Origin of the sequence: Pseudidiomarina sp., assembly GCF_048267825.1 — a bacterium.
In the GTDB taxonomy this organism is placed as follows: Bacteria; Pseudomonadota; Gammaproteobacteria; order Enterobacterales; family Alteromonadaceae; genus Pseudidiomarina.
Genome location: NZ_JBLWWR010000001.1, coordinates 313,008 through 370,294, shown reverse-complemented (window position 1 = coordinate 370,294; position 57,287 = coordinate 313,008). Strand labels below are relative to the sequence as shown.

The following is a 57,287-nucleotide window of genomic DNA, read 5'->3' as shown; positions in this document are numbered from 1 at the left end:
TAGACGGTGGAGTTCGACTATAACGAGTACTGATGCGTAAATTACCCCCATTAAATGCTTTAAAGGCTTTTGAAGCGGCTGCGCGCCATTTGAGTTTTACGCGTGCGGCCGATGAACTTTATGTCACCCAAGCTGCGGTGAGTCATCAAGTTAAAGGGCTTGAGGAGTATTTGGGGGTACAGTTGTTTTTGCGGCGCAACAGGTCGCTACTACTTACCCCTGAAGGGCAAACCTATTTTCTTGAATTAAAAGAAATATTTGACCACATTGTGCAAGCGACTGAGCGGGTGAAATATGCCAGCCAACGCGGCTCACTGACAATATCCTTGCCCCCTAGCTTTGCTATTTTATGGTTTGTGCCACGCCTTAGCCGCTTTCGTGAAGCTTGCCCTGACATTGACGTACGAATTCGCGCCGTGGACGAGGTTGACGGTTCGTTAACTGACGATGTTGACGTTGCCATTTACTATGGTGCGGGCAAATGGCCGGGCTTGAAAGCCTATAAACTGCACAACGAATTCTTGCTTCCGGTTTGCTCGCCGTTACTGCTAACCGGTACTAAGCCGCTACGCGAACCGCGCGATCTTCTGAATCATACGTTATTACACGATGAAACGCGTAACGCGTGGAAGGACTGGTTTAAGCTGGTGGGTATTGATAAAGACAAAGGTGATAACGGGCCTATTTTCAGCCATTCAAACCTTGCACTTAAAGCTGCAGTGCATGGCCAAGGGATAGCTTTGGCGAATAATGTGTTGGTTAAACCGGAAATAGACGCTGGCCATTTAATACAAATTTTTCCTGAAGCACTGCCACGGCAAAAATCTTTTTATCTGGTTTGTCGTGACTCTCAGTCAGAAGTAGGTAAAATCGCGACCTTCCGAAATTGGTTGCTGCAAGTGGTTGAGGAAGAAGAGGACAGCTATGAGTGAGAGCCAGCGTGTTGCAATACAACGTGATAACGCTCAAGGCAGTGTACGTGTGGTGTTTGCGCATGGCGCTGGGGCAGGCTTGCAAAGTGACTTTATGCAATATTTTGCACTCGGACTCGCACTCAACGATATTGAAGTTGTACGCTTTAATTTTCCGTACTGGCAGAAGTTTATGGACACCGGTGTGCGGCGCCCGCCAAACCGGATGCCCGAGTTAGAGCATTGCATGCGCACCGTGGTTGGCCAATTTAATGATGATAAACCATTAATTTTGATGGGTAAGTCGATGGGGTCGCGGGTAGCATTTCGGCTTGCAGATGAATTGAATGCAAAGTGCGCCATTGCTCTTGGCTTCCCGTTTCATCCGGTTGGCAAACCTGACACCTTGCGTTTAGCTGACTTAGCCAACAACCGCACGCGAAATTTAATTATTCAAGGCACACGCGATACTTTGGGTAAACCCGACGAGGTCGCGAGCTACAAGCTACCTAACAATGTTGCAGTAAAATGGATTGATGGCGGTGATCACAGTCTAGAGCCGACCAAGCGTAGTGGTTATACGCGTGAGCAGCTATGGCAAGCTGCGGTTAATGAAATAACGAATAGTGTTTTACCAAGGGGTTGTGAATGACCGGAATTGTGGCCTATTGTCGGCCTGGATTTGAAAGTGATTGTGCCGCCGAGCTGCAGGATAAAACTGCTGCGCTGGGCATTTTTGGCTATTGCCAAACCAAAGCGCAACAAGGTTATGTTGTATATCGCTGTCAAAGCGAAGAGGCCGAGCACTTGGCCAAAAAATTGCTACTTGCCGAATTAATGTTTACCCGCCAATTTATTGTGATTTTGGCACATGTGACTGATCTTCCCCAAGAAGACAGAGTAAGTGCCGTGCAGGTTGCGTTGTTGGATGAAGATGTGATGGAAGCTTTTCCAGGCATTAAGCCCTGTGGTGATTTGCGCCTGGAAACACCGGATACCAATTTAGGTAAAGAGCTCACGAAGTTTTGCCGTAAGTTCACGGTGCCATTGCGCCAGGGGCTGCGAAAAATTGATTGGTTGACGGCGAAAGAGAGCGATCGACGCCCAACATTGCACGCATTCTTTTTAAGTAATAAAGAAATTTATATCGGTTTTTCTTATTCATTCAATCAGTCACCTTGGTTGATGGGGATTCCGCGTTTGCGCTCACCGAGTGATGCGCCGAGTCGGTCAACGTTGAAACTTGACGAAGCCTTTCAAGTGTTTGTTCCTGAGCACGAGCGTGAAGAGCGCATTAGCTCAGGCATGAATGCTGTGGATTTAGGTGCGGCACCTGGCGGTTGGACCTATCAACTTGTGCGCCGCGGCATGATGGTTCAGGCGGTCGACAATGGGCCAATGGCTGAGAGCTTGATGCAGACAGGGCAGGTTAAACATATTCGCGAAGATGGTTTTAAATATCGACCGAAGAAAAAGAACGTGACTTGGTTGGTGTGCGATATGGTTGAAAAGCCTGCGCGTGTGGGAGAACTGATGACCAGTTGGTTGATTGATGGCGATTGCAAAGAAGCCATTTTCAACCTTAAGTTGCCCATGAAGCGTCGCTACGCTGCGATGGCGGAATATTTAGAGCATATCAAGCGCGACTTGATGGAGCAGGGGCGTGGTAAGTTTGAGTTGCAAGCAAAGCAACTTTACCATGACCGTGAAGAAGTTACCGTGCATATTCGCTGGATATAAAAAAACCGACCTGAGGGTCGGTTTTTTTATTCATAGGGTTTTATAACCGTTCAATCACAGCCTGGGTGAAATCTGTAGTGCTACCGGTGCCGCCGAGGTCACGCGTGGTGCGGTCGCCCGAAGCAATAACGTCGGTTACTGCGGCAAGAATACGCTTGGCTTGATCATGCATACCAAGGTATTCAAGCATTTGAATAGCTGCCAAAATTACTGAGGTTGGGTTGGCAATGTTTTGCCCAGCGATGTCTGGTGCAGAGCCATGTACCGCTTCAAAAATAGCTGACTTCTCACCAATATTGGCGCCAGGCGCCATACCCAAGCCACCAACTAAACCTGCGCAAAGGTCAGATAAAATATCACCGAACAGGTTGGTGGTTACAATCACGTCGAATTGCTCTGGGTTCATCACCAGTTTCATGCACACCGCATCAACAATCATTTCATCGGACTGAATATCTGGATATTCAGCGGCGATTTCACGGGCTACCTTCAAAAATAGGCCTGAGGTTGATTTAAGAATATTTGCTTTGTGTACTGCGGTGACTTTCTTACGGCCTTCGCGGCGGGCCAGTTCGTATGCAAAACGAACGATACGCTCACAGCCCGCGCGGGTGATTTTGCTCATCGCCTGTGCTTCAGAGCCGTCTTCAGAAACAACTTGGCCAAGCCCCGAGTACATGCCTTCAGTGTTTTCGCGCACCGTAATAATATCAATATTTTCGTAGCGTGCTTGCGTACCCTTAAAGGATTTTACCGGACGTACATTGGCATACAAATTAAACTGCTTGCGCAAACTGACGTTGATTGATGTAAACCCTTCACCAACAGGTGTTGTTAACGGGCCCTTTAATGTTGCTTTATTGCGAGCAATTGCGTCTAACGTTGCCTGTGGCAACAACTCACCGGTCTTCTCAAGTGCTGCTAAGCCAGCATCGGCAAATTCATAGTTAAAATCACAGCCTGCGTGGTCAAGAATTTTCAGTGTGGCATTAATAATATCTGGGCCAATTCCGTCGCCGGGAATTACAGTAATTGTGGTGCTCATCGCGGGTACCTTCTAACTTCTAGGTCAAATTAAGTGTCTAACATCGATTGGCGCGAACTATAGCAGATTTTGGGAGCTGCTGAGGTGTCGAGTGTCATTAAAACGATTGATATTCGCTATAAGCATCAGCGCCCCAGGCAATCAGTGCACCGTCTTTAAATAGCATTGGGGTGCATTCATCGCGCGTGGTAATGCCATCGGATTTCACGTGATGGGTGCGATAAAATAAAATCAGTACTTCGCCGTCATCCGTGGCTTTCGCTTCACTAATATCGGGTGAGCCCAGCAAACGAATCACATCGTCTTTTTGAGTGCCGAGGTCAAGGCGGCCGATCTGTTTGAGATTGAAGGTTTCGCGTTCCTGCCAACTCATATTTTCCGGGTCGGCTTGATAAAGATGCAGAACCAGCGCAGCTGCTGCCGCGTAAATGGCAAAGCCAATTAACACAACTTTAAGCATTTTTGACATCAGCTACGCCTCCTTGAGCTAATTTAATCTGTAATGACACGATAGCACGGATGATACACTGAACCAGGCAGTTTCATGCGGCTTTGTTCGACGAATGCCCGCAACAACACGTCCAGTTTCTTCATCATGTCACGTTCGCCGTGGATTTCGAATACCCCGTGTTTGCGAATTGCACGAATACCGTCATCTTTCACGTTGCCTGCAACAATTGCGGAAAATGCCCGGCGTAAATCTGCCGCAAGTGTTTGTGGTTCTTGCCCACGATGCAAATTCAAGTTGCGTACATTGTCGTGGTTGGGCACGAACGGTCGCTGAAACTCTTCATCAATGTGTAGGGTCCAGTTGAAACAATACGAATCCCCGGTGTCGCGACGATATTCTTTTACCGCTTGTGCACCTTGTGTCATTGCCCTTGCCACTTCGGCAGGTGCACCAACAATAATTTGATACAGCTTACGCGCGTCATCGCCAAGTGTAGCAGTAACGAAATCGTCAATCGCATCGAAATATTCGCGGCTGCTTTCAGGGCCGGTCAAAATAATAGGCAGTATTTGGCGCTCGTTTTCTGGGTGCATCAGAATACCCAGAATATAGAGTAGCTCTTCTGCCGTACCTGCGCCGCCCGGGAAAATCACAATGCCGTGCGCACAACGCACGAAGGCTTCGAGGCGTTTTTCGATATCAGGCAAAATCACCAGTTCGTTCACGATTGGGTTCGGTGGCTCGGCGGCGATGATTCCCGGTTCGGTAAAACCAAGGTAGCGGCCGTCGACAATGCGTTGTTTGGCATGACCAATGGTCGCGCCTTTCATAGGGCCCTTCATGGCGCCTGGACCGCACCCTGTGCATATATTCAAGCTGCGTAAGCCGAGCTGATAGCCGACTTCTTTGGTGTACTTGTACTCAACTTCATTGATGGAGTGGCCACCCCAGCACACAATAACGTTGGGCTCGAGGTTCGGTTGCACAACCTGGGCGTTGCGTAAAATGTCGAATACTACGTGCGTTAAGGTGTGGGTATCGGCTGAGTCTAACGTTTGTGCGTTGTAGCGTTCACCGGTAAACAAAATGTCACGCAGCACGGCTTCAACCAACTCTTGCATACCCGCAATCAATTCGCCGTCAACAAAGGCTTCGGCGGGTGGGTTAACCAATTCGAGTTGCACGCCACGCTCACATTTGATGACGTTGACATCAAAATCTTTATATTTTTCAAAAATCTCTTCGCTGCTATCCGTGGTACTGCCTGCGTTCAACACAGCCAGGCAACAGTTACGAAATAGCTTATAGAGTTGTTCGTCGCTGCTTTGTTGCAGTCGGTTTATTTCAAGTTGTGAGAGCAAGCTCATGCTGCCCCGCGGGGAAATTTTAAATCGCATTTCGATTCCTTTTTTGATTTGTTATTGGCGACTTAAGCGAACAGACTGCGGCGTTTGTTCAAAGTCTGAACGAAACGGGTTGATGTCGAGACCACCGCGTCGCGTGTAACGCGCGTAAACAGTCAGTTGTTCGGGTTTGAGTCGCGTTTTAATGTCCATATAAAGCCGTTCGACACATTGTTCGTGAAACTCGTTGTGGTGGCGAAACGAGATGATGTAACGCAGCAGAGCTGCATGATCAATTGCAGGGCCACGATAACGAATGAGTACCGAGCCCCAGTCAGGCTGATTGGTAATCAAGCAATTTGATTTAAGCAGGTGACTGTGCAGCGTTTCATTAACCACGTGATTGCCATGCAGGCTCAACAGCTCCGGATTGTATTCGTAACTGTCGATGCGAATGTCTTGAGCATCAATACATAGGCCCGGCAAGTCGCTAAATGGTGCCTGCTGTGCTTGTTGCACGGTATCGAGGCGCACTGACACCTGGCCACCTGCACAGGCAGACAAGTCTTCGGTAAGCTGTTGTTGTACTGCATGCCAGGTATCCCAACGGCTATCATTGAAGCTATTGAGGTATAATTTAAATGATTTTGATTCCACCAGATTGATACTGGTGGCGGGTACGCGAAACTCGGCGACCGCAACCTGAGGTACGCCCAGAGTATTCAACCACGATAATTCATAACCATGCCAAATGTCGTCGCCGTGAAACGGCAACGATGCCCCCTCGTTCAGGCCTATAGGCGTGCGATTGAGCTGACGCGGCACTGCTTGCAATAAGCTGGCGTCATACTGGGTCGGATACTGCGTTGGTTGGCCCAAATTCAAATGGGCGAGAGGTTGCTTCATCGATTTCAATTACCTGTTACACTACTGTTTTTTATGCAGTCGGCCATTGTAGCGCTGCTGTTGACGAGTTACCAGAAAAACTGATTTCTGCAAACTAAGCTACCACGTTAGGACCAATTTCATGCACATTGATGCCGCATTAGATGAGTTAATTGCTCGTTATCAAAGCGCTTACGCACAAGCCGAAGTGCCTTTACTCACCGAATCTCATGACGGTTGGCAGGCACCAATTTATGGTGAACCTGCTGAGCAAAACCGCGTTATCTGGCAGCCTGTGCGTCAAGCTGAACCCATGCAGTTTGATGATTTAGCGAACGCACTGGAACAGCCATTTCATGCAGATATTGCCCATTTCTACGGCCGTTGGTTCGCAGCGGATATCAATGTCACCTTTGACCATCATCCGCTAATATTGTTACAGAATCATTGTTTAGAAGATGGTGAACGTTTGCAGGCGAATTTAGCGGGCCACGTATTGATGAAGCGTCGGTTGCGCCAACCCATTACTTTGTTTATTGGTTTAGCCGAAGAATCCGATGATTTGTTGGTGAGTATCGACAATGCCAGTGGCCAAGTCGGGCTGGAATTTGTTGGCCAACCACAGCACGAAATTGTGGCTGATAGCCTGGCTGAATTTGTACAAAAATTGACGCCGCGTGTGGTGGATTAATTGATCTGAATCAAGTAACTTGAATTGCATCAGAACAGAGTTAAGTAATTGAGCGTTTATCAGGGGTAAAAAATGACAACAATAAACCCAGCTCAACTGCGTGATGGCCAGTTGACGTACTTGGTTGCTGAAGACTTGAAAATGGCAGCTTCGCTGCTCTATCAAGCGTATTACGACGATGCATTATTGATGGCAATTTTTCAGGCGGATAAGCCGGATTACGAAAAGCGTTTACGGGCAGCCATTCGTGAAGAATTGATGGCGTTTTGGGAAGCGAAACAACCTATGCTGGGTGTGTTTGACGGCGACTCGTTAATTGGGGTGGTTTGCTTGACGCAGCCGGGCAAAAGTTTTGGCCCGGGTAAGTATTGGCATTGGCGTTTAAAAATGCTGCTGACAGCTGGCTATGTCAGCACCATGCAGTTGCTTGAAAAGGAGCGCTTGATTCAAGAGGCTGTGCACGGTGATGATTACCACATGTTGGCTTTTATTGCAGTTAGCCCGCGTTATCAGCAGCAAGGGTGGGGTGATTTACTGGTTCGGGCGGCGCAATCGGCAATCGATGATGAGCCGCAATCACGGGGCATCGCCGTGTATGTAACCCAACCACAGTATTTGAGCCTATTCGAACAACACGGTTATGAATTGGTTCAAGAATTAAGCGTTGGCGACATTAGCGGTAAGCTGATGTTTCAATCACGTTCACAATTAGATGAGGTGAGTCGTGCAATTTAAAAGCTTTGCGGAGTTTTATCCGTATTACTTAAAAGAACACTCTGATCGTCGCTGTCGTGCCATGCATTATATGGGGAGTACGTTAGTGATTGCGGTGTTGGTTTATGCAATTGTAACGCAACAGTGGCTGTGGTTGCTGGCCATTCCTTTGATTGGCTATGGCTTCGCGTGGTTGGGGCATTTTGTTTTTGAACACAATAAGCCGGCTACGTTTAAATATCCGGCTTATTCATTGCTTGGTGACTGGGTTATGTACGGCCAGTTTTTGCTGAGCCTAGTCGGTATAAAGTCAGGCCCTAAGGGGTCGGGACCCGGTGCGGCGGGGTCGTAATTTCAACCAGGCGCATGTTTAGTAGCGTCGCTTGGCCGTTATATCGGCTTTCACCATCGCTGCTAAAGCCAAATTCATAGCGGCTCAACCAACCAATATGGCGTTGCAACTTGGCTGGGCGACCGCCTTGCCATGCAATATCAAGAAACTGCAATTGTTGCTGCTTGCAGTACTGCTCAACATATCGACGAGCCTGCTCGGCCTGACGGCGACCTTGCCAGAAGATTAATACGATAAAACCAACGAACAACAATGCGATGGCATCAGCAAGAACCATTATTGCGCTCCAATAAATTGCTGCCAAGCTTTGTACAGCGGTGTCGGTAAGTCGTTACGCTGCACTAAACCCAGCGCGAATATGCGGGTGTCAGGAAGACGCAGGATATCACGAACAATGCCCGCAAACAGGGCGGAATTGTTGAGTTCTGCGCATCGTAATAAATAAGCTTCCATCAAGTCGCCACAAAGCGCTGGCCAAAGCCTGGCGACAATAATCACTAATTCGTCGGCGCTGGCAACAGGCATGCGCCGCGCAAGGTGCTGTTGCAGTGCAGTATCCGATGCAAACCCAGCAAGGGCGCGCAAGCTATTCAGCCGCACCTGACTGCTATCACTCGTCACACAAGCCAGCAATTGCTGTTTCATGGTTTGCGGCGCTGTAGTGTGCTCAAGCGCTTCTGCTAAGGCATTCTGCAGCGGTTCTGGGTACTGCGCGAAATTTTCAGCAATGGCCATTGCGGTTGCGGCATCGTCATTTAGTCGCGCGGCAACATCATGAATCCCCTGAATGCCCAGCTGTTGCCAGCCTTCCGCGGTGGGTTGACGCAGTTCATTCTGCGCCGTTTGATAATAGCGTGATGGCGGACGCTGCCAACGCGTGGTGAGTTGGGCATGCACCGCCGCGCGTTTTGCCTCAGAGGGCGTAAACAAGTAGGCTGATTGCTGCAACTGTTGCTCTTGTTCGTCGCTCAGTGCACCTGTAATTTGTTGCCCCAACATCGCGATAACTTGTGTCATGAACTCTTGTTGTGCAGCATGATTCAGCAAACCGCGCTCGTCCAACGGCATTTTCAGAAACCAAAGAAAGGGTTCAGGTTGATCGGCAGTAACCTGAGGCCAAAACACGACAGCAAACCAAGCATGGTCTTGCAAAGGGTAAGGGTAGGGACGTTGCTGCGCACATATTGCACTGAATGTATTCGCATCGATAGCTTGCACGCGGCGCCCTAAATCGTATACGACAAAGTCACTTTGGCTTTCGTTGAGTAGTTCAGCTAGGTTTGTAATAGTCATGAAACTTGCATCATTTTCAATTTTGCTTAAAGATGTCGGCCATTATAACTAAAATAAGTCGTGGAGGTAGTCATGGACCAACGACAACGAGCAGCTCGTTTGCTTGAGCGTATTGAAGCAGAATTAAATTGCCTGGGCTTGTGGCAGACACATTACCCGTCATCGCAAGCTTTGGCGAGTACTGAACCCTTTGCCATGGATACCCTTGATTTCCATCAGTGGTTACAATTTATTATGTTGCCGCGTATGTGGTCGATGCTTGATAGCGAACACCCATTGCCGCAAAACATTGCGGTAAGCCCTATGGCAACGCATGTTTATCGAGAAGAAATGGAACATCATGAAGGCTTGATCGCAAGCTTGCGTGAGTTTGATATTTTATTGAGCGGTGCTGACCCGTTAGCTGATGACGTCTAATTTCAATCACGACCTGACCATCTTATTTCAAGATGATTACTTTGTGGCGGTGGATAAACCCAGCGGCTTATTGGTGCACCGCAGCTGGATAGCGCGTGAAGCAACCGAATTTGCGCTGCAGAAAGTTCGCGATCAAATTGGTCAACGGGTATACCCAGTGCACCGTTTAGACCGGCCTACCTCAGGAATTTTGTTATTTGCAAAAGATGCTGATACGGCACGCGCAATGACGGAAATTTTCACCAGCCGACAAATTCAAAAGGTTTATCACGCCGTTGTGCGGGGATACATTGATGACGGCCTGTTAGATTACCCACTCAAAGAAGAGTTGGATAAAATAGCCGACGCGCAGGCGAATCAAGACAAAGAGCCGCAAGAGGCCGTTACCGAGTACCGGTGTATAGAGCGTATTGAATTGCCGTTTGCGGTAGGTAAACGACACCCAACATCACGGTACTCATTGGTTGAACTGCACCCTAAAACGGGTCGTAAGCACCAATTGCGACGCCATATGTCGCACTTGCGCCACCCAATAATCGGTGACAGTAATCACGGTGATGGGCGGCACAACCGCTTTTTCCGTGAGCACTTTGGTTTAAACCGACTGATGTTGGCGGCAACATCGCTGCGCTTTGACCACCCGCATACAAAAACGGCAGTTCATATTGAACTGCCGGTACCAAATGATTTACTCAAGCCGTTTCGAGCGGACTAATCACCCGCGCGCAGTAATTCGTTGATACTTACTTTGGCACGCGTTTTAGCGTCAACCTTTTTCACAATAATGGCCGCATACAGGCTGTGCGTACCATCTTTGGCGGGCAGGTTTCCGGGTACAACAACGGCACCCGCTGGCACGCGGCCATAATGTATTTCGCCGGTTTCCCGATCGTAAATACGGGTGCTTTGACCAATATAAACACCCATTGAAATTACTGCGCCTTCTTCAACGATTACCCCTTCGACTATTTCTGAACGGGCGCCAATGAAGCAGTTGTCTTCAATGATGGTAGGCGCTGCCTGCAGTGGCTCAAGTACACCACCAATACCAACACCGCCTGACAAATGCACGTTTTTACCAATTTGTGCACATGAACCAACGGTAGCCCACGTGTCGACCATGGTGCCTTCATCAACAAACGCGCCGATATTTACGTACGAAGGCATCAGCACGACGTTACGACCAATAAATGCGCCTTTACGCACCATTGCTGGTGGTACGACGCGCATACCCTCCGCACGGAAGCGGGCATCGTCATAGCCAATAAACTTGCTATCCACTTTATCGAAAAAACGGGTTTCGCCGCCATTCATCAGGTGGTTGTCTTGCGTGCGGAACGACAACAGTACAGCTTTCTTCAGCCATTCGTTGACGACCCATTGCCCGTTTAATTTCTCAGCAACACGCAGTTCACCTTGATCAATTTTTTGAATAACTTCGGTTAAATCACGTTGCAGCTCAGCTGGAACGCGACTTGGAGAAATCTCTGTGCGCTGCTCAAAGGCAGCTTCAATACGTGTTTGTAAGGTGGTCATTGTTTATCCTGTTACATCATTCAGTGGCGTGTGAATACGCCCGATTAATTATCCAAGGCAGCGATGATCTGCTGACGCAAGTTCCGCTTCTGTTCATCATTAAGTGCTTCATTGCGCCGCGTGGTGACTGTGAATAAATCCTCAGCTTGTTCGCCGACGGTGGTGATTTTAGCGGTTAGTATGTTTAAATCCAATGCCTGAAGCACTTTAGCAACATGAGCAACAAGGCCCGGACGATCAAGTGCGGTCAATTCAAAGGCCGTACGGCGCGGGTTACGCTCGCTAACAAACTCAACTTTGGTTGGCACGTTAAAGCTACGTAACTGGCGCGGGAGCCGTCGTTGTGCGCCCGGTGCGGGCTGGCGTTGGCGCAGCACATCATGCAATTGTTGTTTGAGGGATTCGATGCGGCGCACGTCGGTAAGGGGCTCACCGTCATCTTGCAGCACCACAAAAGTATCCATGACATAACCGTCACGAGTTGCCAAAATTTGCGCGTCATGAATGCTCAGCGCCTGGCTGTCGAGAACCGCCGCAACCGCTGCAAATAAGTTTTCGTGCTCAAGGTGGTAAACAAACAATTCGGTGGTGCCTTGGTTATTCTCATCGCCCACTAAGATTATTGGCAGTTGATCATCGGACTCTGCAGCCAATATGTACTGTGAATGCCATGCAATTTGCTCGGGTTGGTGCCGTAAGAAATAATCGGCGGTAAACCGGCTCCATAATTCATTAACCGGCTGCGCGTCAAAGCCAAGGCTTAGCAACAGGCCCATGGCGTGTGCTTGATGTTGATGTATGCGCTGGCGCATTTCCGTTGCTGCGGAAGGCTTGCTCTGTGCCAGAAACTGTTTGGTGGCCTGATAGAGATTTTCCAATAATGTGGCTTTCCAGTTATTCCACAAACTGCTGTTGGTGGCACGGATGTCCGCAACGGTCAGGCAATATAAATAATCCAGATGCCGTTGTGAGCCGACTTTTTCAGCAAACTGACGCACAACTTCAGGATCGTGAATATCGCGTTTTTGTGCGGTTACAGACATGAAAAGATGGTGGCGCACCAGCCAGGCAATTAATTCGCCGTCGTGATCATCCAAATTGTGTTGCTGAGAAAAGTTAAGCGCATCGACTTCGCCTAATTCGGAATGATCACCGCCACGGCCCTTGGCGATGTCATGAAATATGCCGGCAAGGTAAAGCAGTTCAGGCTTGTCCATCGTGGCGACAATCTCAGCACACAGCGGAAATTCCTGTTGGTATTCGGGGTCGCTGTAACGGTAAAGGTTGCGAACCAAGCGAAAGGTGTGTTCATCAACCGTATAAGCATGAAACAAGTCAAATTGCATTTGACCGACTATTTGCTGCCACTGCGGCAGATAATGGGCCAGCAACTGGTGCTTGTGCATTAATCGAAAGGCATCACCACAACCCCGTGGGTGGCTTATGAGTTGCATAAACAGTTTACGGCACGCGGGCAGGCTGTTGAGCGGTTGGCGTAAAATGCGACGCGCATTGCGTAACAGGCGAATGGTATGTGCTTGTAAGTGTTTAATCTGGCTATTTTGTGCAACCAGTAGCATGCACCGCAATAGATTCTCTGGGGCCTCAAAAACCGCGTCGTGGCGCGCCGCTATCAACGGGCCAATGGCTTCGAAGTTATCATCAAGCTGTTTTCGAGTGGCGTCGCTGGCATCACCAAGAATGGTTTGTTCAAAAAACTGCAGCAGCATTTCGTTCAGCTCGGTGACACCCACCACTGCATTGAAATAATCCTTCATCATGGCTTCTACAGCGCGTTTGCCAGGTTCGCCATAGCCAAGCCGTGCTGCAATACCGGGTTGATAGTCAAAAAGGAGTCGATCTTCTTTTTTGTCGGCTTCTAAATGCAGTGCAAACCGAATACGACCTAATAATTGTTGATATTCACGCAGCTCAAGTAACTCTTCAGCACTGATATAGCCGTGCTGAACCAGCGTTTCATCATTTTGGGTGTGAAAGTGGCGCTTAGCTATCCAGCCAATGGTTTGTATATCACGCAAGCCGCCGGGATTACTTTTAACATTGGGCTCAAGATTATAGGCTGTGCCGTGGTAGCGCTGATGCCGTTCTTGCTGCTCGTTAAATTTGGCTTGATAAAAGGCGCGGCTTGACCAAGGGAAGTCGCGTTGTACCTGCCACAAAAATGCATCTGCAAGGTTTTTATCACCGCAAATGAGGCGTTGCTCAAGCAAGCTGGTGGCCACGGTGACATCCGCCGCTGCTTGTTCAATACATTGCGCTGGGGTACGTACACTGTGGCCAACGTCCAGGCGCAAATCCCACAACAGTTGAATAAAGTTACGAATGGCCTGTTGTTCAGTGTCATTGAGATCAGTTTCATGCAGAAACAAGAGATCAATGTCGGATTGTGGATGAAGATTGCCACGACCGTAGCCGCCAACTGCAATTAAGCTGATTTGAGTTTTGTGTAACTTGAACTGCTGCCACAGTTGTTGCAGCAACGTATCAATAAATTCACTGCGGTGAGCTAAGAGAAAGTCAATATCAGCAGTTACAAAGGCTTCGGCGGACCATGTGTGGTAGGCTTCGAGGCAATCGCGCCCCGAGCTTAAAGTGACCGGTTTCGGCCAGCAAGGAGGGGCGCTGTGCATGGTGCGTTAGCTCTCGTGATGAATAACGCGCGGCAAATCTTCGTCGCTACGCAGGGTTAAAACTTCAACACCGTCTTCGGTGACTAACAGCGTGTGCTCCCATTGGGCACTCAGGCTGCGGTCTTTTGTGAGTACGGTCCATCCATCTCGCATCAGTTTGGTGTGGCGTTTGCCCGCATTGACCATAGGTTCGATAGTGAAACACATGCCAGGCTCTAATAAATCGCCGGTGCCAGCAGTGCCGTAGTGCAGAATTTGTGGCTCTTCGTGAAACACCGCGCCAATACCGTGGCCACAGTATTCACGCACAATGGCGTAACCATGCTGTTCAGCATGCTTTTGAATTACTGCGGCAAAGTCGCCAGTGCGCATGCCCGGTTTGACCATTTTAATCGCCATGTATAAGCATTCTTGGGTAACACGAATTAAGCGCTCAGCGAGAATGCTTGGCTTTCCACCCACAACAAACATTTTTGAGGTGTCACCGTGGTAGCCATCAAGCTTTACGGTAACATCCAGATTCATGATATCGCCGTCTTTGAGCGGTTTTTCATTTGGAATACCATGACAAACCACATGATTTAATGACGTGCACACCGACTTCGGGAAACCGTGATAATTGAGTGGCGCAGGAATTGCACCATGTTCGACGATATAATCGTGACAAATTTTATCAATTTCAGCAGTGGTTACGCCGGCCTTTATATAAGGGCCAATCATTTCTAATACGTCCGCAGCAAGTTTGCCGGCGGCACGCATCTTTTCAATTTCGTCAGGTGTTTTAATAGTAATGCTCATGGGGCTGATTCAGTCCGTGCTTTATTCAATTTAATTGCGCGTAGTTTACCAGCAAAGGGCGAGGCCGTGAAGCGCTGGAAATGCGCTATAAAATTTGATTTGTGGCGGTTATTTATGGTATAAAGCGCCCGCAATTCGAATTGCAAACACTTAAAGTACGTTAACGACTTCGTTAACACTTAACCACACACATACATCGACACATAGGTCGGGGTGCTCAAGACATAGGTTTACGTCGCGGGTCGAACTATGGGATGTATGGAGGCATAACCCCTTAAAAAGGAAAAAGATCATGGCAAACGTGTCAATGCGTGACATGCTGAAAGCTGGTGTACATTTCGGTCACCAAACCCGTTTCTGGAACCCAAAAATGAAGCCATTCATTTTTGGCGCGCGTAACAAGATTCATATCATCAACCTTGAAAAAACTGTTCCGATGTTCAACGACGCGTTGAACTTCTTGCAACACGTTGCTTCAAACAAAGGTAAAATTTTGTTTGTTGGCACCAAGCGTGCTGCATCAGATTCAGTTCAAGAAGCAGCTGTAAACTGTAAACAGTTCTACGTAAATCATCGCTGGTTAGGTGGTATGTTGACCAACTGGAAAACAGTTCGTCAATCAATCAAGCGCTTAAAAGAACTTGAAATCATGAGCCAAGACGGCACTTTCGAAAAGCTGACCAAGAAAGAAGCGTTGATGAACTCACGCGAAATGGAAAAGCTTGAGAAGAGCCTTGGTGGTATTAAAGATATGGCTGGCTTGCCAGACGTATTGTTTGTAGTTGATGCTGATCATGAGCACATTGCGATTAAAGAAGCGAATAACCTGGGCATTCCAGTTATTTCAATCGTTGATACCAACTCAAACCCTGATGGCGTTGATTATGTAATTCCTGGCAACGACGATGCGATTCGTGCAGTACAACTGTATTTGAACGCAGCTGCCACTGCTATCAACGAAGCGCGTGGCGTTGTTGTTGAAGGTAAAGCAGACGATTTCGTTGAAGCTGACGAGACTGAATAAAGTCATCTGATTAGAGGAAAAATACATGGCTATTACAGCAGCTCTGGTTAAAGAACTGCGCGAGCGCACTGGCGCTGGCATGATGGATTGCAAAAAAGCATTGGAAGAGACCGGCGGCGATATCGACGCGGCGATCGAAAACATGCGTAAAAGTGGTCAAGCGAAAGCAGCTAAGAAAGCTGGTCGCGTGGCTGCTGAAGGTGTGATCCTGACTAAAACCGAAGGTAACGTAGGTACTCTGGTTGAATTGAACTGTGAAACTGACTTCGTTGCACGTGACGACAGCTTCTTGGCTTTTGGCCAGAAAGTTATCGACGCAGCATTCGCGAACAAAGAAACTGACGTTGAGAAGCTTAAAGCGACCAACATTGGTGACGGTACCGTTGAAGAAGTACGTGAAGCGTTAGTTGCTAAAATTGGCGAGAACATGAATGTTCGCCGTGTTATCACTGTTGACGGTGGTGACTTGGTTGAGTCTTATGTTCACGGCGGCCGTATCGGCGTATTGGTTGCTATTACTGGCGGTGACGCTGATTTAGCACGTGATATCGCGATGCATGTTGCGGCAAGCGCACCACAGTTCGTTAAGCCAGAAGACGTATCAGCTGAAGTGGTTGAGAAAGAGCGTGCAATTCAACTTGATATCGCAATGCAAAGTGGCAAGCCACAAGAAATTGCTGAGAAGATGGTTGAAGGCCGTATGCGTAAATTCACTGGCGAGATCAGCTTAACTGGTCAAGCATTTGTGAAAGACCCATCAATCACTGTTGCAGACTTGCTGAAGCAGAAGGGTGCTGATGTACTAACTTTCGTACGTTTCGAAGTTGGTGAAGGTATTGAGAAGAAAGCTGAAGACTTCGCTGCTGAAGTGCAAGCTCAAATGGCAGCAGCGAAAAAGGCTTAATGCCCATGACGCTGCCGACGACAAACAGTCGATAATAGAAACCGCATCCTGCTCGGCAGGATGCGGTTTTTTTTTAGGGTGAAAACCCGAAAAATATGAACATGGAGCGAACTGATGACCCCAACTAGCAAACCTGCATACCGTCGTGTACTACTTAAATTAAGTGGTGAAGCGTTAATGGGTGATGAGCCCTTTGGCATTGATGCGAAAGTTTTGGACCGCATGGCTCAGGAAATTAAAGAGCTGGTTGAACTGGGCGTTCAAGTGGGGCTGGTGATTGGTGGTGGCAATCTGTTCCGTGGTGAAGGTTTAGCGAAAGCCGGTATGAACCGTGTGGTGGGTGACCACATGGGTATGTTAGCAACGGTTATGAACGGCCTTGCTATGCGTGACGCGTTGCATCGTGCATTCGTTAATGCACGGTTGATGTCAGCAATTGAATTGGCTGGTGTGTGTGACAGTTACAACTGGGCTGATGCGATTAGTCTACTGAAATCAGGTCGGGTCGTAATTTTTTCTGCGGGTACCGGTAATCCATTTTTTACAACGGACTCAGCAGCGTGTTTGCGTGGCATAGAAATTGAAGCTGAGTTGGTTCTTAAAGGCACCAAAGTTGATGGTGTGTATTCTGCCGACCCAGTCACCAATCCAAATGCTAAATTGTTCCGTCGAATCAGTTATAATGATGTGTTGGAACAGCAACTCAAAGTTATGGATTTAGCTGCGTTTACGTTAGCGCGCGACCATAACTTGCCAATTCGCGTATTTAATATGAATAAACCGGGTGTATTAAGAGCCGTGATTATGGGCGAAGAAGAAGGTACACTAATCGCTAATGAAAGCGTGGTTGAACAAGCATAAACATCGGTGTTTATGTGCTAAGAATTGAAAGGATGAATAAACGTGATTAACGAAATAAAGCAAGATGCCAAGCAGCGTATGGAAAAGAGCGTTGAAGCGCTCCGCTCGCAAATCTCAAAAGTACGCACCGGTCGTGCGCATCCAAGTATTCTTGACGGTGTTATGGTGCCATATTACGGTGCTGATACTCCATTAAAGCAACTTGCGAACATCACCGTGGAAGACTCGCGGACATTGGCTTTGACGGTGTTTGATAAGTCGTCAACTGCAGCTGTGGAAAAAGCAATCATGACCTCTGACTTGGGGTTAAACCCAGCGTCTGCGGGTACCGTGATTCGTGTACCACTGCCAGCGTTAACGGAAGAGCGTCGTCGCGACTTGGTTAAAGTAGTGCGTAGCGAAGCAGAGCAAGGTCGCGTGGCAATACGAAATATTCGCCGTGATGCGAATAGCGATTTGAAAGAATTATTGAAAGAAAAAGAAATTAGTGAAGACGAAGAACATAAAGCAACGGACGATATTCAAAAGCTAACTGACATGTATATCGCAAAAATTGACGAGCTGCTGGTAGAAAAAGAAAAAGATTTGATGGAAGTTTAAGCAGTCGCAGCTATTCCACGTTGGTGGACAGCGCCGTGTCAGGTATACTCGCACGGCGTTTTTTCTTGTATGGCACTCGATATGACAACAACGGAAGTCTCTACAATTACAATGCCACGGCACGTGGCCATTATCATGGATGGTAACGGGCGTTGGGCACAAATGCGCGGCAAACGGCGTACCGCCGGCCATAAAGCCGGTGCGGAAGCTGTTCGTGCTGCGGTACAGTTTGCCCGTAAAAAAGGCATTGAGTCATTAACGCTATTTGCTTTTAGTAGCGAAAACTGGAATCGGCCTGAGCAAGAAGTTTCAGTACTGATGGAGCTATTCATGAGCGTTTTGAAACGCGAAGTGAAGAAATTACATAAGTACAATGTTAGGCTAAAAATAGTGGGTGATAAGTCAGCATTCAGCGCGCGTTTGCAAAAGCAAATGCAACAAGCGGAACAAATGACGGCCGACAATACCGCATTAACGTTAAATATCGCGGCGAACTACGGCGGCCATTGGGATATTACCAATGCTGCGCGTAAATTAGCTGAGCAGGTTGCCGCTGGGCAGTTACAGCCGAGTGAAATAACCACTGCGTTGTTAGCAAGCGAATTGGAACTTGCTGACCAACCGGTACCAGATTTACTTATAAGAACAGGTGGCGAACACCGAATTAGCAATTTTCTGCTGTGGCAATTGGCTTATGCAGAATTTTATTTTAGCAAGGTATTATGGCCGGACTTTGATGATCGTGAGTTTGCTGCTGCGATCGCAGATTTTAGTTGCCGAGAGCGCCGCTTTGGCTTGACCAGCGATCAGCTCCAGCAGGCCATTTTAGATACCGATGTGACGACCGGGGACAAGTTTGCTTAAACAACGCATATTAACCGCACTCGTTTTAATCCCGTTAGCACTCTATGTTGTGTTTGCACTGCCTTTATTTTGGTTTGCGGTCGCAATCATAGTGCTGATGACAGCCGGTGCCTGGGAATGGGCACCGTTAATGAATGTGACTCGAAAAAGTGCACGGGTAGCGTATACCCTTTTTATTGCTGCGGCGTTAGCGCTGCTAACGTGGTTAGTCCCGCTTGATAAAATTTGGCAAGACGGCCAACTTGACCCCATCATTTACGTATTAGTGATTGCGGGCTGTGTGTGGTGGGTAATTGCCACCGCATTAGTTATTAACTATCCGCGGAGTCGCAGGGTTTGGTCGCGTACACGCTCGATAGTTGGCGTGTTTGGCATGCTAACGCTATTACCTGCCTGGGCTGGCCTGATTGCTGTACGGTCTTTAAATTATGCCGAGCAACCGTTATTTGGCGGTTTTGCCGTGCTGTTTGTATTGCTGCTGGTGTGGGCTGCCGATGTCGGTGCCTATTTTGCCGGTGTGCGTTACGGGCGCAACAAACTAATGCCGGCGGTGAGCCCGGGGAAAACGATGGAAGGTCTACTAGGTGGCATCACGCTCGCTTTTGTGGTGATGATGGTACTGGCACATTGGTTGAAAATTCCCGCTGAACAATTCTCAGGGTATTACATCACGGGGTTAGTCACGGTGGTGGCATCAGTATTTGGTGATTTGAATGAGAGTATGTTTAAACGCTGTGCTGGGGTAAAAGACAGTGGCTCAATATTACCCGGACATGGCGGAATACTTGACCGTATTGATAGTTTAACCGCAGCGTTGCCAGTTTTTACCTTATCTTATTTGTGGTTTTTAACCTGATATGAAACAACGAATTACGATTTTAGGTGCAACAGGATCAATCGGTCAAAACACGCTGGCCGTAATGGCAATGCAACCGGAACGTTTTGAAGTGTTTGCGCTGACGGCAAATGGCAACGTTGAAGCGATGGCCGAGCTGTGTCTAAAACATCGTCCGGAATACGCCGTTATGGCGGATGAGCAGGCCGCTCAAGCACTGCAACGGAAGCTCGGTAGTATTCAGTGCGAAGTGCTCGCGGGTGAATCTGCATTGGCGCAGGTTGCTGCGGCTGAGCAAGCTGATACGGTGATGGCGGCTATTGTAGGTGCAGCTGGACTAATGCCGACCATGGCCGCAGTAAAAGCTGGAAAGCGTGTGTTACTTGCCAACAAAGAAGCCTTGGTCATGTCTGGCCAGATATTTATGGATGCGGTAGCAACGCATGGGGCTGAATTGCTGCCCATTGACAGTGAACATAACGCGATTTATCAATGTTTGCCAAAAGAAGTGCAGCAACCGCTTGGGCATGCTGATTTGGCGCAAGCTGGCATACATCAGATACTTTTAACGGGTTCTGGTGGGCCATTTCGAGAGTTACCTCTAGCAGAGCTTGCGCAGCAAACACCCACTGCTGCATGCAATCATCCGAACTGGTCGATGGGCCAAAAGATTTCCGTCGATTCAGCCACCATGCTCAATAAGGGCTTGGAATACATTGAAGCGCGCTGGTTGTTCAACTGTAAACGCGAGCAATTGCAGGTGGTGGTACACCCGCAAAGCGTGATTCATTCAATGGTTAGTTATCTGGATGGTTCTGTTTTAGCGCAATTGGGTCAACCCGATATGCGCACACCCATAGCCTATGGGTTGAGCTACCCCGAACGTATACCAAGTGGCGTGGAAGCGCTCGATTTTTTAAGTCTGGGCGCGTTAACATTTATGCCTGCAGACCCCGAACGCTACCCGTGTTTACAGCTCGCAATCGATGCCTGTTGGGAAGGGCAGTGGGCAACCACCGCATTGAATGCAGCGAATGAAATTGCAGTCGCCGCTTTTCTGGAACAACGTATTCCGTTCACCGCTATTGCACACATTTGTGATAGTGTACTAAATCAATTGAACCGACGTGAACTCGATACGGTCGAAGGCTTAATTGAACTCGATGGTGAGGCACGTGTGATTGCACGACAGCAAGTGGAGCGGTTTTCATAATGGGTAGTATTGTTTGGTCGCTCGGTGCATTTATTGTCACTCTTGGGATACTCGTGACCTTTCATGAATTTGGTCATTTTTGGGTCGCCCGACGCTGCGGCGTCAAAGTTTTAACGTTTTCGGTCGGCTTTGGTAAGCCAATCTGGCAACGCGTAGCCCGAGATGGCACCGTTTATCAAGTTGGCTTGATTCCTCTGGGTGGTTATGTTCGCATGCTCGATGAGCGTGTCGACACGGTTGCGCCAGAAGATCGTGGGTTAAGCTTTAATTCAAAAACAGTGGCGCAACGCGCAGCAATTGTTGCTGCTGGGCCTATAGCGAATTTTGTGCTGGCAATTGCAGTGTTGTGGGCCATGTTTTTAATTGGTGTGCCTTCGGTAAAGCCCATTATTGGCCAGGTGGCCCCGAACTCTATTGCAGCGCAGGCTGGCATACAAACACCTAGCGAGATTATTGCGGTCAATAACAGCACTACCGAAGACTGGCAACAGGTTAATTTGCACCTGGCAGCAGCCTTGGGGAACGAAGTGGTAACGGTGCAAACACGTGATACCAACAATCGGTTACGTGACTATCCATTGGATATTCGCACCTGGCGCTTAGATGATAAGCAGCAACCGATGTACGTTGCCTTGGGGATGCAGCCATTTGAACCGGAAGTGTCATTGGTATTAAGTTACGTAGCAGAAAATTCCCCAGCGGCGGCCGCAGGCATTCAGGTAAACGATAAAATTATAGCGTTTAATGGAACTCCTTTAACGGATTGGCCTCAAACGAGAGACTTGATCATGCAAGCCGCTGGCGAATCGGTAGAAATTACCGTAGAGCGTGCTGGCGAAATGCGCACGCTGGAGGTAACGCTTGGGCAGCGTGAAGTTAACGAACAACAGATTGGATTTCTAGGGGTAGAGCCGACTGTAGCGCCGTACCCTGATGAATATCGATTTACTCAGCAGTTTGGGTTAATTGAAGGGTTCACACAAGGTGTGCACCGCACGTGGGAACTGATGGTTCTTAGTGTAAAAATGATTGGCAAGTTACTGATTGGAACGGTTTCAGTAAGTAACTTGAGCGGTCCAGTAGCGATCGCAGAAGGAGCAGGAGCTACAGCCAGTTATGGCTTAGTTTATTTTTTAGGGTTTCTAGCATTAATTAGTGTCAACTTGGGGATTATCAATCTGGTTCCGTTACCAATACTTGACGGCGGCCACCTCGCGTTTTTAGCCATTGAAGGTGCGCGTGGAAAGCCGGTTTCAGATGGTGTCCAAGAAGTTTGTTACCGCATTGGCGGTATTCTAATTTTTGCGCTTATGGCAATCGCTATCAGTAATGATATTTTGCGTTTGTCGCAATGAAACGACATGTACAACATAACAATTAAGTAGCACAGAATGACGTTGAAACAGCTGTTCTTAAGCGCCCTGGTTGCAGCGGCGTCACTTCCCGCACATGCAGTAGCGAGTAGTGCCGAGAGTAATTCGCAAATAAATAATGATGTATTTGTGGTTGAAGATATTCGTGTGCGCGGTTTGCAGCGTGTAGCTTTAGGCGCCGCATTAACTTATATCCCCATTCGCGTTGGCGACCAAATTGATGCGAATCGAATTCGCGCCAGCATCCGTTCACTGAACTCAGCCGCGTACTTTGAAAATATTGTGGTTCTTCGGGAAGGTAACACGTTAATTTTTAACGTGATTGAGCGCCCGACAATTTCCGGTATCGAGTTTGACGGTAACAAAGAAATTGAAGATGAGCAGCTTGAGCAAAGCTTAACGGATAGTGGCATTGTGGTGGGTGAGCAACTTGATCGCACCATGATCGCATCCATTGAATCAGGCTTGGAAGACTTCTTCCACGGCGTTGGTAAGTATAATGCCAGTGTTGATATCAGCGTGATTGAATTGCCGCGTAACCGTGTGCGTCTAAGTTTGGTGTTTGATGAGGGCGACTCAGCAGAAATTGAGCAAATAAATATTGTTGGTAATAAGAGCTTTACCGACGATCAATTATTAGCTGATTTTGAATTGAAAGACCAATTGCCTTGGTGGAACTTCATTGGGGAACGCCGTTATCAGAAACAACAGTTAACGGGCGATTTGGAAAAGCTTGAAAGTTTTTATCGCAACCGTGGGTACTTAGCGGTGCAGATTGAATCGGTACAAGTGAGCATGACGCCGGACAAAGAGGGTGTTTATATCACCATCAATGTTAATGAAGGCGACGTGTACAACGTACGAAATGTTACTGTTATCGGCGACCTGAAAGGGCACGATGAGGTTATAAAACGCCTTGTGTCGATTGAACCAGGTACCCGATATAACGCCGAACAAATCACCTTTTTAGAAGAAGCAATTTCTAAGTTTTACGGCCGTTACGGTTATGCATATCCTGAAGTGCGTGCAATTCCAGATATGGAAGAAGGCAGCAATGATGTCGATTTAACGTTCTCGGTAACGCCAGGACAACGCATCTATGTTGACCGCATTAACTTTATCGGCAACAACGTAACAGCCGATGAAGTACTTCGTCGTGAAATGCGCCAACTTGAAGGTGCACCACTGAACGATATGCTCATAGAACAAAGTAAAGTTCGCCTTGAGCGCCTTGGCTTCTTTGAAACCGTTGAAACATCGACGCGTAAATCAGATAGCAACGACGACCGTGTTGAAGTCGACTTTACGGTGAAAGAACAGCCATCAGGCAGTTTTAATTTCACCTTAGGTTACGGTGATTACTCAGGTTTTCAGGTTGGATTGGGTTTATCGCAAGAAAATTTCTTAGGAACGGGTAATCGTGCCTCAATTAACTTGAATACCAATCGCTATCAAAAGAGCGCTTCAGTCTCGTATACAGACCGTTACTTGACCAAAGACGGTGTCAGCCTCTCAGGTCAGCTATATATGAGCGAGTTTGATGCAGGTAACTTAGAAAACTATATTCGCTACAACAAAAAGCAATATGGTATCGGCAGCTCAATTGGCTTCCCAATCAATGAAGTTACAAGCATTAACTTCGGTGCAACCTATCGTAACGAACAAATCACCAACGTTGATAGTTACGATCAAGTGTCGCGCTTCTACAGCCCTTATATTGACGAACAAAACCCGAATGAAGGTGTTTCGTTTGATATATTCGAATTATCAGCGGGTATTAACCGTGTCACGTTAAACCGCGGTACGTTCCCAACGTCGGGTACACAAAATACTTTGCAGTTCGAAGTGGCAACACCCAACAGTGATGTGAATTACTTCCGAACCAGTTATGACTTCCGTCATTATTTACCAATAACTAACGATCACGGCTTTGTATTTATGACACGCCTGCGGTTAGGTTACGGTAATGGTTATGGAAGTGATGACGCTGGCAATGATTACTTATTCCCGTTCTATGAAAACTTCCGCTTAGGTGGTCGTGATAACTTACGTGGATTTGAGGGGAACACTATCGGCCCTCGTGCGGTTTACCGTTATCCACAGAGTATTTCGGGACAGACAGGGTACTATGGTGTGCCGACTGGATTGCCGACGCATCCGAGTGCTGATTTGCTTGCCGTAAGCGAGTTCTCAGTGGGTGGTAATGCAATGGTTGTAGGTGGTTTGGAACTTATCGTACCAACACCGTTTATTTCGGAAGAGAATAAGAACACCGTTCGTACGAGTTTTTATCTTGATGTAGGTAATGTCTGGGACACGGAATTTGACTACGATGCGTATAGCCAGCTAGGTTTAGCAAGTGGCTCGCAAGAGTTAAAAGACTTTAGTGAACCAACCCACTATCGCGCTTCGGCCGGTGTTTCGATACAATGGTTGTCACCAATGGGGCCAATAACCTTGTCATTTGGTCGACCAATACAATCTGAACTGTCCGATCGAACGCAGACATTTACGTTTAATATCGGTACAACATTCTAATAAATATCAAGGAGTTAAATGTGAAAACTATTGTTAAATCGAGCATTGCAATTGCGTTACTTTCGTCTGCGTTGTTTGCTAATGCAGCTGAAGCCCAGCAAAAAATTGGTTTCGTGAGCGTGCAAGAAGTTCTGGCTAACCTGCCACAGGCACGTAACCTTGAACAGCAAATTCAAGATGAATTTAAAGCACAAATTGAAGAAGTAAACGCCATTGAAGAAAAAATGCGTGGCTTGAGTGAAAAAGCCCAGCGTGACGCGTCAATCATGTCTCCAGGCGAGCGTGTAACGATGGAACGCGAGATGGAAATGCTGGACACGACGCGTCAGTTAAAAGTTAAAGCGTTGCGTGAAGATATGGGCCGTCGCGGTAACGAAGTTCGTGATCAGCTGATGGGCGAAGTAATGCGTAACGCACAAAGTGTTGCTACAGAGCAAAGTTTTGACGTGGTGTTGCAACGTAGCGCACTGGTTTATGGAAATGATGCTGCAAACCTGACTGACGAAGTTATCAAAAAAATGACAGGTGGAAACTAAGTTAATGCAAACACTGACATTGCAGCAGCTCGCTGACGCAATAGGTGCGGCAGTGCAGGGTGACCCTGCGCTGCCCATTCAAGGTGTAGCAACACTTGCCTCGGCCAAGCCGGGGCATATTGCGTTTTTAGCCAACGAAAAATATCGCAGCCAGCTCGATAGCACCCAAGCAAGCGCCGTTATTGTTGCGCCAGATGTTGATGTGCCGGATGGTATTGCTGCATTGCGAATGAAAAATCCTTACGCTGGTTTTGCTAAAGTTGCGCAATTATTGGATACCACCCCGAAACCTGCCGATGGTATTCACACGAGTGCCCAGGTACACGCGACTACAAAGATTGGGAAAAACGTTTCAATAGGCGCCAATGCGGTTATTGCTGAGCAGGTTGAACTGGCTGATAATGTTACGGTTGGTGTGGGTTGCTATATTGGCCCGAACACGCGTATCGGAGTTGGCACGCAGTTATGGCAACATGTGGTGATTTATCACAACTGCGTCATCGGCGAAAATTGCCTGGTGCATGCAGGCACTGTGATTGGTGCTGACGGATTTGGCTGGGCCAATGAAGGCGGTAAGTGGATTAAAATTCCACAACTTGGCCGCGTGGTTATTGGTAATCGTGTCGATATAGGTGCGAGTACCACAATTGATCGCGGCGCGCTGGACGATACGATAATTAGTGATGGTGTGATCATTGATAATCAGTGCCAGATTGCGCACAACGTGTTTATCGACGAAGACACAGCCATAGCGGGTTGCACAGTTTTAGCTGGCAGTTGCCGTATTGGTAAGCGCTGTTTAATCGGCGGGGCGACTGCTATAAATGGCCATATTTCAGTGTGTGATGATGTTCAAATCAGTGGTTTTTCCATGGTTATTAAGGAAATCACTGAACCTGGCGCTTATGCTTCAGGTATTCCTGCAGCACCACAGCGCGAATGGCGCCGAAATGGCGCGCGTTACCGCCAGCTTGACGACTTGTTCCAACGCGTCAAGAAGATTGAAAAGCAACTTAATAACTAATAATTAATTAAAACGAGGATGACGCTTTGTCTGAGAATGGCGCATTTGATATTAAAGAAGTACTCAGTTTATTACCCCACCGGTATCCATTTTTACTGGTTGATAAAGTTGTTTCTTGTGATAACAAAACAACGATTCATGCGGTAAAAAACATCACCGTGAATGAACCCATTTTTACAGGTCACTTTCCGGGCAACCCAATTTTCCCTGGGGTACTTATCCTTGAGGCACTCGCGCAAGCGTCTGGGCTCCTTGGTTTTAAAATTACTGCCAGCCAACCTGGTGTGAATGACTTATACTTATTCGCAGGTGTTGATAATGCGCGTTTTAAACGTCAGGTGTTGCCGGGTGATACGTTGAATTTACACGTTACGTTCGAGAAAGAACGTCGGGGCATTTGGGTCTTTAAAGGGCGAGCTGATGTTGATGGTGAATTGGCATGCAGCTGCGATATCATCTGTGCAAGAAGGGAAACCTAAGTGATACATCCTACCGCTATCATTGATGATTCGGCCCGTATAGGGAAGAACGTTGAAATTGGTCCTTACACTATTGTTGGGGCCAATGTTGAAATCGGTGACAATTGTGTCATTGGTCCACATGTGGTGCTGCGTGGCCCAACAACACTGGGTAAGAATAACCGAATATTTCAATTCGCCTCGGTGGGTGAAGATTGCCAAGATAAAAAATACAAGGGCGAACCTACGCGCCTAGTGATTGGCGATAATAACGTTATTCGTGAATGTGTCACCATTCATCGTGGTACGGTGCAAGATCAAGGTTTAACGCAACTTGGCAACAACAACCTATTGATGGCTTATGTTCATGTAGCGCATGACTGCATGGTGGGTGATAACGTGATTCTGGCCAACAATACGACACTGGCCGGGCATGTGCATGTGGGTGACTGGGCCATTCTTGGCGGGTTCACGGGCGTTCATCAATTTTGCCACATTGGCGCGCATGCATTCACTGCGGTCAATTCGGTGGTGGTTCAGGACATTCCGCCATACATCATGGCGCAGGGCCACAATGCGGCCCCGCGTACCATCAATGCGGAAGGCTTAAAACGCCGTGGCTTTAAACCAAATCAGATATTGAATATTAAGCGGGCATTCAAGTTATTGTATCGTCAAGGGCTTACCATTCAAGAAGCTGTTGAAAAAATGCGCGAACTTGATGCTGAGATCGAGCTACAGCCAATGATTGATTTTGTACTCAATAGCCCACGTGGAATTATTCGTTAAGTTCATTAACGGCACCAAACTATGACACACCCACAACCTCTTATTGCCGTTATTGCTGGCGAGCATTCTGGCGACTTGCTTGGCTCAGGAATGTTGCGTGAGCTTCGCGCACGGTATCCTCAAGCTGAGTTTATTGGTGTGGGCGGCCCGCTGATGCAGGCACAAGGTTTAACCAGCCTGGTACCTATGGAAGATTTGGCGGTTATGGGCATCGCTGAGGTATTTGGTAGTTTATTCAAACTGCTGGGGCATCGCCGTAAGCTGGTTAATACGTTTTTACAACGACGCCCTGATGTTTTTATCGGCATTGATGCGCCAGACTTCAACTTACCGATTGCCAAACGTTTGAAAGCTGCTGGAATTCCTACGGTTCATTATGTCAGTCCATCGGTGTGGGCATGGCGGCAGGGGCGTATTCATGGCATTAAGCAGTCGGTTGACCACGTGCTTTGCCTATTGCCTTTCGAAAAAGAATTCTACGACCAACACCAACTAGCTGCCACCTTTGTGGGCCACCCGTTAGCTGACTCAATTCCAATGCATTGGGCAAAGCCTTCGGCGCGCGAGCAACTTAGCTTAGACGCTAAAGCAACCTGGGTTGGCGTGTTGCCGGGCAGCCGCAAAGGCGAGATTGCGCGCATGGCACCATTATTCCTAGCAGTGGCCGAACGTTTATTGCAACAAAACCCACAGCTAAAGTTTGTAACACCGATGATTAGTGCCTCTCGTGCAACTCAGTTTCGTGCATTGCAGCAGCAACTGGCACCGCAATTGCCGTTGACAATTATCGACGGACAGTCACGTGAAACTATGGCTGCGTGTGATGCGTTGATGCTTACCTCCGGCACCGTAACCCTTGAAGCTATGCTGATAAAACGTCCAATGGTTGTCGCCTATAAGTTTAACTGGCTGAGCTTTCACATGATTAAACGGCTGTTTAAAGCGCCATTTTTTAGTTTACCTAATCTACTTGCTGGCGAAGCGCTGGTGCCGGAATTCGCGCAAAATGAGGCAACTGTCGATAATTTAGTAACCGCAATGCAAGCTCAGCTAGGCCCTCAGGCAGAGCAAACAGTACACCGCTTCACGCAGTTGCATGAGCAAATTCAGCGCAATGCAGATGTGCTAAGTGCTGATGTTGTGCAAGGCTTCATAAGCGCTTAAATCACGCTTCATTATTCGATAAATTCGAACATCACGTGCCATTTTTAGCAATAATCATTCGATTAATTACCAGCTATACTGCATCCATGTTAATTCAAGCAACGTACGCAAGTTGCCAATGTGGAGATTTAAATGGGCTTATTAGTTGATGGTAAATGGCAAGACAAATGGTATGACACAGATAGCACCGACGGTAAGTTTGAGCGCAGTGCTGCACAATTTCGAAACTGGATTGAAGCCGATAAAAACGCCAAATTTCCAGCCGAAAGCGGGCGTTATCATCTGTACGTGAGCTATGCTTGCCCGTGGGCTCACCGAACACTTATTTTTCGCAAACTGTTAGGCTTAGAGCAACATATTTCGGTGTCTGTGGTGCATCCGCTGATGCTTGAAAATGGATGGGAGTTTGCCGAAGAACCGTTACAAGACAGCCTGTACAACCTCGACTACCTGAATCAGTTGTATTTAAAAGCTGACGCGAACTATAGCGGCAGGGTAACAGTGCCTGTGTTGTGGGATAAACAACAGCAAACCATTGTCAGCAATGAATCCGCTGACATTATTCGTATGTTTAACAGTGCTTTTAACGACCTAACGGGTAACACCTTGGATTTTTATCCGGAGGCGTTACGCACAGAAATAGACGCAATAAATGATCGCGTTTACGACAATGTGAATAATGGCGTATACAAATGTGGCTTTGCGACGAAGCAGCGCGCCTATGAAGCGGCGTTTGTCGCACTATTTGATGAGTTAGATGCACTAGAACAGCGTTTAGCAACCCAGAAATTCCTGGTTGGCGATACGCTTACCGAAGCCGATTGGCGTTTATTTACTACCCTGGTTCGTTTTGATTCGGTTTATGTGGGGCACTTTAAAACCAATCAAAAACGTATTGTTGATTACCCGAACTTGTGGGCTTATGTGCGCGCTCTATATCAAGTACCAGGTGTGGCTGAAACGGTAGTGATGGACCATATCAAACGGCATTACTACGGTAGCCATCACATGATTAATCCAACCGGGGTTGTGCCGGTTGGTCCGTCAATTGATTTTATGGCGCCACATGAGCGTGGAGACGTGTTATGAGTGGAATTATTCTAAGTCGGCATCGCGGTATGCCAGCACAAGATGGTGCAGGGGTGAAATTAACACGCATTGTGAATCAACCGAGTCTACGCCATCAAGATCCATTTCTAATGTTGGATGAGTTTCGATCGGACAATCCGAATGATTACATTGCAGGATTTCCGCCGCACCCACACCGTGGCTTTGTAACCTTAACCTATATGCTTGCAGGGCGTATGGAGCATAAAGATTCAAACGGTAACACCGGGGTAGTTGAAACCGGTGGGGCGCAATGGATGAAAGCTGCCCGGGGCATTATCCACGCTGAAATGCCGAAGCAGGAAGACGGCCTGATGTGGGGTTTTCAGTTGTGGATAAACTTACCTGCAGCGCGCAAAATGGAAGCAGCAGATTGGGCTGATTTCCCTCAAGATAAGCTTGGAGTTGTTCGTGGTGAAGGCGCTGAACTGCGTGTTATCGCAGGTGAACTTGAGCAGCAGCGTGGGCCCATTCAGCAGCCCGAACAAAACTTCTTGATGGTGGATGCACGACTGTCCGAGGGTGCGACATATAGTGTCGCAAGCCAACAGCAACAAACACGCTTGGCTTATGTGTATCAGGGCAGCATACTGGTTAACGATGAATTGGTTACGCGCGGTGAATTAGTGCGGTTGCATGCTGAAGGCGATATCAACCTTCAAGCCGGTAGCGATGTGCCAGCAGGCATAATTTTGCTAGCAGGCAACCCTATTGGCGAACCCATTGCACAGTACGGCCCTTTTGTCATGAATACACAGGCAGAAGTAGAGCAAGCCATACGCGATTACCAAGCGGGTACACTAACCGCATAACAGATAACGCAAGGAGCTTCCATGTCCACACAGATGCCAACACAGATGCGCACACTAAGCGCTGGTGCTGAGAATAAGGTGCTGTGGCAGCACCGTGACCTATCCAAGGTGCAGCCCAATGAAATACGCATTAAGGTTGCTTACAGTGGGATGAATCGCGCGGACTTAATGCAGCTGGCTGGCCATTATCCGCCACCACCTGGGGCATCCGATGTGTTGGGGTTGGAAGTTAGCGGTGTGGTGCATGCCGTTGGCGCTGAAGTGACGGCGCACCAAGTTGGTGACAAAGTCTGCGCGCTTTTAGCCGGTGGTGGTTACGCCGAGTACGTTACAGCGCCTGCTAATCAAGTGCTGGGCCTACCCAAAGGCATGGAGCTTGCTCATGCTGCAGGTATCTGTGAGGTGTTCGCGACGGCGTGGTTCAACATTTATGACATTGCAGCTACTCAGCCGGGCGAACGAATTTTAGTGCATGCAGCGGCAAGTGGTGTTGGTCAGGCGGTAGTGCAATTAGCTAAAATATTTCATAATCCAACGTTCGCCACGGCGGGTGACGACGCGAAGTTAAACGTGGCACAGCAACTCGGCGCTGAGCAAGTTTGGAATCGGCATCACGGCAGTTTTGTCGACGCTGTAAAAGCGTGGGGTGGTGCTGATGTTATTCTTGATCCTGTGGCGGGTCATTACATTGGATGGAATCAAGAAGTGCTGAACCAAGATGGGCGCTTGGTGGTGATTGGACTCATGGGCGGCCGTGTTGCGGAACTTGATGCTGGTAGGTTGTTAATGAAACGCCAACGCATTATCGGGAGTACCTTGCGCAGTCAGCCCAATCGCATAAAAGCGCGAATTATGGCCGATCTTTATACGCATGTGTGGCCGTTGTTCGAACAGCAGCAGATACATCCATCAATTGACGAAGTGCTGCCAATTGCGCATGTTGAAGACGCATTTAAGCGTCTGCGAGAAAATGATACGCAGGGTAAACTTATATTGGTTTGGTAAGTTTCAGGAATAGATTGCAAGAAAGAAGTGGTGGAGGGGGCAGGATTCGAACCTGCGAAGGCTGAGCCGTCAGATTTACAGTCTGATCCCTTTGACCGCTCGGGAACCCCTCCACACGAGGCGGGCATAATAGCAGATTGAGCCTGCCTGTAAACCCGTTTATGATGATGGCTCCAAATAAAACCAAGTAGTGTAGCAATGAGCCAAAATTCACAGCCACCGACAGTGCCAGCAGCCGTTGATGAAGAGATAGCGCGTTTCATTGATAGGTTATGGCTAAAGCAAGGTGTTAGCCAAAATACCAGCTCTGCTTATCGAACTGACTTGCGCACCTTTCAAAGGTTTCTGACGCAACAGCAAGGGCATGACTTGTTGCAAGTAACCCACGAAGACCTCGAACGGTATTTACTTTGGCGCCGGCAACAAGGCCTGTCGCCTCGTAGCACGTCGCGCGCACTCAGTGCATTAAAGAAGTTTTATCAATATGCCGTTGGCGAGCGTTTGTGCACACAAGACCCAACGGCGCGATTGGCGCGGCCGAAGCAACCCCAGTCAATACCGCATAGCTTGTCGGAAGCAGAAGTGGATGATCTGCTGAATGCGCCGGACATCGAAGACCCAATGCAATTGCGCGATAAAGCCATGCTAGAGGTGCTGTACGCGACAGGGCTTCGGGTGACCGAGTTGGTTCAACTTACCGTTGACCAAATTCATATGCAGCAAGAATTGGTGCGTATTATCGGTAAGGGTAACAAAGAGCGCCTGGTTCCCTTGGGTGAAGAAGCGTTGGACTGGTTAAACGTTTATTTCGCTAAAGGGCGCAAACAATTGCACGCCCAACCTGGCGACTGGGTGTTTGTGACACGCCGTGGTGGCCCCTTAACCCGGCAAGCATTTTGGCATCGAATTCGGTATTATGCTCAGCAGGCTGATATTCGCTCGCATTTGTCACCACATACGCTACGCCATGCGTTTGCGACGCATTTGCTAAATCACGGCGCCGATTTACGAGTGTTGCAAATGCTGCTTGGACACAGTGATTTATCAACCACACAAATTTATACGCATGTGGCACGCGAACGCTTGCAACAGTTGCATGCTACCCATCATCCACGCGCATAACTTAATTTGACCTTATAGGACCATTCATGAAGTACTTGGCAATAATTACACTTAGCTTAATGACCGTTGCTTGTTCACCCGCCGAACAGAGCACATCGCCACAGCCACAAACCACCGGTAGCTTTGACACCTCGCACATGCAACGCATGGGCTTTAAGGTGGAATCTGCAAAACCTGCCAACATTGCCGGGTTGTATGAAGTGATTACCGATCAAGGCTTGGTATATGCCAGTGACGATGGTCAACACATTATCAGTGGACGCATCTTTGATATCACCGGTGAGCAACCGAATAATGTCAGCGAGAAAGTGCTGGAACAAATGCGTACCAACGACTTAGCAACCGTCAGCGATACGGTCATAGAGTACACCGCACCAAATCAACAGCACGTGATTCATGTGTTCACTGATACCAGTTGTGGGTATTGCCGCCAATTGCACGAGCGCATTGATGAATATTTGGATGCGGGCATTACGGTACGCTACCTCGCGTGGCCTCGAAATGGTCTGCAAAGTAAAGCTGCGGTGGATTTACAAAACGCATGGTGTGCCGACGATCAGCAAACGGCTCTGACAGCAGCTAAAAACGACGAGGAAGTTGCGTTAGCCATGTGTAACGACCCAGTGGCCATGCACTTTGCATTGGGGCAAAAGTTTGGGGTGCGTGGTACACCGGCCATAGTGCTCGAGTCTGGCCGTTTGTTGCCAGGTTTTGTGCCGCCAGAGCGATTACTGCCTGAGTTGCAAAAGTAATATGACGGATATCTCGGTTAAACGTCATCCGCGTGTGGATGTTGGTGCGTGGGCGAATAATTTACCTGAAATTATTGCGCAAATACTGGCCCGTCGCGGTATTACTGATGAGCAGCAATTAGATTTAGGTGCTCGCCATTTGCCTCATTTTGATCAACTGCATGGTGCGAGTGCTGCCGCTGAACGCCTTGCGCAGGCCATCAGTGAAAATCAGGCTATTTGTATTTGCGGTGATTTTGATGCGGACGGTGCGACGTCGACGGCGCTGATGGTGTCCGTGCTGCAAGCGATGGGTGCAACGCGCGTTGATTATATTGTGCCGAACCGCTTCGCAGACGGCTACGGTTTGTCACCGGCGGTGGTGGCGCAGGCGCATCAATTGGGAGCGCAATTGATTGTTACGGTAGACAGTGGCATTTCTTGCCATGCCGGTGTTGATGCAGCGCGCGCTGCCGATATTGATGTGATTATTACCGACCACCATTTGCCCGGCGCAACCTTGCCGAACGCGAATATCATTGTGAACCCAAATCAACTTGACTGTCAGTTTCCTAGCCCCAATATTGCCGGGGTGGGTGTGGCGTTCTATGTGTTGCTTGCACTTCGCCACCTATTCCGCGAACGCGGGCTTGAGGTGCCCAACCTTGCGCAATGGCTAGACTTAGTTGCCGTCGGCACGGTGGCGGACGTGGTGAAGTTGGACGGTGTTAATAGAATTCTGGTGCAACAAGGTTTACAGCGCATTCGAGCTGGTCATTGTCGGCCGGGAATTGCCGCACTGCTGCAGATTGCGAATCGTGACCCGAAGCAGCTATTAGCCAGCGATTTAGGCTTTGCAATTGGGCCGCGTATTAACGCCGCGGGACGATTAGATGATATGGCTGCCGGCATTGAATGCTTGTTAGCGAATAACCTAACCACAGCACAACAGCTGGCCGAGCAATTGGATCAATTAAATCAAGCGCGGCGTAGTATTGAAACCGAGATGCGTGAAGAGGCGGAAGCCTATGTCGCACGAATAAACCAAGATACCGATCAATTGCCTGCTGGCTTAGTGCTATATCAGCCAGGTTGGCACCAAGGTGTGGTGGGTATTGTTGCTGGGCGGGTGAAGGAGCAATGTCACCGACCGGTAATTGCGTTTGCACAAAGTGACGATGGTTTGCTGAAAGGCTCAGCCCGTTCAATTCCGGGCTTACATATACGTGACGTATTGGAGCGAGTTCACAGCTTGCATCCAACGCTTATTCAACGTTTTGGTGGGCACGCTATGGCGGCCGGATTGAGTTTAGCGCAAGAAAACCTCGCTGCCTTTCGGGAGGCTTTTATTGCACAAGTAACCGAATGGGTGGATGAAAGTGCCTTAACACGTACCATTTGGTCTGACGGTGAGCTTGACGCGAGTTGTTTTCAAGAACCTTTTGTACGCCAACTGGAGTCATTTGGCCCGTGGGGACAAGGGTTTCCCGAACCCATTTTTGATGGTGAATTTCGTGTAGTGCAACAACGACTTGTTGGTGAACGCCATATAAAATGGGTGCTTGAGACTGCTGATCGCGTGGTGCTCGATGCCATTGCTTTCAATGTTGATACCAGTCTGTGGCCGGATGCGTCCGTGCAGCGCATTCATGCAGTGTATAAACTGCAGTTAAATCACTTTAGAGGGCGCACTTCTGTGCAGCTACAACTAGAGCATTTTCGTGGTTTGCGTTAGAATACGCGCCCTTTGCAACCAACTATTGCTATTGAGATTTAAAAACTATGTTCGAAACTAACGCCACGTATGTTGCGATAAAAGAAATGCGTAAACGCAGCGAGCTTCTTCGGGGGTACCTTTGACTACGCTCAGAAAGTAGAGCGCCTGGAGGAAGTTAGCCGCGAATTGGAAGATCCAAACGTTTGGAATGACCAGGAACGCGCGCAATCCTTAGGAAAAGAACGCTCAAGCTTAGAGCAAGTTGTTGAAACGCTGAACAACTTGGCGCAAGGGTTAGACGACGTAGAAGGTTTAGTGGATTTAGCTGTTGAGGCTGAAGACGAAGAAACGTACAACGAAGCCGTGGCCGAACTGGAGCAGTTGGAAAGCCAACTGGCCACTTTGGAATTCCGCAGAATGTTTTCGGGCGAACAAGATGCGTCAGATTGCTATTTAGATGTGCAATCAGGCTCCGGCGGTACGGAAGCGCAAGACTGGGCCAATATTCTGCTGCGTATGTATTTACGCTGGGCTGAAGCGCATGGCTTTAAAGCCGAGATCACGGAATTGTCAGAAGGTGAAGTGGCCGGGATTAAGTCGGCAACCGTGCGTATTCAGGGCGACTATGCCTATGGTTGGTTACGTACGGAAACTGGCGTACACCGTTTAGTGCGTAAATCACCGTTTGACTCAGGCAATCGCCGTCATACGTCATTCGCATCGGTGTTTGTGTACCCGGAAATTGATGATTCGATAGAAATCGAGATTAATCCAGCTGACTTACGTATCGATACGTATCGTGCGTCAGGTGCCGGTGGTCAGCACGTTAACCGAACCGACTCGGCAATTCGTATTACCCACGAGCCGTCAGGGATAGTGGTGCAGTGTCAAAGTGACCGGTCACAACACAAAAACCGTGATGCGGCCATGAAGCAATTACGCGCTAAGCTGTATGAGTCAGAATTACAGAAACAATTAGCTGAAAAACAAGCTTTGGAAGACACCAAGTCAGACATCGGCTGGGGTAGCCAGATACGCTCATACGTATTGGATGATGCCCGAATTAAAGATTTACGTACTGGGGTGGAGAATCGAAACACCCAAGCGGTACTGGACGGTGCTTTAGATCCGTTTATTGAAGCAAGTTTAAAATCAGGTTTATAAGTTGAGTCTCACAGTCATTGCTGTGATGAAAGAGGATGAATTACATGAACGATAAAACGCAAGCCCCCGAGTTGGACGTAAATGAACAGATCGCCCAGCGTAAGGCAAAGCTTGCTGCGTTGCGCGAGCGAGGCGTGGCATTTCCGAATGATTTTCGTCGTGACAGCTTAGCTGCTGAATTGCATGAAGCGTATGACGGCTCTGATAAAGAAGAGTTAGCGGCAAAAGCGATTCGGGTTAACGTTGCGGGTCGTATGATGACGCGTCGTATCATGGGTAAAGCGAGCTTTGCCACCATTCAGGATATGTCGGGGCAGATACAGTTGTACGTTGCACGCGATAACCTTGCTGAAGGCTTTTATAACGAAGAATTCAAAAAATGGGACTTAGGTGACATTGTTGGTGCAAGCGGTACGTTGTTTATTACTGGCACGGGTGAATTGAGTGTGCAGGTTGATGATGTGCGTTTGCTGACCAAGGCTTTGCGCCCGTTACCGGATAAATTTCACGGGTTATCAGACCAAGAAATGCGTTACCGCCAGCGGTATCTTGATTTAATTACCAATCAGGAGTCACGCAAGACCTTTATGGTGCGATCAAAAGTGGTGGATTACATTCGCCGCTACTTCATCGCCAAGCAGTTTTTGGAAGTTGAAACACCAATGATGCAAACGATTCCAGGGGGCGCTGCTGCGCGTCCGTTTTCCACGCACCACAATGCGTTGGATATGGAGTTGTACCTGCGCATTGCGCCAGAGCTTTATCTGAAGCGTCTAGTTGTTGGTGGTTTTGAGAAGGTTTTCGAGATAAACCGTAATTTCCGTAATGAAGGTTTGTCAACGCGGCACAATCCAGAATTTACCATGCTTGAGTTTTACTGGGCCTATGCAGATTACAAAGATCTAATGGATCTTACTGAAGATATGCTGCGTGGCATGACCACTGAAATTCTCGGTTCAGCGCAATTTGAAAGTGAAGGCGTGCAGTATGACTTCAGTAAGCCGTTTACACGCATGACGGTAAACGAAGCGATTTTGAAGCATTTACCGACCGCCACTGCAGCGCAACTTAGTACCCTTGAACAGGCGACAGCACTGGCCGAATCATTAGGTATTAAAGTGAAGCCGAACTGGGGCTTGGGCAAAGTTCAAATTGAAATATTTGAAGAGGTTGCTGAACATAAATTAATTCAGCCAACCTTTATTACGGCCTACCCAGCTGAAGTATCACCGCTGGCGCGCCGTAACGATGAAGACCCATTCATTACCGACCGATTTGAGTTTTTTGTTGGTGGCCGTGAGTTGGCTAATGGCTTCTCTGAGTTGAATGATGCGGAAGACCAAGCAGCACGTTTCCGTGAGCAAGTTCAGCAAAAAGAAGCGGGTGATGACGAGGCCATGTTCTATGACGAAGATTATGTTACAGCGCTTGAGCACGGCTTGCCGCCAACAGCAGGAGAGGGCATCGGTATTGACCGTTTGGTGATGTTATTGACGGATTCGCCGTCAATTCGTGATGTGTTGTTGTTCCCACACATGCGGCCGAAAAACTAATAACTAAAAACGTTATTGGTTATTGGTTGGGGCGACGATAAAGCGGTAGCCAAGAGCTGGAATGGTTTCGATAAATTGCGGCGACTCAGAGTCGTCGTTTAATTTTTTTCGTAATTGACTGACGCAAACACGCAGGTATTGGGTGTTATGACGTTGATGGGCGCCCCACAAACGGGTCAACAAAACGTCATGCGTCAGCAATGTTTGCGGCGACTGAGCGAGCATTAGCAACAACTCAAACTCTTTTGGCGATAAATCAATTCGCACGTCGTTGATGCTTACTTCGTGTGCGCGCGGATTGATTTTTAAGTTTTTGAAATTTAAAACGTCGTTTTCATTATTAATAGCAATGCCAGAAATATCCCTCAGCAGCACGCGAATGCGCGCCATGAGTTCACCAACGCCAAAAGGTTTGGTTAAGTAATCGTTTGCACCACTTTCTAATGCACTGATTTTCATGTCTTCGTCAGAGCGCGCACTGAGAACTAGAATCGGAGGAATTCGGTTAATTTGTCGCAGTCGGCGTAGCACCACCAGCCCATCTAAGTCGGGCAAACCAAGATCGAGAATAATTAAATCTGGTTGCAGCTGTTCGGCCAATAGCAGGCCTTGCCGTGCATTGCTGGCCTCGTAGAAATCAAAGCCCTCCGACTGCAATGAAATGCGTACAAAAGTACGTATCTTTGGTTCATCATCAATAAATAATATGCTGCTCATGGTAAATCGACTCGAACCTGTAGCGATGTTTGATCAGTGTTGAACGCCAAGCGTCCATGATGAGCTAAGATGATGCTGTGAGCAACACTAAGCCCCAAACCAGCACCGCCATGCCCCTGATCGCCGCGGCGACTTGAATAAAATGGCTTTAACCATGTTGTTGGTGTTTCGTTCAAAGGATTCGCCACTTCGTTGGTTATACTCAGCCAAAAACCACTTGCGGAAACGCCTATGCGGCACAAAACTGGGGTGTTGTCTTTCCGGTAGCGTAGTGCGTTGTCGAAAAGATTATAGAGCGCTTGTTCAAATAAGCTGGTTTGTACCTCAACCACACCATTTAATGCAGAGTCTTCAATAGATAGGCTGATTTCTTCTTGGTTCGCGAACCGTTCAATAACGCGTTGAACCAAGGGCACCAATGGCGTGGATTGAGTACTTAGGTTGACAATGCCGTGCTCAAAACGCGTTGCCTGAAATAAGTTTTCAAGGTAGGTATGCAACCGTTCCGATTCAACCATGGCCGCATCAATCAGTTCGTCCTGCTGTGCTTTATCAATTTTATGTTGATACAACTGAAACGTTGATAGATTACCGATAATGCTGGTCAAAGGGCTGCGCAAATCATGGGAAAGACTTAAGAGAATGGTTGATCTCAATTCAGCGTCTTGCAAACTGAAGCGCTGTAAGCGTTCCCGTGTAATCAGATAGACAACCACAATACCTATGGCGAAAAATACAGTCATGGTCGAGATTTCCTCAACATCCTGCATATGCCATGAGCCACGCGGCTCAGTGAATAGAAAATTGAAGGCCATGGCGCCGAAAACGACTGCGCCGTATGCGATTCTGTTTGGCACCGACAGTGCTGTAACAATCACACCTGCAAGAATCAATAACACCGTGCCTGAGCTCGGCAATAGCCAACGTTCCAGTAAGAATGCGAGCGCCGTTGCGGTGGTCATAATGACAATTGCTTTGACCACCCCAAAAAGAAGACTCGTTTGCTGCGATAGGTAGAGCATATTAGCGCTGCCAAAAAGAAGGTAACAAGAGTGCGATTATAGTGAAATACTCGAGCCGTCCCAAGAGCATGGCTAGATTTAATATCCAAATGCCCGCATCAGTGATGGGGATAAAATTGCTACTCACCTCACCAAAGCCCGGGCCTAACACATTTAAGCAGGCAGATACTGCGGTGAAAGCGGTCCAAAAGTCGGTTCCTGTTGCCATCAACATGATGGTTAGCAGTAAACTCATTGATGCCGCAAGAAACATAAATGCCATGACCGCACTTAATACGGAAGGGTTAACCAACTGCTTTTGATAACGTACGGCTTTCACTGCGTGCGGGTGAGACAGCAAAAATAGCTGTTGGCGGATTATTTTAAAGGTAATGATATCGCGGACGATTTTGTTACCACCGGCGGTTGATCCGGCGCAGCCGCCTAAGTAACTCGTGAATACGAGCATAAGCGCGGTAGCTGCTGGCCATGCGCTTAAATCGGTCGCACCATAACCTGTACTGGTCATAAATGAAATAACGTGAAAGATACTTTGTGCGATGCGCTCAGACGCTGAGCTATAGGTGATTGAAACCGTTAGGTAAGCAATGAAAATAAAACTAATAACTGCAATTAAATAAATGAACACGCGAGTTTCTTCATCGTGCCAATATTGGCGCCACTGGCGTTTTATCAGACCGCGGTAGTGCAAGTTAAAGCTTATTGCACCTAACACCATAAAAACGTTGGCGACATATAATATAAGGGAGCTGTCAAAGTGGCCCATACTGCTATCGTAGACCGAGAAGCCACCAGTAGACACGGTGGTAAAGCTGTGTGCAATAGCGTCATACATACTCATGCCAGCCAGCCAATAACTTAGCGCACAGCTGGCTGTGAGGATTAGATAGATAAACCACAAATAGCGCGTGGCATTTCCTATTCGCGGCACTATTTTATCGTTTTTTACTGGCCCTGGCGTTTCTGCCACCAGCAGGCGCATGCCGCCAACATTAAGCATCGGTAGAACCGCGACCACAAATATGACGACACCGAGGCCACCGAGCCACTGTAAGAATTGGCGATAAAGCAGAAACCCGCGAGGCATATCATCAAGCCCAACCAAAATGGTCGCGCCCGTTGTCGTCATTGCACTTATGGCTTCAAAGGTTGCGTCTGTCCACGAAACCTCAGTGACAAAATAGATCGGTATAGCCGCGCCGAGCCCTGCTAACAGCCACGTTAAAACGGCGAAAATCAGGCCATCTTGCGGGTAGATTTTATTGAGTTGTGTACGCCAGCTAAATGCCCAAAAGGTAAGGGCGACAAGCCCTACGAGAAAGGCACTAAAGAAAAAATGGCTGCCAGTACCATCTTGAAAAAGAAACACATTGAGCCAGGCAAACGCGAATTGAACAAAAGCAATCCATGCGAGCGGAAAAGCGAGCAGTTTAGTAATGGTTTTTAAACGCATTGTGTGCTGATCCCAATTCTAGAAGCGGGATCAACACTTTAATGAGGTATCAGCTTACCAAACCATTCGTATTCTTGGGTTTACCATAAAGAAAGTATAAAAAAACGCTATTAGTCTTTCGGTAACGCTTGCAGTAGGTCATTGAGCAGTTCGTGTTTGTCTTCAATGCCGGCGGATAAGCGCAGCAAATCAGGCGGACACGGCGTGCCTTGACCTTCAACGCTTGCACGGTGCTCAATTAAACTCTCAACGCCGCCCAATGAGGTGGCGCGTTTCCATAACTTGGTGTTGGCGGCCAGATGAACCGCTGCTTTTTCGCCGCCTTTAACGCGAATGGAGAGCATACCTCCAAAACCGCCGTGCATTTGCTTTTTGGCTGTTTCATGGCCGCTAAAGCTCGGTAAACCAGGGTAGAGAACTTCGATGATTTGTGGGTGCTGCTGCAGTTGTTCGGCCAAGAACATGGCATTGTTGCACGCCTCACGTACCCGCAAATGCATAGTGCGCATACCACGCAGCAGTTGCGCTGCGTCATGGGGGCTCGGTACTGCACCGCCTTGGGCTCGTACTGCACGAATACGTTGCCAATAGTCGTTGTCCGTTTTGCAAATCAGGGTGCCAGCGATAACGTCTGAATGACCATTTAGATATTTGGTGGCCGAGTGCATCACAATATCAGCACCTAAAGTGAGTGGTTGCGTCAGCAGTGGCGTTGCGCAGGTTGAGTCTACGGCGAGATATGCACCCGCTTGATGGGCAAGGTCACTGATAGCGGCAATATCACTGATGGTCCACATTGGGTTGCCCGGTGTTTCTAACCAAACCAACTTGGTTTTATTAGGCTGAATTGCTTTTGACACCTGCTGTAAGTCGGTCATATCCACAAACTCAATATGCAAGCCCCAGTCGGTTGCAAAGTTAAGCAACCAATTACGCAATGACCAATACATGACAACAGGCGCAAGTACATGGTCACCCGGCTTTAAACCTAAAAATACGGCGGTTGCAGCAGCCATGCCTGAACCAAACAATAAAGCCTGTTCACCTTGCTCGAGTTGACATAAAAGCTGTTCTACAGGCTTATAGGTTGGGTTGTCTGCACGCGAGTACACGTTGCCGCTTGGGTAGGTGTTGTCGACACCGCGAATATAGGTGGTGGCAATATGAATGGGTAATACGACACCTTGCGTTTCGTGATCAATTTTACCCAGCGCTTGGGCAAGGGCTGTTTGCTGGCTGTAATTGTAGGTTTTATTGGCCATTTTAAACTCTAAATGTGGTGAATAATGCCGATAGTATACGCCGAATTGGAAACAAAAAACGCACCCGAAGGTGCGTTTTTTTGTGCAATATTGCATGCAGCCATAGAACCATTATTCGTGGTTATGGTTGCCATCTGTATGCACGTGACCGTGGTCTAATTCAGCCGGATCAGCTTCACGAACTTCTACAACTTCTACATCAAAGTTCAGTGTCGTTCCCGCTAATGGGTGATTACCGTCTACGGTTACTTCGTCGTCGCTTACGTCAACGATCATTACTGATTGTTCACCAGCGTCAGTGCTCGCACGGAACTGCATGCCAACGGCTACTTCGTTGTCGCCGAAAAGTGTGCGTGGAACAGTTTGAATAAGGCCGTCATGACGATCGCCATAGGCGTCAGCTGGTTGAATTTCAGCTTCAAATTTGTCGCCAGTTGTTTTGCCGTCAAGCGCGTTTTCTAAGCCTTTGATCAACATACCGCGACCAAAAATGAACTGTAGCGGTTGACCTTCTTTTGATTGATCCAGTACTTGGCCTTCAGTGGTTTTCACGGTGTAGTGAATTCCAACAACTTTGTCCTGGCTAATAGTTTGACTCATGATTCATCCAAGTTATAAGGCAGTGGGTAAATTTCCAAAAGACTCGCGTCATCGTTCTTGATTCGTAACTTCGTGTCTGCCTCTATGTCGCTCGGCAGCACCGCTAGTAAATCAAGTTGATTGTCAGCACGGCTCACTGCGTTAATTACCGTACCGGCACGTCGCCAGTTTTCACCAAGTTGCTGTTCAACGGTAGCACCCGCATCAACAGCGTTACCTTGGCCAACCAAACGAAACATTGCCCGCTTCTGCTTGCCCAGATATTTCATCCGAGCGATGGTCTCTTGGCCGATATAACACCCCTTGGTAAAACTGATGCCATTGAACGCCTGAACGTTCAGCATCTGGGGCACATACTTCAATAGTGTACCTGAAACTAAGGTGGGGCGACCACGCTCAATTTCAAGGGCATTCCAGTAATTCATATCAGAATTAGTCGGAAAGTTATCACGTTTCGTGACCAGAATGTACTGATCAGGGTGGTTTCCCAAGGTTAACACCACGCCGTCACTGATTGATGTAACCGCTTGCTGGTGTTCAACATTAAGCGGTTGGTCAATCCATTCGGCAAGGCGCGCTGGGGCCGCGGTACCAAATATTCCAAACAGCGAATAGATATGTGTCGCATCAATGATTTCAGTTTGGCTAAATACACCATATTTTTGTAACTGGGCTAAGGTAGCCGCTAAGGCGTCTTTGTGGGTAATCAATAACACACTGTCAGCACAGCGAGTAACGAACAAGGTACTCATAGCCTTGCCTTTGTTGTCACAGTGCGCGCCGTACTGCCACTGGTTATCCGCAAGCTGCTTCAAGTCACAGGTAAGTTGCCCCTGCAAAAAATCATCAGTTTGTGGGCCAGTCAGGCTGATTACACCGTAATCCTTTAAGGAAACCGTTACGTATTCTGGTGGAGCTTTGGTAAACTCTGTATCTAACACAATAAACCTCGTTTTCTCATCGATATCGGAATAGATGGGGATGATATTTCATTATACAAGCCGTTTTGTCTTGTACTCGCTATTTTTGTTAAGAAAAAAGGATTCGCATGGAAAAGTTGCAACAAGATGCCGATACGCTAAAAAACAAGAACCGTTTGCGTTGGGCGTGCCGCCGCGGCATGTTAGAGCTTGATGTTTTGTTCATGCCATTTGTAGAAGAGGCCTACGATGACCTTGATGCCCAGCAGCAAGAAGCGTTTCGTCGTTTATTGACGTGCGATGATCCAGATTTATTTGCGTGGTTTATGGGGCATCAGCAATGTGACGATCCTGAACTGGCCGGTATGGTGGCCTACATTTTGAGTCGCGTTAAGGTTTAAATGCTCTGGCAACTGGCTGTCACGCCATGGCGTTGGTTGCCGATGCCAGCGTGCGTGTGGGGCATCGATTGTGACACTGGTGAATGGTTGCAACTTGCCGACTTCGATCAACAACGTTGGTATGTGCAGCCACTCAGTTGGGTCACCCCTTGGGGCGTTCTGATTATTCTGCATGCTCCCAACAAGCCAAGGCGCTGGTTATGGCTACAACGCGGTTGGCTTGGTGATGCTGCATTTCGACGACTAGCGCGGTTTTTGCTGCGCTGGCGCCAGTATGGTCGGTTGGGCTTCCGGGAGTAAGTCTGGGTGGTCTAAATTGTAGTGCAGTCCACGGCTCTCTTTGCGTTCCATAGCGCTGCGAACAATTAACTCCGCTACTTGCACCAAATTACGCAGTTCCAGCAAATTATTACTGACCTTGAAATTGCTGTAATAGTCGTGAATTTCTTGTTGTAACAGCTCTATACGGCGCAGTGCACGCTGTAACCGCTTGTCGGTACGCACAATCCCAACATAATCCCACATGAATAAGCGCAGCTCGTGCCAATTGTGCTGAATAATGACTTCTTCATCCGAATCATTCACCTGACTTTCATCCCAGGCGGGTAGGTCAGTGCGTAATGGTTTGTCGTGCAACTGTTCAATAATGTCTTTTGCGGCAGAGCGCGCAAACACCAAACACTCAAGCAGTGAGTTGCTGGCCATTCGATTTGCACCATGCAAACCCGTGTAAGCCACTTCACCAATGGCGTAGAGGTTGGCGATATCGGTGCGCGCCTGCAAGTCGGTTTTTACGCCGCCACAGGTGTAGTGTGCAGCAGGTACAACAGGCATTGGCTCACGGCTGATATCAATACCTAAACTTAAGCACTTGTCATAAATATTTGGGAAATGTTCTTGAATGAAAGCTTTCGGTTTATGGGAAATGTCCAAGAACATGCAGTCAGCGCCAAGCCGCTTCATTTCATAGTCAATAGCACGAGCAACCACATCGCGCGGGGCAAGTTCTGCCGAAGGGTGAAAGTCAGGCATAAAGCGCGAGCCATCAGGGCGCCGCAAATAAGCCCCTTCACCACGCAACGCTTCAGTTAGCAGAAATGATTGCGCATTAGGGTGAAACAAGCAGGTTGGATGAAACTGATTAAATTCCATGTTAGCAACACGGCAGCCAGCGCGCCACGCCATGGCGATACCGTCACCGCTGGCAACATCTGGATTACTCGTATATTGATAAACCTTGCTGGCACCGCCCGTACACAGTGCGACGAAACGGGCAGCAACCGTTTCAACCCGCTGCGTAACGCGATTCCAAATATATGCGCCGTAACAATGTCGATCACCACCTACATGTTTGTTGGTAATTAAATCAACCGCATTGACCCGCTCGATGATGGTAATATTTGGATGCAATTTGGTTTGTTCAACTAATGTTGTTTGCACAGCGCGGCCTGTGGCATCAGCTGCATGCAAAATGCGGCGGTGACTGTGACCACCTTCTTGGTTGAGGTGAAATTGGCCATCGTCAACGCGATCAAAACCCACGCCAATATCAATAAGCCATTGCAGACTCTCTTTGGCATGGCCTGTGGTAAATTCAACTGCGGCTAAGTCACATAATCCCGCACCGGCAACTAAAGTGTCCTCGACATGGCTTTCAATGCTATCATTCTCATCGAAAACAGCCGCAATGCCACCCTGCGCATAATAGGTCGAACCTTCGGTAAGGGGACCTTTAGAAAGCACGGTGACTTGTGCGTGGTCAGCCAGTTGCAAAGCTAGGGTTAAACCTGCTGCACCGCTGCCGATAATTAAAACATCGCATTGATAATGAGACATATGTTCCATAAAGTATGTGGGATAAATTTGCGTGACAACACAACAGTACAGGGTGTTATCCCGCTGAATTGCCAAAGGAATAGAAGCGATTTTACTCTTTTGAATTTTTTTTGCGAACTTTTTACGAACACTTAGGTCATACTTTGCAAGTACGCAACGGGCCTAAAATCTGGCGTAGCTAGGGGTTGAGGAGAACGGGCTCGGATGAGCGAACACGAAACAGATAAAGCCCTGGTGGAAAGAGTACAACAGGGCGATCAGCGAGCCTTTGACTTGTTGGTAAAAAAACATCAACACAAAGTGATGAGTCTGATATCGCGCTACGTTAAACAACAAGCCGATGTGGCGGACGTAGCCCAGGAAACATTTATAAAAGCTTATCGCGCGTTGGCAAATTTTCGCGGCGATAGCGCGTTTTACACATGGTTGTACCGTATCGCAGTAAACACTGCAAAGAACTACTTAGTGGCACAAGGGCGTAAGCCTCCAGCCAATGATGTAGATGCGGATGAGGCAGAATACTATGAAGGCAGCGGCGCACTAAAAGACAGTGCTTCTCCAGAGAGTATGCTGTTAACGGATGAGATTCGTGACGTTGTTATGCGAACCATCGAAGATTTACCCGAAGATTTACGCCGTGCAATAACACTGCGAGAAATGGACGGGTTGGGCTATGAAGAAATAGCCATCGAAATGGATTGCCCTATTGGTACAGTGCGCTCACGTATTTTTCGGGCTCGCGAAGCGATAGACCAACAATTACGACCGTTATTAGAGCGCTAAACTGAATTTGAGGAAGCTATATGTCTGATCGTTGCAAACAACATGCTTCAGCACTGCTGGATAATCACTTTGGTGATTCAGATGCTGATGCGGAACGTCCATTTGATGCTGATTTATCAGCGTTACTGGATGATCAGCATGCACAAGCTGCATGGCAACGCTATGCCTTAGTCGGCCATATTATGCGCGGTGACGCACAAGCCAATCAACAGATTGACATCAGTGCGCAAGTTGCCGCGCAAATCGCGCAGGAACAAAACGTGGTGGTGCAACCGTCACTGAGTGGCGGGGGTGCAATGTCACGCGCCGCAAGCCGCTGGTTGAAGCCTGCTGGTAGTATTGCTATTGCTGCGAGTGTGGCTTTGGTTGCGGTGCTCACGGTGCAACAGCCAGTGGTTGTTGACGAGCAGCAAACAACCCAAAGCGTTACGTCGCCAGCATTGATTACCAATCCGTTTGGTGGGCGTAACCCGGTAAGTTATAATACGGTGATTGAACAGCAACAAGCGCCTTCAGCAGCTGAAGTTGCGCAACAACGTCAGTTGCTTTATTCATACATGCTGGATCATCAACGTCAGTTGCAGTTATCGCTGCAAGAAGACAAAGAAGAGCAACAGCAAATTGAAAGCTCAACCGTCGAGAAGTTACCAGAACAGAATGACTAAATATGTTGTCGCGATTGTGCTGTGGTTTGCAGCAATCGCTCCATTAGGCGCCGTAGCGCAATCCGATGAGCGTGCTGAGAGTGCCGAGCGCGCCGCAAATGCCGGGCAAGTTTGGTTTGACCGCATGGCGAGAGCGCTTCGAAGCCTTAATTTTGAAGCTACATTAGTGCAATCACAAGGGCAGCGTATACAGCCATTAGTTTGGTTGCACGGCAGTTACGACCACAACACCGATATTGAACTACTCATCTATTTGAATGGTGCCGACACACGCGCCTTGCGTATCGGCGATCAAACCTACTATTACTCGCAAGCCGGCGGCAGTTATACACTGCAGTCAGATGTAACCTTTGGTTTAATTCCTCCAGCATTCTATAAACCCTTTACCCAAATTAACGCGCAATACCAAGTGATTGCGAGTGGCGGTATGCGGGTGACAGGGCGTAATGCCCAGTATTTGCGTTTAATCAGTCGCGATGACAACCGTTATCATTATGACTTATGGGTTGATCGTGAGTCCGGTATGTTATTAAAACTGCAAATGATGACGCCGCAGGGTGAAATACTGGAGCAGTTGCAGGTTACGTCCATTGCATTTTCGGAGGTACTGCCTGAACAGTTAACTGAAGTCAGTGACATTCAGCGCCCACCAAAACTTTATGATTTACAGCAATTAACTGAGCTGCAGTTTGCTCTGCGACCGCAGTGGTTACCGGCTGGTTTCGAGCTACGCCGCGCGCATCATCGTAAGTTGCATGATACGCCGTTACCAACAGATTATTTTTTATACAGTGATGGGTTAACTGAAGTGTCAATCTATGTGACCGATCAACGTACCCAAGCTTTGCCTAATCTGGCATTGCAAGGGCCTGAATCCATCGTTAATGCCCACGTGAATGGATTTGCAGTAACCGTGGTTGGTAAAATGCCGGCCGAGACATTGCGCCGTATTGGCGAAAGTATGACGGTTGCGGCCACCGAAGGTAATCCGCAGTGATACGCGAAGTTGCAGAAGTTATAGCTATCGATAACGATGAGTTAGTGGTTTCCACCCAGCTCAAGTCTGGTTGTGGTAGCTGTGTGCAACAATCAACCTGCGGCGCTGGTATCATTTCCAAAGCTTTTTCTGACCGCCGTGCAGAATTTCGCGTGCGTAAGCCTGCGGGACAGTTCGCACCGGGCCAACAGATTGAATTGCTATTACCTGACCAAGCCTTAACACGCTTTTCGCTCATGGTGTATGGCTTGCCACTAATGGCGCTGTTGGTTGTTGCTATTGGCCTCACCAATATGACAGCACTAAGCGAGGGGTGGGTGATTATAAGTGCCTTTACGGGCTTTGGATTTAGCTTCTACGCATTGAAGCGTTGGTTGCATCACCGTGATGTGCAGGTTACTCAATTGTTACGCGTGCAACAAATCGACTAATTTCACCCGAAATTCTTTGTTCCCTGCCTCATAAATCAGTATGATCAGCGGTTAATTCTCTATTCCATTTGTTTTTGCGGGGGCATTAATGCCAGAAAAGGCGTTTAAGCAAGCAAATATACGCAATTTTTCAGTGATTGCGCACATCGACCACGGTAAGTCGACTCTTTCTGATCGTTTAATTCAAGATTGCGGCGGTTTAACTGACCGTGAAATGGCTGAGCAGGTGCTCGACTCCATGGATCTCGAGCGCGAGCGTGGTATTACCATCAAAGCACAAAGCGTGACGCTGCATTACACGGCGAAAGATGGTGAAACTTATCAACTCAACTTTATCGATACGCCAGGGCACGTTGACTTCTCTTATGAAGTGTCGCGTAGCTTAGCGGGTTGTGAAGGTGCTTTATTGGTTGTCGATGCCGCCCAAGGTGTTGAAGCGCAAACGCTTGCGAATTGCTATACCGCGATGGAAATGAACTTGGAAGTGGTTCCGGTTCTTAACAAAATTGACTTACCACAAGCTGACCCGATGCGAGTGGCCGAAGAAATTGAAGACATCGTTGGTATTGAAGCGATTGATGCAGTGCAATGTTCTGCGAAAACGGGTGTGGGTATTACCGAAGTGCTCGAGCGTATTGTAACGCAAATTCCACCACCACAAGGTGAAGCAGACGCGCCGTTACAAGCACTTATTATTGATTCCTGGTTCGACAATTACCAAGGTGTTGTGAGCTTGGTACGCGTGAAAAATGGTGTATTACGCGCTGGCGACAAAATGAAAGTGATGTCGACGGGGCAAACGTATCAAATCGACAAAGTCGGTTTCTTCTCGCCCAAGCCAACTGAGACCGGCATTTTGCGCTGTGGTGAAGTAGGCTTCGTGATTGCCGGAATTAAAGAGATTTTGGGTGCACCTGTTGGTGATACCCTGACTTTAGCGAAACAGCCAGCGTCAGAGCCGTTACCGGGCTTTAAGAAAGTGAAGCCACAAGTATACGCGGGTATGTTCCCAATCTCGTCAGACGATTACGAGAACTTCCGCGATGCGTTAGCCAAGTTGTCGCTGAACGATGCCTCACTATTTTATGAGCCGGAAAATTCGGCCGCGCTGGGCTTTGGTTTCCGCGTCGGATTCTTGGGCATGCTGCATATGGAAATTATTCAAGAGCGGCTGGAGCGTGAATACGATATCGACCTTATTACCACAGCACCGACAGTGGTCTACAAGGTTATAACCAAAGATGGCAAAGAACACAAAGTAGATAACCCCGCTAATTTACCGGCTGTAAATGATATTGAAACCATTTATGAACCGGTTGTAGAAGCGAATATTCTCGTGCCGCAGCAATATTTGGGTAATGTGATTACCTTGTGTGTTGATAAGCGCGGTGTACAAACCAAAATGACCTACCATGGCAATCAGGTTGCAGTAACCTATGAACTGCCGATGGCTGAAGTGGTCATGGACTTTTTTGACCGTCTGAAATCAACGAGCCGTGGTTACGCTTCGCTAGACTACAACTTTAAGCGCTTCCAAGAGGCTGACATGGTGCGCGTTGACGTATTGATCAATGGCGAGAAAGTGGATGCGTTGGCAATGATTACCCACCGTGATCATTCGCAGGGCCGAGGCCGTGATTTAGTTGATAAAATGCGCGAGCTTATTCCACGTCAGATGTTTGATATTGCTATTCAGGCAGTGATTGGTACACACGTTATTGCGCGTGCTACGGTGAAGCAGTTACGTAAAAACGTGACTGCGAAATGTTACGGTGGTGACGTTAGCCGTAAGAAAAAGCTGTTGCAAAAACAAAAAGAAGGTAAGAAACGCATGAAGCAGCTTGGTAACGTAGAAGTACCGCAAGAAGCATTTCTTGCCGTGCTGAAGGTTGGCAAGTAACGGATATTTTTGGTGCGCTAGGGACATAACCTCAGATGGCAAACTTTTATTCAATCTTATTGACGCTGGTAACTATAGCCGCGGGCTTGGTTTGGCTGTACGACGCGAAGTTCAAAAAGCCAGCACGGTTAACCCGTATTGCGGAAGAAGAACAACGCTTACAGCAGCAACTTGATGAGGAAGCGCGCGAGCGTTTGGCTCCGCAGGGACGTGTGGCTGAGTTCGCGCAGTCGGTCTTTCCCATTTTGTTTATTATTCTCATTGTCCGGTCATTCTTTTATGAGCCATTTCGCATACCGTCGGCATCCATGATGCCGACCATGCTGGCGGGCGATTTCATCTTGGTGCAAAAATACAGTTACAGCATTCGTGATCCGCTGTTTCGCACGGAATTATTTGCAACAGGCACGCCGAAGCGTGGTGAGATTGCGGTGTTCAAGTATCCAGTTAACCCGCAAGTTGATTTCATTAAGCGGATTATTGGCACGCCGGGCGATCGCATTATCTATCGTAATAAAACATTGTATTTAGAGCCCGCGTGCGTTGAACAGTCAGCGGAATGCCCACAATTACAAGTTATCGAGCGCGATGTACGCCCGCAAGACGAAGTGTACTTTAGTCGTTCAACGCCGTTAGTGCGTTACCGTGAGCAAATCGGCACGGTGGAGCACGATATTTTGATTGACCCAACGGTTGCACCACGTACGGCTTACTTTTATCAGCAAGCTGGAACGGCCCCAGACGAGTGGATTGTGCCTGAAGGGCATTATTTCTTTATGGGTGACAATCGCGACAACTCTGAAGACAGTCGCTACTGGGGTTTTGTGCCACAGGACAATTTGGTGGGGCGTGCTACCTTTATTTGGATGAGCTTTGAAATGAATCGTGACGCCAGCAGTTGGTTACCTCAATGGGTACCAACCTCAATTCGCTGGAATCGTCTTGGCAGCGTGGAGTAATTAGTGAGTTTACCGAAACCACCCATTGCACAGCTTGAACGTTCATTTGGTTATACCTTTAAAGACCGTAAGCGCCTGCTACAGGCACTTACGCATCGTAGTGCGGCAGCTCAGCACAATGAGCGTCTTGAGTTTCTTGGCGACTCTGTGTTGGGCATTATTATTAGTGAAGCACTTTACGAACGATTTCCGGAAATTGACGAAGGTGACCTGAGTCGAATGCGGGCCACGTTAGTCTGTGGTCGCAGCTTAGCGAAGCTCGCTCAGCATTTTGAACTGGGAAAACATTTAGTACTCGGGCCTGGCGAAATGAAAAGTGGTGGAAACCGGCGCGAATCCATACTTGCGGACGGTGTCGAGGCACTGTTGGGCGCAATGTACCTAGAGAGCGATTTAATGACTTGCCGAGCCGTGGTGCTAAACTGGTATGCAGACCAGTTAGCGGCAATTAAACCAGGCGCAGGCCATAAAGACCCAAAAACGCGGTTGCAGGAATACTTGCAGGGCCGCCAACGTGCATTACCGCTTTACGAGGTTGTCGCAACCCAAGGGCAGGCACACAATCAAAAATTTACCGTAAGTTGCCAGGTAGAAGGCCTTGCTGACCCCATTTTAGGTGGTGGCACTAGCCGGCGCAAAGCCGAACAGCAGGCTGCAACGGAAGCGTTAGCGCAACTTATGCAACAGGAAAAATAAGCATGATGGTACCGGAACAGAATTCACAGTCAGCATTTGTCGCCATAGTAGGGCGTCCGAATGTGGGTAAATCAACCTTGCTGAACCGTATTCTTGGTCAAAAAATTAGTATTACCTCAAGCAAACCGCAAACCACAAGGCACCGCATTTTAGGAATTGAAACCGAAGGCGATCGCCAAATTGTATACGTGGACACGCCCGGGCTGCACCAAGACGAAAAACGCGCGATAAACCGTTTAATGAACCGTGCTGCGTCGAGCTCACTGAGTGGTGTTGAAGTTGTGCTCTTTGTTGTTGAAGCGGGCAAGTGGGCGAGCGACGATGAAATGGTACTCACCAAACTCAAGAAAACCGAACGCCCAGTGGTGTTGGTGGTTAACAAAATCGACCAGATAAAAGATAAAGCTGAACTGTTGCCGTACTTGCAAAAACTATCCGAGAAACACAAGTTTGCGGAAATTATTCCGTTGTCTGCAGAGACTGGTGCGCATGTTGAGTCATTGCGTGAGTTGGTCCATAACTACGCGAAGCCAGGTGCTCACCATTATCCGGAAGATTATGTTACCGACCGTTCATTGCGGTTTATGACAGCTGAAATTATACGTGAAAAACTGATGCGCTTTACCGGTGATGAGCTGCCCTACAGCACCACAGTTGAGATTGAACAGTTTCAAACAGCACCTTCAGGCACCACGCACATTCACGCGTTGATTTTGGTTGAGCGCGACACCCAAAAACGCATGGTGATTGGCGCTGGCGGCAGTAAGTTAAAAACTATTGGTACCGAAGCGCGCCGTGACATTGAGCCGTTGGTAGGCGGTAAAGTTCACCTCAAATTGTGGGTGAAAGTTAAATCTGGCTGGGCCGATGACGAACGGGCGTTACGCAGCTTAGGGTACGGCGAGGAATAAATGATGGAACCGGCGTTTGTTTTGCATCGCTGGCCCTATCAAGACAGCAGTTTGTTGGTGGAGTTATTCACCGCAGAACACGGCCGCTACCGTGTCATCGCCAAAGGTGCGAAACGGCCTAAAAATCCGTGGCGAAGTATTTTGCAGCCCTTTACGCCACTGCAAATAAGCAGTCGCGGCCGCCATGAGTTGCAAACCTTGGTCGCCGCAGAAGCCAGTGGAAACGCGCTTGACCTGCGCGGAACAGCTTTGTACAGCGGTTTTTATCTGAATGAATTGATACAACGCCTGACCACGCCGTATCATGCGGTAGAGGGGCTATTTGACGACTACCAACATACCCTGAGCTTACTGACTCGAGTTGACCATGTCGAACCTATATTGCGGCGCTTTGAATGGCAGCTGTTGTGTCATTTAGGGCATGGATTTGATTGGCACATTGATAGTCAACAGCAACCCATTTTGCCCGCGCAAGCGTATCAATTTATTCCTGAGGAAGGGTTTATGCCCATTGCTGGCATGACTCAATCGGCAAGGGTTCAGTTGAGCGGCGAAGACTTGATACGCCTCGGCGCATTTGAGCTATCCGATCAACGCTTGCTAAAATTATTTAAGCGACTAATGCGTGCTGCTTTGCAGCCTTATTTGGGTGATAAACCCCTGCGTAGTCGTCAACTCTTTGTTCAATTTAAGGAACTGCCATGACGCATTCAGCTGGAGTTGCGCCCATTCTACTTGGCGTGAATATTGATCATGTTGCAACTGTACGCAATGCTCGCGGCGTCAGTTACCCTGATCCGGTCACTGCGGCGGCCATTGCTGAGCAAGCCGGAGCCGACGGTATTACGGTGCATTTGCGCGAAGATCGTCGGCATATCACCGATCGGGACGTGGAGATTCTGGCGCAAACCATTCAGACCCGAATGAATCTTGAAATGGCGGTAACGCCTGAGATGCTTGCCATTGCGACACGAATTAAGCCCACCTATTGCTGTTTAGTGCCAGAAAAACGCGAAGAATTGACCACAGAAGGCGGACTTGATGTGGCCGGTCAGCAAGACAAAATTACCGCTGCTGTGGCTCAATTGGCAGAGAGTAATATTGCTACGAGTTTATTCATTGACGCCGATAAACGGCAAATTGATGCAGCAGTTGCTTGTGGCGCTCCGATAATCGAATTGCACACGGGGCATTATGCTGAACAGCGCGACGAGAACGCACAACAACAAGCGTTAGCACAACTACGGTCTGCTGCTGAATATGCACAAGCTGCGGGTTTGCAGGTTAATGCCGGGCATGGTTTGCATTACCACAATACTGCCGCTATTGCTGTGATTCCCCAGCTATTGGAGCTAAATATTGGGCATGCGATTATCGCCCGTGCTGTATTGGTTGGTTTAGAACAAGCGGTACGTGATATGAAAGCGATAATGCAACAGGCTCGGGCACATGGCTCAGATATATAAGCCACAACCACGTCAGGTTAAGGCTGAAGCACTTAAGCAACAATTGGTGGTTGGGCTTGACCATCAAGGTCGTGGCGTGGTGCGTACGCCCAAGGGTGCGCGTTTTGTCGGTGGTGCATTACCGGGTGAAGTCATCAGTTTAATGCCTCGTGGTAAGTACGAGGCCGAACTGATTGAAATAACCGAAGCTAGTGCTGAGCGGGTAACGCCGCCATGCACGTATTATGCAAGTTGTGGCGGTTGTGATCTGCAGCATTTAGAGTTGCATGCGCAACGTCGCCATAAGCAGCAGGTGGTAGGCCAGATGCTGCAAAAGTTCGCACAACTCGCGCCTGAGCAATGGCTTGAGCCGTTAACAGATAATGCTTGGAATTACCGCCGTCGCGCTAGGTTGGCCGTGCATTATGACCGCAAGCGGCGGCAACTAAAATTAGGCTTCCGTGCTGCGAAAAGTAAGCAGATTGTCGCAATTAGTGATTGTTTAACCCTAACCAAACCGCTAAATGACTTACTGAAACCATTGCGTACCTTACTACCAACATTGAGTTTGGTGCGCCAACTGGGTCATGTTGAACTGATAGACTTAAGCCCTAAGCCGATTGTTTTACTGCGTGTGGAGACACTACCTGTTGAGGCCGACACGCAAGCGTTGCAGCATTTTGCCGAGCAATACGGTGTCGCCATATGGCTGGCCACCGAGCAAAGCGTGAATCCGCTTAACGCGCACGACGCAACGGTGAGTTACCAAACCCTTGGTGCCGAGTTGCATTGTAAACCGAATGACTTTCTGCAAACGCACCAGCAATTGAGTGAGAAAATGGTTGCCCAGGCATTAAGTTGGCTTGCGATAGAACCGCAGGACAACATTCTCGAGCTGTATGCGGGCAGTGGTAATTTTACCATTCCGATGGCGCTGCAAGGGGCTCAGGTTACTGCAGTGGAAGGGGTTCACTCCATGGTTGAGCAGTTGGCAGAAAATGCCGCGCGCTACGCCGTTAAGGTCAACACGGTGTGTGCCGACTTAGAGCAGCCTTGGCCGCGGCAAGGTTGGGCAGGCAGTACCTTTGATCAACCGTTTACAAAAGTATTATTAGACCCTGCACGCGCGGGCGCTCCGCACGCTATTAGCGAAGTTGCGAAGCGGCGGCCGCAGCACATTGTGTATGTATCCTGTGCGCCCGATACCTTGGCGCGTGACGCCAATGTGTTAAAACAAAATGGATATCAGTTAAAACGGGCGCAAGTCATTGACATGTTTCCGCAGACCCATCACATTGAGGTAATCACACTTTTCGAAAGGGAGTAACACGGTGGTTTGGGTAAGAAGTACGCACGTTGATAAACCACATCAACAGGGCGACTGGCTAGCAGAATTAGACTCTGATGCACGACGTGAGCAACTGCGCGAGCACGCGGAGCGCCTTAAAGCGCTATGCCAACAAGCCAACCAACCGCACTTACTGCTGAAAGGCGAAGAAATGGTCGAGATTCTCATCGGCCTGAATCTTGATCAAGAATCCTTGATTGCCGCACTCTACAGCCCAGCGTTTGAAGCCCAGTTATTTGATACGGAACAAGCATTGGCGTGGGGCGGTAACAGCTTACCTATTTTACTTGAAGCCGTGCAGCAAATGCAGACCATCAGCGCACTGCAGCACTTTCAGCACGGCAAACCTAGCTTAATTCAAATTGATAATGTGCGACGCATGTTGCTGGCTATGGTCACTGATGTACGCGCGGTATTGATTAAGTTGGCCGAACGCATTTGTTTTCTGCGCGAAGTGAAAGCGTTGGATGAAGAAACGCGAGTATTGGCAGCGAAAGAATGTCATGAAATCTACGCGCCACTCGCAAACCGCCTTGGTATTGGTCAGCTGAAATGGGAATTGGAAGACCTCGCATTTCGTTATCTACACCCATCTACCTACAAGGCCATTGCGGCGCAGCTACACGAGCGACGTATTGACCGCGAAAGTTATATTCAGGAATTTGTACAAGGGCTACAGAAAGCACTCGACGCTGAGGGTGTAAAGGCTACTGTTTATGG

Annotated in this window: 60 protein-coding genes, 1 tRNA gene and 1 pseudogene (1 of these 62 only partly in view); 45 read left to right on the top strand and 17 right to left on the bottom strand. The window is 48.3% G+C overall.

The features are described from left to right. The 4 genes in view from ACN0UN_RS01855 to rlmM are tightly spaced (at most 6 nt apart) and all read left to right on the top strand, a layout consistent with a single transcriptional unit that may run on beyond the window. Positions 1-23, top strand: the end of a protein-coding gene (locus ACN0UN_RS01855) for an SDR family oxidoreductase (RefSeq protein WP_417658469.1). Its footprint begins 742 nt before the window's first position; only the last 23 of its 765 coding nucleotides appear in the window; the start codon falls outside the window, past its left edge; the stop codon is at positions 21-23. 6 nt (positions 24-29) lie between these two features. After that, positions 30-932, top strand: a complete 903-nt coding sequence (locus tag ACN0UN_RS01850) for a transcriptional regulator GcvA (RefSeq protein WP_417658644.1) — start codon at positions 30-32, stop codon at positions 930-932. Beyond that, on the top strand, positions 925-1,563 hold the full coding sequence (locus ACN0UN_RS01845; RefSeq protein WP_417658468.1) for an alpha/beta family hydrolase: 639 nt from the start codon (positions 925-927) through the stop codon (positions 1,561-1,563). The genes ACN0UN_RS01850 and ACN0UN_RS01845 overlap by 8 nt, the downstream gene beginning before the upstream one ends. Beyond that, positions 1,560-2,651, top strand: a complete 1,092-nt coding sequence (gene rlmM, locus ACN0UN_RS01840) for a 23S rRNA (cytidine(2498)-2'-O)-methyltransferase RlmM (RefSeq protein ID WP_417658467.1) — start codon at positions 1,560-1,562, stop codon at positions 2,649-2,651. The genes ACN0UN_RS01845 and rlmM overlap by 4 nt, the downstream gene beginning before the upstream one ends. Positions 2,652-2,691: 40 nt before the next feature. Here the strand turns inward: rlmM and ACN0UN_RS01835 are convergent, their stop codons facing one another. From ACN0UN_RS01835 to queF, 4 genes are all read right to left on the bottom strand, one after another. Then, complete coding sequence (locus tag ACN0UN_RS01835) at positions 2,692-3,696, bottom strand: isocitrate dehydrogenase (RefSeq protein ID WP_417658466.1); 1,005 nt, start codon at positions 3,694-3,696, stop codon at positions 2,692-2,694. Positions 3,697-3,793: 97 nt separating this feature from the next. Next, positions 3,794-4,165 carry a DUF3192 domain-containing protein gene (locus ACN0UN_RS01830; protein WP_417658465.1) on the bottom strand — a complete coding sequence of 124 codons (372 nt, stop codon included), beginning with the start codon at positions 4,163-4,165 and terminating at the stop codon, positions 3,794-3,796. A gap of 23 nt (positions 4,166-4,188) precedes the next feature. Next, positions 4,189-5,544, bottom strand: coding sequence for a nucleotide 5'-monophosphate nucleosidase PpnN (gene ppnN / locus ACN0UN_RS01825; protein ID WP_417658464.1), 1,356 nt, complete (start codon positions 5,542-5,544; stop codon positions 4,189-4,191). A gap of 21 nt (positions 5,545-5,565) precedes the next feature. Then, complete coding sequence (queF, locus tag ACN0UN_RS01820; protein ID WP_417658463.1) at positions 5,566-6,396, bottom strand: NADPH-dependent 7-cyano-7-deazaguanine reductase QueF; 831 nt, start codon at positions 6,394-6,396, stop codon at positions 5,566-5,568. 121 nt (positions 6,397-6,517) lie between these two features. Between queF and syd the strand changes: the two genes are divergently transcribed. The 3 genes from syd to ACN0UN_RS01805 all read left to right on the top strand — a co-directional run bounded on the left by syd (position 6,518) and on the right by ACN0UN_RS01805 (position 8,132). Further along, positions 6,518-7,066: a SecY-interacting protein gene (gene syd / locus ACN0UN_RS01815; RefSeq protein WP_417658462.1), complete on the top strand. Its 549-nt coding sequence runs from the start codon at positions 6,518-6,520 to the stop codon at positions 7,064-7,066. 72 nt (positions 7,067-7,138) lie between these two features. Further along, the gene (locus ACN0UN_RS01810; RefSeq protein ID WP_417658461.1) at positions 7,139-7,801 is read left to right on the top strand and encodes a GNAT family N-acetyltransferase; all 663 of its coding nucleotides are present in this window, start codon (positions 7,139-7,141) and stop codon (positions 7,799-7,801) included. Then, on the top strand, positions 7,791-8,132 hold the full coding sequence (locus ACN0UN_RS01805) for an Mpo1-like protein (protein WP_417658460.1): 342 nt from the start codon (positions 7,791-7,793) through the stop codon (positions 8,130-8,132). The genes ACN0UN_RS01810 and ACN0UN_RS01805 overlap by 11 nt, the downstream gene beginning before the upstream one ends. Here ACN0UN_RS01805 and ACN0UN_RS01800 read toward each other — a convergent pair. Together ACN0UN_RS01800 and ACN0UN_RS01795 are read right to left on the bottom strand one after the other, a co-directional pair. After that, a complete protein-coding gene (locus ACN0UN_RS01800; RefSeq protein WP_417658459.1) occupies positions 8,098-8,409 on the bottom strand; it encodes a DUF3301 domain-containing protein in 312 nt (103 codons plus the stop codon). The two genes, ACN0UN_RS01805 and ACN0UN_RS01800, sit on opposite strands and share 35 nt — an antisense overlap. Beyond that, complete coding sequence (locus tag ACN0UN_RS01795) at positions 8,409-9,425, bottom strand: DUF3549 family protein (protein WP_417658458.1); 1,017 nt, start codon at positions 9,423-9,425, stop codon at positions 8,409-8,411. The genes ACN0UN_RS01800 and ACN0UN_RS01795 overlap by 1 nt, the downstream gene beginning before the upstream one ends. 72 nt (positions 9,426-9,497) lie before the next feature. Here ACN0UN_RS01795 and ACN0UN_RS01790 point away from each other — a divergent pair, with 72 nt between their 5' ends. Then, on the top strand, positions 9,498-9,842 hold the full coding sequence (locus tag ACN0UN_RS01790; RefSeq protein WP_339879388.1) for a YqcC family protein: 345 nt from the start codon (positions 9,498-9,500) through the stop codon (positions 9,840-9,842). Then, positions 9,832-10,557: a tRNA pseudouridine(65) synthase TruC gene (gene truC / locus ACN0UN_RS01785; RefSeq protein WP_417658457.1), complete on the top strand. Its 726-nt coding sequence runs from the start codon at positions 9,832-9,834 to the stop codon at positions 10,555-10,557. Before ACN0UN_RS01790 ends, truC begins: the two co-directional genes overlap by 11 nt. Here truC and dapD read toward each other — a convergent pair. From dapD to map, 3 genes are read right to left on the bottom strand one after another with little or no spacing between them, the layout of a single operon-like run. Beyond that, positions 10,554-11,378: a 2,3,4,5-tetrahydropyridine-2,6-dicarboxylate N-succinyltransferase gene (gene dapD, locus ACN0UN_RS01780; protein ID WP_339879392.1), complete on the bottom strand. Its 825-nt coding sequence runs from the start codon at positions 11,376-11,378 to the stop codon at positions 10,554-10,556. The two genes, truC and dapD, sit on opposite strands and share 4 nt — an antisense overlap. Before the next feature lie 44 nt (positions 11,379-11,422). After that, positions 11,423-14,029 (bottom strand): [protein-PII] uridylyltransferase, encoded by a 2,607-nt coding sequence (gene glnD / locus ACN0UN_RS01775; RefSeq protein ID WP_417658456.1) that lies wholly within the window; start codon positions 14,027-14,029, stop codon positions 11,423-11,425. Between the two features lie 6 nt (positions 14,030-14,035). Further along, complete coding sequence (gene map / locus ACN0UN_RS01770) at positions 14,036-14,827, bottom strand: type I methionyl aminopeptidase (protein WP_128351674.1); 792 nt, start codon at positions 14,825-14,827, stop codon at positions 14,036-14,038. Between the two features lie 292 nt (positions 14,828-15,119). On the opposite strand from map, the gene rpsB reads away from it, so the two are divergent. The 17 genes from rpsB (at position 15,120) to ACN0UN_RS01685 (ending at position 31,934) form a co-directional block, all read left to right on the top strand. Beyond that, a complete protein-coding gene (gene rpsB / locus ACN0UN_RS01765) occupies positions 15,120-15,851 on the top strand; it encodes a 30S ribosomal protein S2 (protein WP_128351673.1) in 732 nt (243 codons plus the stop codon). Positions 15,852-15,876: 25 nt separating this feature from the next. After that, on the top strand, positions 15,877-16,755 hold the full coding sequence (gene tsf / locus ACN0UN_RS01760; RefSeq protein WP_417658455.1) for a translation elongation factor Ts: 879 nt from the start codon (positions 15,877-15,879) through the stop codon (positions 16,753-16,755). A gap of 114 nt (positions 16,756-16,869) precedes the next feature. Then, a complete protein-coding gene (gene pyrH / locus ACN0UN_RS01755; RefSeq protein WP_417658454.1) occupies positions 16,870-17,616 on the top strand; it encodes a UMP kinase in 747 nt (248 codons plus the stop codon). A gap of 42 nt (positions 17,617-17,658) precedes the next feature. After that, a complete protein-coding gene (gene frr, locus ACN0UN_RS01750; RefSeq protein WP_417658453.1) occupies positions 17,659-18,216 on the top strand; it encodes a ribosome recycling factor in 558 nt (185 codons plus the stop codon). Between the two features lie 81 nt (positions 18,217-18,297). Continuing rightward, positions 18,298-19,080 (top strand): polyprenyl diphosphate synthase, encoded by a 783-nt coding sequence (gene uppS / locus ACN0UN_RS01745; RefSeq protein ID WP_417658452.1) that lies wholly within the window; start codon positions 18,298-18,300, stop codon positions 19,078-19,080. After that, positions 19,073-19,936 (top strand): phosphatidate cytidylyltransferase, encoded by an 864-nt coding sequence (locus ACN0UN_RS01740; RefSeq protein WP_417658451.1) that lies wholly within the window; start codon positions 19,073-19,075, stop codon positions 19,934-19,936. The genes uppS and ACN0UN_RS01740 overlap by 8 nt, the downstream gene beginning before the upstream one ends. A 1-nt stretch (position 19,937) precedes the next feature. Next, a complete protein-coding gene (gene ispC / locus ACN0UN_RS01735) occupies positions 19,938-21,128 on the top strand; it encodes a 1-deoxy-D-xylulose-5-phosphate reductoisomerase (protein ID WP_417658450.1) in 1,191 nt (396 codons plus the stop codon). Then, a complete protein-coding gene (gene rseP / locus ACN0UN_RS01730) occupies positions 21,128-22,483 on the top strand; it encodes a sigma E protease regulator RseP (RefSeq protein WP_417658449.1) in 1,356 nt (451 codons plus the stop codon). The genes ispC and rseP overlap by 1 nt, the downstream gene beginning before the upstream one ends. Positions 22,484-22,519: 36 nt before the next feature. After that, entirely contained in the window at positions 22,520-25,039 is a 2,520-nt protein-coding gene (bamA, locus tag ACN0UN_RS01725; RefSeq protein WP_417658448.1) for an outer membrane protein assembly factor BamA, read from the top strand. Between the two features lie 20 nt (positions 25,040-25,059). Continuing rightward, positions 25,060-25,575, top strand: coding sequence for an OmpH family outer membrane protein (locus tag ACN0UN_RS01720; protein ID WP_417658447.1), 516 nt, complete (start codon positions 25,060-25,062; stop codon positions 25,573-25,575). Between the two features lie 4 nt (positions 25,576-25,579). Next, on the top strand, positions 25,580-26,599 hold the full coding sequence (lpxD, locus tag ACN0UN_RS01715) for a UDP-3-O-(3-hydroxymyristoyl)glucosamine N-acyltransferase (RefSeq protein ID WP_417658446.1): 1,020 nt from the start codon (positions 25,580-25,582) through the stop codon (positions 26,597-26,599). 26 nt (positions 26,600-26,625) lie between these two features. Next, entirely contained in the window at positions 26,626-27,078 is a 453-nt protein-coding gene (gene fabZ / locus ACN0UN_RS01710; RefSeq protein WP_417658445.1) for a 3-hydroxyacyl-ACP dehydratase FabZ, read from the top strand. Continuing rightward, on the top strand, positions 27,079-27,846 hold the full coding sequence (gene lpxA / locus ACN0UN_RS01705; protein ID WP_417658444.1) for an acyl-ACP--UDP-N-acetylglucosamine O-acyltransferase: 768 nt from the start codon (positions 27,079-27,081) through the stop codon (positions 27,844-27,846). Between the two features lie 21 nt (positions 27,847-27,867). Next, positions 27,868-29,010 carry a lipid-A-disaccharide synthase gene (lpxB, locus tag ACN0UN_RS01700; protein WP_417658443.1) on the top strand — a complete coding sequence of 381 codons (1,143 nt, stop codon included), beginning with the start codon at positions 27,868-27,870 and terminating at the stop codon, positions 29,008-29,010. 132 nt (positions 29,011-29,142) lie between these two features. Continuing rightward, positions 29,143-30,099, top strand: coding sequence for a glutathione S-transferase family protein (locus ACN0UN_RS01695; RefSeq protein ID WP_417658442.1), 957 nt, complete (start codon positions 29,143-29,145; stop codon positions 30,097-30,099). Then, positions 30,096-30,929, top strand: coding sequence for a pirin family protein (locus ACN0UN_RS01690; RefSeq protein WP_417658441.1), 834 nt, complete (start codon positions 30,096-30,098; stop codon positions 30,927-30,929). The genes ACN0UN_RS01695 and ACN0UN_RS01690 overlap by 4 nt, the downstream gene beginning before the upstream one ends. A gap of 21 nt (positions 30,930-30,950) precedes the next feature. After that, positions 30,951-31,934, top strand: a complete 984-nt coding sequence (locus ACN0UN_RS01685) for an NAD(P)H-quinone oxidoreductase (RefSeq protein ID WP_417658440.1) — start codon at positions 30,951-30,953, stop codon at positions 31,932-31,934. A gap of 28 nt (positions 31,935-31,962) precedes the next feature. Here ACN0UN_RS01685 and ACN0UN_RS01680 read toward each other — a convergent pair. Further along, positions 31,963-32,047: transfer RNA gene (locus ACN0UN_RS01680), tRNA-Tyr, on the bottom strand. 85 nt (positions 32,048-32,132) lie between these two features. On the opposite strand from ACN0UN_RS01680, the gene xerD reads away from it, so the two are divergent. From xerD to lysS, 5 genes are all read left to right on the top strand, one after another. Then, positions 32,133-33,056, top strand: a complete 924-nt coding sequence (gene xerD / locus ACN0UN_RS01675; RefSeq protein WP_417658439.1) for a site-specific tyrosine recombinase XerD — start codon at positions 32,133-32,135, stop codon at positions 33,054-33,056. A gap of 26 nt (positions 33,057-33,082) precedes the next feature. Further along, positions 33,083-33,808: a bifunctional protein-disulfide isomerase/oxidoreductase DsbC gene (gene dsbC, locus ACN0UN_RS01670; RefSeq protein WP_417658438.1), complete on the top strand. Its 726-nt coding sequence runs from the start codon at positions 33,083-33,085 to the stop codon at positions 33,806-33,808. A 1-nt stretch (position 33,809) separates the two neighbouring features. Beyond that, positions 33,810-35,522: a single-stranded-DNA-specific exonuclease RecJ gene (gene recJ, locus ACN0UN_RS01665; RefSeq protein ID WP_417658437.1), complete on the top strand. Its 1,713-nt coding sequence runs from the start codon at positions 33,810-33,812 to the stop codon at positions 35,520-35,522. A gap of 47 nt (positions 35,523-35,569) precedes the next feature. Next, a protein-coding gene (prfB, locus tag ACN0UN_RS01660; RefSeq protein WP_417658436.1) for a peptide chain release factor 2 occupies positions 35,570-36,668 on the top strand; the annotation gives its coding sequence in 2 pieces (ribosomal slippage) (positions 35,570-35,644 and positions 35,646-36,668; 1,098 coding nt in all). 44 nt (positions 36,669-36,712) lie between these two features. Beyond that, a complete protein-coding gene (gene lysS / locus ACN0UN_RS01655) occupies positions 36,713-38,221 on the top strand; it encodes a lysine--tRNA ligase (RefSeq protein WP_417658435.1) in 1,509 nt (502 codons plus the stop codon). A 12-nt stretch (positions 38,222-38,233) separates the two neighbouring features. On the opposite strand, the gene ACN0UN_RS01650 is transcribed toward lysS, so the two are convergent. From ACN0UN_RS01650 to ygfZ, 6 genes are all read right to left on the bottom strand, one after another. Further along, entirely contained in the window at positions 38,234-38,938 is a 705-nt protein-coding gene (locus tag ACN0UN_RS01650; protein WP_417658434.1) for a response regulator, read from the bottom strand. Continuing rightward, complete coding sequence (locus ACN0UN_RS01645; protein WP_417658433.1) at positions 38,935-39,960, bottom strand: DUF4118 domain-containing protein; 1,026 nt, start codon at positions 39,958-39,960, stop codon at positions 38,935-38,937. Before ACN0UN_RS01645 ends, ACN0UN_RS01650 begins: the two co-directional genes overlap by 4 nt. 1 nt (position 39,961) lies before the next feature. Further along, a complete protein-coding gene (locus ACN0UN_RS01640) occupies positions 39,962-41,413 on the bottom strand; it encodes a TrkH family potassium uptake protein (protein ID WP_417658432.1) in 1,452 nt (483 codons plus the stop codon). Positions 41,414-41,523: 110 nt separating this feature from the next. After that, positions 41,524-42,675: a trans-sulfuration enzyme family protein gene (locus ACN0UN_RS01635; RefSeq protein ID WP_417658431.1), complete on the bottom strand. Its 1,152-nt coding sequence runs from the start codon at positions 42,673-42,675 to the stop codon at positions 41,524-41,526. Positions 42,676-42,786: 111 nt separating this feature from the next. After that, on the bottom strand, positions 42,787-43,275 hold the full coding sequence (locus ACN0UN_RS01630; RefSeq protein ID WP_417658430.1) for an FKBP-type peptidyl-prolyl cis-trans isomerase: 489 nt from the start codon (positions 43,273-43,275) through the stop codon (positions 42,787-42,789). After that, positions 43,272-44,216 carry a tRNA-modifying protein YgfZ gene (gene ygfZ, locus ACN0UN_RS01625; RefSeq protein WP_417658429.1) on the bottom strand — a complete coding sequence of 315 codons (945 nt, stop codon included), beginning with the start codon at positions 44,214-44,216 and terminating at the stop codon, positions 43,272-43,274. The genes ACN0UN_RS01630 and ygfZ overlap by 4 nt, the downstream gene beginning before the upstream one ends. Positions 44,217-44,323: 107 nt before the next feature. Between ygfZ and ACN0UN_RS01620 the strand changes: the two genes are divergently transcribed. Together ACN0UN_RS01620 and ACN0UN_RS01615 are read left to right on the top strand one after the other, a co-directional pair. Next, a complete protein-coding gene (locus tag ACN0UN_RS01620) occupies positions 44,324-44,596 on the top strand; it encodes a succinate dehydrogenase assembly factor 2 (protein WP_417658428.1) in 273 nt (90 codons plus the stop codon). Further along, on the top strand, positions 44,597-44,896 hold the full coding sequence (locus ACN0UN_RS01615) for a protein YgfX (RefSeq protein WP_417658427.1): 300 nt from the start codon (positions 44,597-44,599) through the stop codon (positions 44,894-44,896). It begins immediately after the preceding gene. Here ACN0UN_RS01615 and nadB read toward each other — a convergent pair. Then, positions 44,840-46,441 (bottom strand): L-aspartate oxidase, encoded by a 1,602-nt coding sequence (nadB, locus tag ACN0UN_RS01610; protein ID WP_417658426.1) that lies wholly within the window; start codon positions 46,439-46,441, stop codon positions 44,840-44,842. The two genes, ACN0UN_RS01615 and nadB, sit on opposite strands and share 57 nt — an antisense overlap. A gap of 195 nt (positions 46,442-46,636) precedes the next feature. Between nadB and rpoE the strand changes: the two genes are divergently transcribed. From rpoE to ACN0UN_RS01550, 12 genes and pseudogenes are all read left to right on the top strand, one after another. Further along, positions 46,637-47,215, top strand: coding sequence for an RNA polymerase sigma factor RpoE (rpoE, locus tag ACN0UN_RS01605; protein ID WP_417658425.1), 579 nt, complete (start codon positions 46,637-46,639; stop codon positions 47,213-47,215). 20 nt (positions 47,216-47,235) lie between these two features. Then, on the top strand, positions 47,236-47,880 hold the full coding sequence (locus tag ACN0UN_RS01600) for a sigma-E factor negative regulatory protein (protein WP_417658424.1): 645 nt from the start codon (positions 47,236-47,238) through the stop codon (positions 47,878-47,880). Further along, positions 47,873-48,877, top strand: coding sequence for a MucB/RseB C-terminal domain-containing protein (locus ACN0UN_RS01595; protein ID WP_417658423.1), 1,005 nt, complete (start codon positions 47,873-47,875; stop codon positions 48,875-48,877). Before ACN0UN_RS01600 ends, ACN0UN_RS01595 begins: the two co-directional genes overlap by 8 nt. Beyond that, on the top strand, positions 48,874-49,308 hold the full coding sequence (locus ACN0UN_RS01590; protein WP_417658422.1) for a SoxR reducing system RseC family protein: 435 nt from the start codon (positions 48,874-48,876) through the stop codon (positions 49,306-49,308). Before ACN0UN_RS01595 ends, ACN0UN_RS01590 begins: the two co-directional genes overlap by 4 nt. Before the next feature lie 88 nt (positions 49,309-49,396). Beyond that, positions 49,397-51,208: a translation elongation factor 4 gene (gene lepA, locus ACN0UN_RS01585; RefSeq protein WP_417658421.1), complete on the top strand. Its 1,812-nt coding sequence runs from the start codon at positions 49,397-49,399 to the stop codon at positions 51,206-51,208. 35 nt (positions 51,209-51,243) lie between these two features. Continuing rightward, on the top strand, positions 51,244-52,167 hold the full coding sequence (gene lepB / locus ACN0UN_RS01580) for a signal peptidase I (RefSeq protein WP_417658420.1): 924 nt from the start codon (positions 51,244-51,246) through the stop codon (positions 52,165-52,167). A gap of 3 nt (positions 52,168-52,170) precedes the next feature. Then, the gene (rnc, locus tag ACN0UN_RS01575; RefSeq protein WP_417658419.1) at positions 52,171-52,863 is read left to right on the top strand and encodes a ribonuclease III; all 693 of its coding nucleotides are present in this window, start codon (positions 52,171-52,173) and stop codon (positions 52,861-52,863) included. 2 nt (positions 52,864-52,865) lie between these two features. Continuing rightward, on the top strand, positions 52,866-53,774 hold the full coding sequence (gene era / locus ACN0UN_RS01570; protein WP_417658418.1) for a GTPase Era: 909 nt from the start codon (positions 52,866-52,868) through the stop codon (positions 53,772-53,774). Further along, on the top strand, positions 53,775-54,479 hold the full coding sequence (gene recO, locus ACN0UN_RS01565; RefSeq protein ID WP_417658417.1) for a DNA repair protein RecO: 705 nt from the start codon (positions 53,775-53,777) through the stop codon (positions 54,477-54,479). It begins immediately after the preceding gene. After that, positions 54,476-55,240 (top strand): pyridoxine 5'-phosphate synthase, encoded by a 765-nt coding sequence (gene pdxJ / locus ACN0UN_RS01560; protein ID WP_417658416.1) that lies wholly within the window; start codon positions 54,476-54,478, stop codon positions 55,238-55,240. Before recO ends, pdxJ begins: the two co-directional genes overlap by 4 nt. After that, entirely contained in the window at positions 55,224-56,546 is a 1,323-nt protein-coding gene (gene rlmD, locus ACN0UN_RS01555; protein WP_417658415.1) for a 23S rRNA (uracil(1939)-C(5))-methyltransferase RlmD, read from the top strand. Before pdxJ ends, rlmD begins: the two co-directional genes overlap by 17 nt. Positions 56,547-56,550: 4 nt before the next feature. Then, a pseudogene (locus tag ACN0UN_RS01550) lies at positions 56,551-57,287 on the top strand (HD domain-containing protein); the annotation flags it as partial.

Excerpts from the sequence above, each read along its gene's own strand:
- ACN0UN_RS01845 (WP_417658468.1), top strand. The coding sequence starts at position 925 with ATGAGTGAGAGCCAGCGTGTTGCAATACAACGTGATAACGCTCAAGGC.
- rlmM (WP_417658467.1), top strand. The coding sequence starts at position 1,560 with ATGACCGGAATTGTGGCCTATTGTCGGCCTGGATTTGAAAGTGATTGT.
- ACN0UN_RS01835 (WP_417658466.1), bottom strand. The coding sequence starts at position 3,696 with ATGAGCACCACAATTACTGTAATTCCCGGCGACGGAATTGGCCCAGAT.
- ACN0UN_RS01830 (WP_417658465.1), bottom strand. The coding sequence starts at position 4,165 with ATGTCAAAAATGCTTAAAGTTGTGTTAATTGGCTTTGCCATTTACGCG.
- ppnN (WP_417658464.1), bottom strand. The coding sequence starts at position 5,544 with ATGCGATTTAAAATTTCCCCGCGGGGCAGCATGAGCTTGCTCTCACAA.
- queF (WP_417658463.1), bottom strand. The coding sequence starts at position 6,396 with ATGAAGCAACCTCTCGCCCATTTGAATTTGGGCCAACCAACGCAGTAT.
- syd (WP_417658462.1), top strand. The coding sequence starts at position 6,518 with ATGCACATTGATGCCGCATTAGATGAGTTAATTGCTCGTTATCAAAGC.
- ACN0UN_RS01810 (WP_417658461.1), top strand. The coding sequence starts at position 7,139 with ATGACAACAATAAACCCAGCTCAACTGCGTGATGGCCAGTTGACGTAC.
- ACN0UN_RS01800 (WP_417658459.1), bottom strand. The coding sequence starts at position 8,409 with ATGGTTCTTGCTGATGCCATCGCATTGTTGTTCGTTGGTTTTATCGTA.
- ACN0UN_RS01795 (WP_417658458.1), bottom strand. The coding sequence starts at position 9,425 with ATGACTATTACAAACCTAGCTGAACTACTCAACGAAAGCCAAAGTGAC.
- ACN0UN_RS01790 (WP_339879388.1), top strand. The coding sequence starts at position 9,498 with ATGGACCAACGACAACGAGCAGCTCGTTTGCTTGAGCGTATTGAAGCA.
- truC (WP_417658457.1), top strand. The coding sequence starts at position 9,832 with ATGACGTCTAATTTCAATCACGACCTGACCATCTTATTTCAAGATGAT.
- dapD (WP_339879392.1), bottom strand. The coding sequence starts at position 11,378 with ATGACCACCTTACAAACACGTATTGAAGCTGCCTTTGAGCAGCGCACA.
- glnD (WP_417658456.1), bottom strand. The coding sequence starts at position 14,029 with ATGCACAGCGCCCCTCCTTGCTGGCCGAAACCGGTCACTTTAAGCTCG.
- map (WP_128351674.1), bottom strand. The coding sequence starts at position 14,827 with ATGAGCATTACTATTAAAACACCTGACGAAATTGAAAAGATGCGTGCC.
- rpsB (WP_128351673.1), top strand. The coding sequence starts at position 15,120 with ATGGCAAACGTGTCAATGCGTGACATGCTGAAAGCTGGTGTACATTTC.
- tsf (WP_417658455.1), top strand. The coding sequence starts at position 15,877 with ATGGCTATTACAGCAGCTCTGGTTAAAGAACTGCGCGAGCGCACTGGC.
- pyrH (WP_417658454.1), top strand. The coding sequence starts at position 16,870 with ATGACCCCAACTAGCAAACCTGCATACCGTCGTGTACTACTTAAATTA.
- uppS (WP_417658452.1), top strand. The coding sequence starts at position 18,298 with ATGACAACAACGGAAGTCTCTACAATTACAATGCCACGGCACGTGGCC.
- ispC (WP_417658450.1), top strand. The coding sequence starts at position 19,938 with ATGAAACAACGAATTACGATTTTAGGTGCAACAGGATCAATCGGTCAA.
- rseP (WP_417658449.1), top strand. The coding sequence starts at position 21,128 with ATGGGTAGTATTGTTTGGTCGCTCGGTGCATTTATTGTCACTCTTGGG.
- bamA (WP_417658448.1), top strand. The coding sequence starts at position 22,520 with ATGACGTTGAAACAGCTGTTCTTAAGCGCCCTGGTTGCAGCGGCGTCA.
- lpxD (WP_417658446.1), top strand. The coding sequence starts at position 25,580 with ATGCAAACACTGACATTGCAGCAGCTCGCTGACGCAATAGGTGCGGCA.
- lpxB (WP_417658443.1), top strand. The coding sequence starts at position 27,868 with ATGACACACCCACAACCTCTTATTGCCGTTATTGCTGGCGAGCATTCT.
- ACN0UN_RS01695 (WP_417658442.1), top strand. The coding sequence starts at position 29,143 with ATGGGCTTATTAGTTGATGGTAAATGGCAAGACAAATGGTATGACACA.
- ACN0UN_RS01690 (WP_417658441.1), top strand. The coding sequence starts at position 30,096 with ATGAGTGGAATTATTCTAAGTCGGCATCGCGGTATGCCAGCACAAGAT.
- ACN0UN_RS01685 (WP_417658440.1), top strand. The coding sequence starts at position 30,951 with ATGTCCACACAGATGCCAACACAGATGCGCACACTAAGCGCTGGTGCT.
- xerD (WP_417658439.1), top strand. The coding sequence starts at position 32,133 with ATGAGCCAAAATTCACAGCCACCGACAGTGCCAGCAGCCGTTGATGAA.
- dsbC (WP_417658438.1), top strand. The coding sequence starts at position 33,083 with ATGAAGTACTTGGCAATAATTACACTTAGCTTAATGACCGTTGCTTGT.
- recJ (WP_417658437.1), top strand. The coding sequence starts at position 33,810 with ATGACGGATATCTCGGTTAAACGTCATCCGCGTGTGGATGTTGGTGCG.
- lysS (WP_417658435.1), top strand. The coding sequence starts at position 36,713 with ATGAACGATAAAACGCAAGCCCCCGAGTTGGACGTAAATGAACAGATC.
- ACN0UN_RS01650 (WP_417658434.1), bottom strand. The coding sequence starts at position 38,938 with ATGAGCAGCATATTATTTATTGATGATGAACCAAAGATACGTACTTTT.
- ACN0UN_RS01645 (WP_417658433.1), bottom strand. The coding sequence starts at position 39,960 with ATGCTCTACCTATCGCAGCAAACGAGTCTTCTTTTTGGGGTGGTCAAA.
- ACN0UN_RS01640 (WP_417658432.1), bottom strand. The coding sequence starts at position 41,413 with ATGCGTTTAAAAACCATTACTAAACTGCTCGCTTTTCCGCTCGCATGG.
- ACN0UN_RS01635 (WP_417658431.1), bottom strand. The coding sequence starts at position 42,675 with ATGGCCAATAAAACCTACAATTACAGCCAGCAAACAGCCCTTGCCCAA.
- ACN0UN_RS01630 (WP_417658430.1), bottom strand. The coding sequence starts at position 43,275 with ATGAGTCAAACTATTAGCCAGGACAAAGTTGTTGGAATTCACTACACC.
- ACN0UN_RS01620 (WP_417658428.1), top strand. The coding sequence starts at position 44,324 with ATGGAAAAGTTGCAACAAGATGCCGATACGCTAAAAAACAAGAACCGT.
- ACN0UN_RS01615 (WP_417658427.1), top strand. The coding sequence starts at position 44,597 with ATGCTCTGGCAACTGGCTGTCACGCCATGGCGTTGGTTGCCGATGCCA.
- nadB (WP_417658426.1), bottom strand. The coding sequence starts at position 46,441 with ATGGAACATATGTCTCATTATCAATGCGATGTTTTAATTATCGGCAGC.
- rpoE (WP_417658425.1), top strand. The coding sequence starts at position 46,637 with ATGAGCGAACACGAAACAGATAAAGCCCTGGTGGAAAGAGTACAACAG.
- ACN0UN_RS01600 (WP_417658424.1), top strand. The coding sequence starts at position 47,236 with ATGTCTGATCGTTGCAAACAACATGCTTCAGCACTGCTGGATAATCAC.
- ACN0UN_RS01595 (WP_417658423.1), top strand. The coding sequence starts at position 47,873 with ATGACTAAATATGTTGTCGCGATTGTGCTGTGGTTTGCAGCAATCGCT.
- lepA (WP_417658421.1), top strand. The coding sequence starts at position 49,397 with ATGCCAGAAAAGGCGTTTAAGCAAGCAAATATACGCAATTTTTCAGTG.
- lepB (WP_417658420.1), top strand. The coding sequence starts at position 51,244 with ATGGCAAACTTTTATTCAATCTTATTGACGCTGGTAACTATAGCCGCG.
- era (WP_417658418.1), top strand. The coding sequence starts at position 52,866 with ATGATGGTACCGGAACAGAATTCACAGTCAGCATTTGTCGCCATAGTA.
- recO (WP_417658417.1), top strand. The coding sequence starts at position 53,775 with ATGATGGAACCGGCGTTTGTTTTGCATCGCTGGCCCTATCAAGACAGC.
- pdxJ (WP_417658416.1), top strand. The coding sequence starts at position 54,476 with ATGACGCATTCAGCTGGAGTTGCGCCCATTCTACTTGGCGTGAATATT.
- rlmD (WP_417658415.1), top strand. The coding sequence starts at position 55,224 with ATGGCTCAGATATATAAGCCACAACCACGTCAGGTTAAGGCTGAAGCA.